A 57,671-nucleotide genomic window follows, 5' to 3' on the forward strand; every position below is an offset into this window, starting at 1 on the left:
TTCCGCACATCGGTGCTGGCTGTCAGGGTTTTGCCAATTTCCGTGGGGATCCCGGTTAAAACCTGCATCACACCCGCAGGAATACCGGCCTGCTCTGCCAGCACCATTAAAGCCAGCGCACACAGCGGTGTCAGTTCAGAGGGTTTAACAATTACCGGGCAACCTGCGGCCAGTGCTGGCGCAACTTTGCGGGTAATCATGGCAATGGGGAAGTTCCACGGGGTGATAGCGGCAGCCACCCCAACAGGTTGTTTCAGAACCAGAATTCGGCGGTCTGCGCTGGGGGCAGGAATGGTTTCGCCGCCAATACGGCGCGCTTCTTCAGCAAACCATTTCACGAAACTGGCACCGTATGCCACTTCCCCTTTGGCTTCCGCCAGGGGTTTGCCCTGCTCGGCAGTCATTATCTGCGCCAGATCATCGGCATTCGCCATGATCAACTGGTGCCATTTTTCCAGTAAAGCCGCACGGGTAGCGTTAGGGGTTTTCGCCCATTCATGGCGCGACTGTTCAGCACAGGCAATTGCCCGGCTCGTTTCCGCCGCTTCCAGAGCCGGAATAGTTGCCAGGCGCTCACCGGTCGCCGGGTTAATCACATCAAGGGTTTGCTGCGTATCGGCATCACGCCAGGCGCCGGCAAAAAATGCCTGCTGACGGACCAGCGTGGGTTGTTGTAATTTATCGAACCACATAAAGCCTCCTGGTGTTGGTCTTTCCACTCTACGGGAGAGCAGAAAGCGCATGCTGCTTTATGTGCCAGGCAGATAACATCTCTTGCGCTATTTACCCGTGAAACAAAATTTTCTGCTGCCGCTCGTTGCCGCCGGGCGGCAGGTAAAACAGATGCGCTTAGCCGAGAACCCGACGCACGCAGGCCTTGAATACATCCACGCCAATATCCAGCGCACTGCGGTCAAAGTGCATATCCGGGTGATGCAAGCCCGGTTTCAGGTTGGCACCCAATCCCCAGAAACCGCCTTTTATAGCCGGGCGCTGAACCAGGTAATGGAAGAAGTCTTCGCTGCCTGGTGTGGTTTTCGGCTCAGTCAGGCCTTCATCGCCCAGCACTTCACGGATGGCTTCGCTAACCAGTGCGGTGGCGTCATCGTCGATAACCGCAGCAGGCATCTCTTTGAGAATAGTGGTTGCCACGGTTGCGCCAAAGGCCTGCGCACTGTGAGCAATAGCCCGTTCCACCTGAGCTTTCAGCTCGGTCATGCCTTCGTTATCTGCCGAACGCAGGTCCCAGCAGACCCGGGCCTCAGCAGGAATCGAGTTGGTTACACCGGCATCACTGAGAAAACGTGTGGCTTTCACACTGAAAGTCAGTGAAGGCGATAAATGAATACCATTAACTGCCTGCACAGCATTAGCCGCAGCATCCAGCGCGTTAACCCCTAAGTGCGGGCGTGCAGCATGAGCGGCTTTACCGGTAAATACGGCTTCAATAGTAGAAGACGCAGAGTAGTACATCGCCGGAACAGCTTTGCCCATGGGGCATTCTTCAATTGGCCGCAAGTGGAAGCCCAGCAGCATATCCACGTCATCCAGCACGCCCGCATCAACCAGCGCCAGCGCCCCGGTTCCCAGCTCTTCCGCAGGCTGAAACAAAAATTTTAACCGGCCTTTTTTTACCAGCCCTTGCTGAATCACTTCCTGCGCGGTAGTCAGTACCACTGATGAGTGGCCATCATGCCCACAGGTGTGGCGAGCAACATGCTGGCCATTAATAATATGGCCCAGTGCGTCCATATCTGCGCGTAATGCCAGAACCGGGCCTGGTTCACCACTGTCCAGTTCGGCGACAATCCCCGTGGTGCCATTCACATGGCGTGTAACCTGGTAGCCAGCCGCTTCCAGTTTTTCCGCGATGTATGCGGAAGTTTGGTGTTCTTCAAAACCCAGTTCAGGAATTTCATGCAATACCCTGAAATGCTCAATTGTACGGGACACGTCTTACTCCTTTTGATTATTGCAGGTGCGGGCTGCGGCTTTTCCTGGCAGCCCTTAACAACACAAACTCAGGAAAATGCGCGCATAAACAGCATGGCTATCAATGCGTTGGCAATACTTACCACCATCAATAACGGCCAGTATTTTTTCGGCACGTCCGCAACACCCAGTAGGCGCCCCATATACTGAAGCTGGGAACCCATCAGGAAGATAGCCGGTGCCAGAATGGTGATTTGCCCGGCATCCAGCGTGCCTTTACTTAACAGGCTGACCGCCACACCCGTTCCGGCAGAGGAAGACAACCAGGCCGTTAACAGAACGGTAATCGCCTCGCCTGGTAACCCAAACAACCCCATCAGTGGCGCACACACATGGCCTATCATCTGCATCACACCCAGTAAGTTGAGCATTTCGGCAATGACATAGGCCATCAGCACATTTGGCATCAGGTTATTAATGGCAATATTGAAACCTTTACGTGCGCCAATAACGAAAATATCAAACGGGTTACTGGGTGCTTTTACTGAGTTACTCATTGGCGAAGTCCTTCTTATAAACGGTATTCAAAGCCAGACGCACTACCGCCGCGCCAACAAATTTCATCACAAACATTAATACCAGCGGAATAATTATGGGTGTAGTTAATGAGGCAAACATGGCTGAACCAATAGAAAAATAGTTATTAATCAGGCCAGCACCGGAATATTGCCATGCACCCATAATCACCACATCTTTACGGGTAATTCTTTCGCTGTCATAAAGCTCTTTACTTAATGCCGCACCCGCATCGGTACTTTGTAAATCCGTGATTAATGCCAGCCCCGTATAACCGGGTAACCCCAACAAAGGTTTCAGTAAAGGGGTAAGTAGTTTATGCGCAGCGCGAATGGCGCCATAGTGAGTGAAAATCTCCAGCAACCCCAGCGCCAGCATAACTGTCGGCACCAGTGACAGCGCAAACAGGAAGCCCGCCTTGGCACTTATGCCACCGCTACCAAGAAAGGTATTCGCTTCCGACTTCATGGTGCCAAACTTACCGCCCAGCGTGGTAAAATCAAAGGCGCCCAACCAGTTCATCCCGTCCACTTTATAAAAAAAGCCGGAGAAAACCAGCAATACAATAATCAGCGACAGCCAGGCTCCAGGGCCAACTTTCCATTCGCTGTGTGCCTCTCCTGATGGATTTTCCAGGGTTTTATTTTCGCTCATATTAATTTCTCTTCTCAAAGCTCCGGAACGTATTGGATGTTATGTCAGTTGTGTTTGCAGGCTTTTTTATTTTAACACTACCCCGATATAAGCAGGATGTGTGCCTGTTTGGTGTTTTTTAACTATTGTTTTTATTTTTTATACGGAAACCCCATGCCAATGTGTTTATTTAGCATGCAAGCTCCCCACTCTTTATTTTATAAAGAGTTCCCTGGTGTTGTAGCGAGTAAAACTTATTATTTCCCGGCAAGTGCCGCTGAACAGAATAACCGAATCCGGATAAACGCCCTGGTTTGGTGCAATTCTGTTTTACTGTTTCATGGCATCCACCGTTTGAACAAAAAAACATCACAAGACCATAAATTCGATTATTACGAAGCCAGACAGGAATATGAATGCCAGTTAATGGATGATATTGTTGCTCTGTAAGCAACAGTCAATCATGAAAGGCCCGGATATGTTCCATGAAAAGCAGGTAAGTTATCTGTATGAAGTTGGTATTCAGGGTGGAATCCGCCGCGCTGCAGATATTCTTGGCGTGAATCCTTCTGTTATCAGCCGGCAAATTAGTCAGCTCGAACGCCGCCTGCAACTCCCGCTTCTGGAACGTCGCGGCCGTACAGTTATTCTCACTGAAGCCGGGAAACTGCTTGCAGAAGACTATTTTGAAAGCCGCCAGCGCCGGGAAAAGCTGGAAAACCACTTACGGGATTTGCGCCATATGCGCGGTGGGTCTGTTTCTGTGCGGATTGGTGGCGGGCTGATTAATGTGTTTATTCATGAGGTGATGACCCAGTTTGCCGAGTCCTGGCCACAGGTGTTTGTGGAAATCAGTGTCGCCAGTATGCAGGAAATGCTGAACGATATTGTCCAGGGTGAAGCGGATATGGCTGTCGCCTTTGGGCCCATTGGCAGCCCGGAGCTGAAGCGCCACAGTTTCCGTTGGGGGCCAATCTGCGCAGTAATGGCACCGGGCCATGAGCTGGCCTGCCTTGAGCGGGTCACCATTGAACAACTGGCAGAGCAGCGGTTAATTGCACTGACGGAAAGCTTTGGCCTGCAGCGCCATATGAATGCCATGTTCCAGAGCAAAGGGCTGACCTTTTCCCCGGCATACCGTTGTAACCTGTTCTCTACCGCCAAAGGGATGAGCCAGGCAGGTTTAGGGATTTCATTTATGAGCCGCTTTGCCGCCAGTTCACTGATTGAGCAAGGGAAACTGGTTGCCATCCCGGTGGACCACCCCATCGCCAGTAGCGCCCAGTGCCATTTGCTGCGCAACTCCGACCGCCGCTTTACCCCGGCCGCGCACCATATGTGGCGTTTATTACTCAATGCATTTAACGATGCGGAAAGCACACTTCCGGCCTGACTCACAACAATTGTTATTTTTTTGCACCACAACAAAGCAAAACGAGACATGCCTGTCTTAACAAAAATCAATACCCAGGAGAAGATGCCGCCAATAAAAATATAATAATCAATAAGATAAATACTATGGCACGGTTTGTGCGTAATCACTCTCAGTTATTCCTGATTACGTAATAACTGGAGCGTGTAATGATAAAAATAACCGTACCGGATGGCGTGTATTACGATGAAATGTTGACGGCAGAAGGAAAGCAACGCCAACACTATGACGGCTGGTGGCAATGGTTTCAGAATACCGACCAAACTGCCATTCGCCAGAAAAAAGAGCAGGCAGAACTGCTGTTTCACCGCATCGGCATTACCTTTAATGTCTATGGTGAAGATGAAGGAACGGAACGGTTAATCCCTTTTGACAGCGTACCGCGCATTATTCCCGCCGATGAATGGAAAAAACTCGACCAGGGCATTCGCCAGCGCGTCAAAGCGCTCAATGCTTTTCTCCATGATATCTACCACGACCAAACCATTCTTAAAGCCGGGCTAATCCCCGCTGAGCAAGTGCTGGCCAATGAACAGCTCCAGCCCTGCATGATTGGTATTGACCTGCATAACCATATTTACGCCCACATTACCGGCGTTGATATGGTACGCAACAGCGACGGTAACTATTACGTACTGGAAGACAACCTGCGCACACCTTCTGGTGTGTCTTACATGCTGGAAAACCGCAAAATGATGATGCGGTTATACCCGGAGATGTTTGCCAACCAGCATATTGCCCCGGTGGAGCGTTACCCCGGCTATCTGTTACAAACGCTGCGCGAAAGCTCCCCGGTGGATGACCCTTGTGTGGTGGTTATGACACCAGGGCGGTTTAACAGCGCCTACTTTGAACACAGTTTTCTGGCCCAGCAAATGGGGGTGGAGCTGGTGGAAAGCGCCGACCTGTTTATTAAAGCTGGCGCAGTGTATATGCGCACCACAGAAGGGCCGCGCCGGGTGGATGTGATTTACCGCCGTATTGATGATGCCTGGCTTGACCCCCTCGCCTTCCGCACCGATTCCATGCTCGGAGTACCCGGCCTGCTTTCTGTTTACCGGGCTGGTGGCGTGGTGCTGGCCAATGCCATTGGCACTGGTGTGGCAGATGATAAATCCATCTACCCTTATGTGCCGGAAATGATCCGTTTTTACCTCGGTGAGCAACCGATTCTCAACAACATTCCCACCTGGCAATGCCGCAAACCCGAAGACCTGAAATTCGTGCTCAACAACCTCGACCAGATGGTGGTGAAAGAAGTTCATGGTGCTGGCGGTTACGGCATGTTAGTTGGCCCCAGGGCAACACGCAGTGAAGTGGAGGCTTTCCGTGAACGCCTGCTGGCAAACCCGGCGAATTATATCGGCCAGGAAACCCTTGCGCTGTCCACCTGCCCCACCTTTGTGGACGACGGCCTGGCACCACGCCATATCGATTTACGCCCCTTTGTGTTGTCCGGGCAGGAAACCCGCCTGGTGCCTGGTGGGTTAACCCGCGTCGCGCTAACGGAAGGTTCACTGGTGGTGAACTCGTCTCAGGGCGGGGGAACCAAAGACACCTGGGTAATGGAGGACGATGAATAATGCTAAGCCGCACAGCCAGTGAACTGTTCTGGATGGCCCGTTACCTGGAGCGGGCAGAAAGTTTCGCCCGGGTTCTGGACGTTACTTACAAACTCTCCATGATGCCGCGCCACAGCCAGCAACAGCGGGATTTGGCGTTATCCCTGAACCTGTCGTGGACCCACGACCTGTTTCAGGCACGTTACGCCCGTTTTTCTATGGATAACCTGTTGAATTTCTTTGCTATGGATAGCAACAACCCCAGCAGTATTTGCAGTTGTGTTGAACTGGCATGGAACAATGCTCACGCAGTAAGAGGCAGCCTGTCGGCAGAAGTGTGGGAATGTATTAACACCACTCGTATCCAGTTGAAAAAACTGCGTAAGCAGGGTGTGGAAAGCATTGGTGCCGATGCCTTTTTTGACTGGGTAAAAGACCGCGCTCACCTGTTTCGTGGCGCGATTTTTGGCACGTTGCTGCGTAACGATGCTTTGTGCTTTATTCGCATTGGCACCCTTATCGAACGTGCTCTGGCAACCACACAGCTCCTGTTAGTGAAAGACCAGCAAATCAGTAACGACCCGGATTCCGTTCGCGAATATTACCGGCTCGATACCCTGTTACGCGCCGTGAGCGCCCGGGAAGCCTATAACAGCTTGTATCGCCAGCCAGTCACCCGCGAAACCGTGGCGGAATTACTGATTTTGCGCAACGACGTACCGCGTTCACTGCGGGCCTGTATCGAAGATATTGTCGGCCAGCTTGAACTGGTGGCGAACCAGCACTCGCAACAACCCCTGCGCATAGCACACCAGTTAAATGTCGATTTACGGTTCAGCACGCTGGAGGATTTAGTCAAAGCAGATATGCAAAGTTACCTGACCGGCCTGTTAACCCGGATCAACGCCCTTGCCGACAGCATTCACAAAACTTATCTGGAGACGGTATGAAGCTCACCATTAATCACCTGACCCGTTACAGCTACGATGAAGAAGTGAAATTCAGTACCCAGTATTTGCGTCTGACACCGCAAGACTCCGGCCACCAGCATATTCGCGCCTGGACGCTCACCTTTCCGGAGTGCGCCAGCGTGGCCACTACCGATACCTGGGGCAATGTGCTGCATGTACTCACTTTGGATAATCCCCACAAAGAGATAGTGATTCATGCTCAGGGGATAGTCGATATTGCCGATAACGAAGAGAGCAATGAAACCGATGACGAACCCGCGCAGGTTTCCCCACTGGTTTTCCTGCGCAGTACGCCACTGACTCAGGCGAATGATGCTATTCGCGCCTTTGCCAGCCACTATTTTCAGCCCGAAGCGCCAGTGGAGAGTTTGACCACGCTGATGGCGGCGCTGCGGGAGAGAATGCCCTATTCACCAGGAGCGACCCAGGTGCAGGACAGTGCGGCAGAAGCCTTCGACAGAGGGATGGGTGTGTGTCAGGATCACAGCCATGTGTTTCTTGCCTGTTGCCGTAGCCTGCAAATCCCGGCACGCTATGTCAGCGGTTATGTGTACAGTAAGGATACCCACCACGTGGCGATGCATGCCTGGGTGGAAGTGTGGCTGGATGACCGATGGTTGGCCTTTGATATCACCAATAATACCCGCAGCCTGGCGCAACACCTGAAGCTGGCTGTCGGTCTGGACTACCTGGATGCCTGCCCGGTGCGCGGCAGCCGTCTGGGCGGTGGCGCAGAGGTTATGTTTTCTGAGGCTGAAGTGCGCCAGTTTTCCCAGCAGGCGCAACAACAGCAATAAATAGTACGAGAGTGTTCCATGACCTACTGTGTGGCCATGTGCCTGTCTGACGGGCTGGTATTCGCTTCTGACTCCCGCACCAATGCGGGAGTAGACCATATTGCAACGTTTAAAAAATTACATGTGTTCAGCCGGAATGCTGACCGGGTGCTGGTGTTGCAGTCTGCCGGTAACCTGGCAACCACACAGAGCGTTATCAGCCTGTTGTCTGCGCGGATTCAGGCAGAGCAGGAGCCCAACCTGATGCAGGCGCATTCCATGTATGATGCCGCAACATTAGTTGGGCAAACATTGCAGGAAGTGGTCCAGCGCGACAGCCGTGCACAGCAAAGTGGCAGCACAGTTAATTTTGGTTGTAACCTGTTGTTAGGCGGGCAGATCCATGGCGAACCCCACCGCCTGTTTCATATCTACCCGGAAGGCAATTTCATAGAAGCGACCCAGGACACGCCTTATTTCCAGATAGGCGAAAGCAAGTACGGTAAACCGATTATTGACCGGGTACTGCGCCAGGATACACCGCTGGAGCAGGCAATGTGCTGTGCGCTGGTGTCGATAGATTCTACGTTGCGCAGTAACCTTTCGGTGGGCATGCCGCTGGATGTCATGCTTTACCGTGCCAATAGTTTTGATGCCAGTGGGCAACGGCGTATTACCGAGGATGACCCCTGGTTTTCCACTATACGCAAAGCCTGGTCGGAAGGATTGCAAAACACCTTCCGCCAGTTACCTCCATTTGCACTTTAAGTAAGCCGCACCTTCAAAGGCGCGCGAGGCTGATGACAAACCTCATGCCTGCACAGTGCCAGAGGATGTGACCCAATAAAAAACCAGGAAAATCAATTCATTGATTTTCGCCCGCTAACTAAAAAGAAGGAAAAAACACGCTTTTTCCTTCTTTTTCATCAATCTGCTGCTCTGAAGCTCAACCTTTACGGTGTGAGAGCAAATACACCGCCGGGATCACCAGCATCGACAATAACGGTGCGGTGATCATGCCGCCAATCATAGGCGCGGCAATGCGCTGCATCACTTCAGAACCCGTACCGCCACCCCACATAATGGGCAGTAAACCTGCCATGATCGTGGCGACGGTCATCACTTTGGGCCGGACACGTAATACTGCCCCTTCGTGGATCCCCGCCAGTAACTGGTGGCGCGTTAGCGGCCCTTCTTTGCGCTGGTGCTGTATGGCATGGTTCAGGTAGAGCACCATAATCACCCCGAACTCTGCCGCCACCCCGGCCAGCGCAATAAAGCCCACCGCCGTAGCTACCGACAAGTTGTACCCCAGTAAATACAGCAGCCACACCCCGCCAATCAGGGAAAATGGCAGTGTGCCCATAATTAACAGCGCATCTTTAACTTGCTGGAATGTCAGGTACAGCAGGACGAAAATAATCACCAGTGTCACCGGCAATACCACTTTCAGTTTCTCCGCCGCACGGGACATATACTCAAACTGCCCGGACCAGGTTAACGACACACCTTGCGGCAACTGAACTTGCTGGTTAACCGCCTGCTGCATCGCCAGTACAGCTGAGCGCAAATCCCGGCCGCGAATATCCACATACACCCAGTCAGATAAACGGGCATTTTCACTTTTCAGCATGGCCGGGCCTTCACTGACTGAAACCGAGGCCAGTTGAGACAACGCAACTTGTGCGCCTGATGCAGTGACCACCGGCAAATCACGTATTTTCTGTACCGAATCACGCATCTCCCGCGGGTAGCGAATGCTGATGGGGTAACGCTCACGCCCTTCGAGAGTTTCCCCAATATTTTCCCCGCCCACCAGGCTCGATACCACCGACTGTAACTCCCGCACTGAAACGCCATAGCGGGCAGCGGCGGCACGGTCGATATCAATATTGATATAACGCCCGCCATCCAGGCGTTCTGCCAGTGCCGATGTCACGCCGGGTACTGTTTTCACCACACGTTCAATCTGTTCAGCAACCTGTTCCAGTTGCGCCAGGTTATCGCCATTCACCTTGATGCCGACCGGGCTTTTGATCCCGGTAGAGAGCATATCCAGCCGGTTACGAATTGGCGGAACCCACACGTTCGCGATACCCGGTACCTGCACCGTTTTATCCAGCTCATTAATCAGCTTTTTCATGGTCATGCCCGGGCGCCACTGATCTTTGGGCTTAAAGTGAATGGTGGTTTCCAGCATGGTTAACGGTGCCGGGTCGGTTGCAGTATCTGCCCGCCCCACTTTGCCGAATACCGTCTCCACTTCAGGCACGGTTTTAATCATCCGGTCCGTCAGTTGCAGCAGGCGCCCGGCTTCCTGAGCCGAAATCCCCGGCAGAGTTGAAGGCATATACAGCAAGTCGCCTTCGTCCAGCGCAGGCATAAATTCACTGCCCAGGCGAGATAGCGGCCACAGTGTCGCCACCAACAATACCCCCGCCAGTGCCAGTGTGGTTTTTGGCCGCGCCAGCACCCAGGCCAGCAGTGGCTCATAACCCCGAATCAGCATACGGTTAACCGGGTTGGCCTGCTCATCGGGAATTTTCCCGCGAATAAAATAGCCCATCAGCACCGGAACCAGGGTGATCCCCAACCCGGCAGCCACCGCCATAGACCAGGTTTTGGTGAAGGCCAGCGGCGAGAACATTTTCCCTTCCTGGGCTTCCAGCGTGAACACCGGAATAAAAGACAAGGTAATAATCAGCAGGCTGCAAAACAGCGCCGGGCCCACTTCTGCCGCACTCTGCCCGGCAACATGCCAGTAGTCATTACCTTGGGGTGTTTGCCCGGGGTGTTCATGGCGCCATCGTTCCAGCCCTTTGTGCATGTTCTCTATCATGACGATGGCCGCATCCACCATGGCACCAATGGCAATGGCTATCCCGCCCAGCGACATAATATTGGCGCTGACACCCTGGTAATGCATGACGATAAACGCCCCCAGGATACCCAGTGGCAAACTAATCATTGCCACCAGCGCCGAACGGAAATGAAACAGGAACAGCGCGCAGACCAGCGCCACCACAATAAACTCTTCAATCAGTTTGTGGGTCAGAGTTTCAACGGAGTGCTTAATCAGTAACGAACGGTCATAAACCGGGACGATTTCAACACCTGCAGGCAAACTGCGTTTGACTTCGGCAAGCCGGGTTTTCACGGCATCGATGGTGGCAAGAGCGTTTTTACCCGAGCGCATAATGATAATGCCGCCGGTTACCTCGCCTTCGCCATTAAGCTCTGCCACACTGCGCCGCAATTCCGGGCCGCGTCGAATCGTTGCCACATCAGACAGCATGACCGGCACACCGTTACGGCTGGTAATTACGATATTCGCAAAGTCTTGCAGGTTTTTCAGGTAGCCGGAGGTGCGCACCATATATTCGGCCTCACCCATTTCTACCACTGCGCCACTCCCTTCCTGGTTGGCACTTTTCACCGCGTCCGCTACTTGCTGGTGGGTAACATTCAGTGCCCGCATGCGGTCCGGGTTCAGCACAATCTGGTACTGCTTCACCATACCGCCCACACTGGCAACTTCCGAAACATTAGGGACTGTTTTCAGTTCATATTTCAGGATCCAGTCCTGAATGGCGCGTAAATCCCCCAGGCTGTGTTTGCCGGTTTTGTCGGCCAGTACATATTCATACACCCAACCCACACCAGTGGCGTCCGGCCCCAACGAGGCACGGGCTTCCGGCGGCAGGCTCGACTGCACCTGGCTTAAATACTCCAGCACACGGGAGCGCGCCCAGTACGGGTCTGTGCCATCATCAAACAGGATATACACATAGGCATCGCCAAACATGGAATACCCACGCACGGTTTTGGCCCCGGGCACAGATAGCATGGTAGTGGTCAGTGGGTAAGTAACCTGGTCTTCAACAATTTGTGGCGCTTTGCCGGGGTAACTGACCCGCACAATGACCTGGGTGTCTGACAAATCTGGCAGCGCATCGAGCGGCGCATTTTTTACCGCCCAGACGCCCCAGGCTGCCATCATTACCGCCGCCAGCACAACCAACAGGCGGTTACGCAAAGACCAGCGAATTATTGCTGCAATCATCGTTGAGCCTTATGCCCGTCGGCGGGCATGTTCATGATGGATTCAAGGCGAGCGCCATCTTCAGTCATGGTGAATGAGAACATCACATGGTCGCCAATTTTCAGCCCCTGCTGTTGTTGGGGCGTTGCTGAAAAATCCATGGTCATAGGTGGCCATTTCAGGGCAGGAATCGCTTCGTGAGAAATCGTGATTGCGCCATCGGCCAGCGCCACCACTTCGCCATTCGCAGAAATAGCGGCTGGCGCACTGGATTTATCCGTTGCCGCTGCTTGTGTGGCTGTGGCTGCAGTGCCGGGGTTGTTGTCTGCCATTTGCGGTAACGCGCTACGCAGGCTGGCTTCTGAATCAATCAGGAATTGCCCGGAGACCACAATACGCTGGCCTTCCTTAAGCCCTGATTTCACTTCAACAAAGCCCTGAGCATGCTCACCGAGCGTGACAGCCTGCGGTGAGAAATAGCCGTCTTTTTCAGCCAGCAAGACCCGGTTTTGGTTGCCAGTGGTGATCAGCGCTTCTTCCGGTATCGCCAGCACAGGAGCCTGTTGTGTAGCTGGGGTTAACGCCATATGCAGGTACATACCGGGGCGCAGTTGCTGGTCGGGGTTATCAAGTGTGACGCGCGCTTTCAGGGTGCGGGTGTCGGCATCCAGGTTTGGTAGCACCTCGGTGACCTTGCCCTGGAATACTTTGCCCGGCCAGGCCTGTGTGGTGGCGGTTACTTCACTACCGGTATGAACCTGTGCGGCCTGGTTTTGCGGGTAATCCAGCACAGCCCAGACGGAGTTCAGCGCCGCGACATCAAACAATGCCTGAGTGGCGGAGACTTGCGCGCCTTCACGCACATCTAACTGGTTGATATAACCCGCCTGGGAAGCGCGCACCGTTACCCGGGTTTGTGGCTTACCAGTACGTTCCACCTGGCGGATTATCTCTTCTGGCATAAATAACAGCGCAAGGCGTTCGCGCGCCGCGTGGTTTAATGCCGCGTCGCCCAGTGCTCTGACAGCCAGGTACTCCTGCTGCGCCGCTGCCCATTGCGGGATCCACAACTGTGCCAGGGCTTCGCCCTTATGCACAAATTGCTGCGGTGCATTCACATACAATTTTTCCACCAGGCCACTGGCGAGGGCGGGCACCGTTACCCGGGAGCGTTCGTTCACGGCGACAGTGCCATACCCGTCGAGGCGGGCTTCCATAACCCGTTTGGTGACGTCGGCAGTACGTACACCGAGGTTCTGTTGCTGCCGGGCGCTGACCTGCACGCCGTCTGGTTGCCCTTCTTCATCGGCATAGCGTGGTACCAGGTCCATATCCATAAACGGCGATTTACCGGGTTTATCAAACCGGGTGCCCGGCGTCATTGGGTCATACCAGTACAACACTTTGCGCTCACCGGGGGCTGCGGGTTGATTGGTTGTGTTAGCAGTGTCCCCACTACTGTGTTTACCGGCAAACCAGCCGGCCGTGGCAAAAATAACGGCACAAAGCGCCATCAGGCTAATAAGACGTAGTTGCGGTTTCATTGTGGTGAGTCCTGCACGGTGAGGTAGCGGATAGCGGCCCAGGCTGTTGCCATGGCTTGCTGGTTATTACTGAGGGCGACGTTGCCGTTAAGTTGTGCGCGCCTTGCGGCCAGCAATGCGGTCAGTGTGCTGTTTCCGGCACGGTACTGTGCTTCTGTCAGCCGGTATTTGGCCTGCAATAATGGTAATACCGTGTCGCGCTGGCGCTGGTAAATCGCCTGTGCAGACTGGTACTGCGCAATCAGCGCATTGAGCTGCGCCTTGTGTTCACGCACCAGTAACGTCAACTGGTCTTTTGCCTCCATGGCACGGGAGAGATCCGCTGAATAGTCTTTATCCTGCCGCTTGCCCTGAAACAGCGGCAAATCCACCGACAATTGAACACCTGCCAGGTCATCCATACCGTCGCCACGGTGGCCGTAATAGACTTGCACACCGACATCCGGTTGCCCGGCCACTGCAGATTGCTGTGAACGCGCTTTTGCGACATCGGCCGCCCGGGCCGCCTGGATGATTTCCGGGTGCTGTTGCACACCTTCCAGCAATACTGCGGCCGAAGCAGGCAAACGCTCAATGCGCGGGAAAGGGCCACTGGTTTGCGTTATCTCTTCACCGGTCAGTTGCATCAGGCGCGCCTGTGCAACCTGAATATCCCGGCGGGCATTGTCCTGCAAATTCAGCATCTCATTCACCGCCAGGCTGATATCCACGGTACTGTCGGGTTGTGCGCTGCCACTGGCAACTGAGGCTTTTTGTACTGCCACCTGGCGTTGGGTTTCCGCCAACTGTTCATCAATGGCCGCCAGCGTTTTCCGGGCAATCGCCAGTGTGAGCCAGGCCTGGGCGGTATCGCGTTGTAGCTGTGCGAGTATCACCCCTTTGCCTGATTCAACTTCACGCGCCTGCGCCTGCAGAGTGTCTACTTTGCGCTGGCGTTTAGTGCCGCTTACCCAGGTTTGGCTGATGCCAATTTTCTCCATCGTCATGCCTTCACGGGTAAGACGGTGGCTGTTATTGCCCTGCACCGGCACGTTATCAATCCCTACCAGTAGTTTTGGGTCGGGCAACTGGCCTGCCGAAACAGCCATATTTTCCAGCGCATTTACCTGGTGCGCATTGGCCGACAGGCCAGCCGACCAGGCCTGAGCCGCCTGCAACGATGCTTCCAGAGTGGTTGCCTGCGCGGCAGACAGCCACAGCAGGACAGGCAGCCCGCAGGCCGCCATTTTCCATGGTCTTTTCATTGTGACTCCGGTGTTAGTTCGTGCTGGCGGAAACCAGTTGATAACCCGTTGTCACCTGTTTAAACGCAAAGGTGATGTGCTGGCCGGGGGCAAAAGCCTGCCCCTGGTAACCCTGCAAGGAAAACTGCATGGTCATAGGGGGCCAGTTAAGTTGTGGAATAGCCTGGTGAGCAATCGAGACTTTTTCCGCTCCCCAGTTCTTCACGACACCGGTGGCAGTAATGACATCTGCAGGTTGTGCAGCAGGCGTGTTCATGCCTGGCATATCCTGCATGCCTTGCATATCGTGCATGGATTCTGCCAGTGCGGCAGTGGGGGCGGTAAGCAACAGTGTTGCAGCAGATAAAGCAGTAACTAACAGGGTGCCGCGCAGCGCAGCAAAACGGACAAATAACAGTTTCATTAGAGAAGTCTCCCAAATTTTCACAAACGGCCAAAAGGCCACCAGAAAGGTGAAAAACGGGTAGATCTATTCTCTGAAACGGCAAAAACGGATTTCAGCAGGTGGGCCAGTGCTGGGGGGAACATGCCAGGACACAGGTTGAACGCAATCACGCTCCCAGCGTTCTACCAGCAACAGCCCGGATTCCATGGCAACAGGTTCAGGTTGCAGTTTGTGGTGCTGCAGCTTGCCATAATCCGGGTGGCAATCTTTCTCACACAGAATGCGGTCTACCGAAGTACGCATCGCCATGGTGTGCAGCATGGCCATATTGTGGCTGTCATGGCTGTAATGCGTGGTAACGGGTGCAGAAAGATGTGTGCCGGGGGAGGATTCGCTCGCCTGAGCCAACGGTGCATTGCCCACCAGCCAGCAGGCAGCCAGAAACAGCACCGGGGTGATAAACCCGTGTTTCAGGTAGCGCGCCAGAGAGAGGAACAAACGTTGGGGCATGAGCAATTCCTTTAGTGAGTGGGTTATTCTACACACACTTTTTTCATGGCTCAAAGCGCAATTTGTGCACAACTTGTTGATTTAACGAAAAGCAAACAAAACTAACACAGTACCAACAACCGGGTTCCGTTCTTGTGCCTGCACCGGGACAGCGGCACAGGCACTGAATGCGTTGCGGTAAAAATTGCCAGTTTTAAAGAATTACAGAGCGTTAAACCCATTACCGGGCTTCAAACAGGGGCACTGTTTTACCGGTGATATAGCGCTGGCGTAACCAGGTCGATGCCACATCCATTGCCATTACCACTGCAACCAGAATCAGGGTGATAAACATCACCACATCCCAGTTCCACAGGCGCATGTTTTCGGCGTACACCAGCCCCACCCCACCGGCACCCACAAAACCCAGAACCGCGGCTGAACGCGTATTGGATTCTATCTGGTACAGGCTCAACGCCAAAAACGCCGGGAAAGACTGCGTGAAAATACCGAAGCGGTGCTTTTGCACATTCCCGGCACCGACAGCACTCAGCCCGCGCCCGGGCGAACGTTCCACCGCCTCATGGCCTTCTGCATATAAGCGCCCCAGCAGCCCCGTGTCCTGCATCACAATTGCCAGTACACCAGCCAGCGGCCCAAGCCCCACGGCACGCACGAAAATCAGCCCCCAAATCGCCATGTCCACACCACGCAGCACATCGAACAGGCGGCGCATCAGCAGAGCAACAACGCCATTGACCCGGCCCTGCATCACGTTACGGGCAGCAAGGAAAGACAGAGGCAATGCAATGAACGTTGCCGTCAGAGTACCGGCAAACACAATCGCCAGCGTGATGCCAATTTGCCCCAGATAATACCCAAAGGGCCAGGAGGCAAAATCATGCCAGACAAACATGCGTGCGAAGTAACGCCCCAGTTGCCCCATACCCCGGGTGAACTGTTCCGCAGTAATGCCAAACTGCAGGAAAAACCAGACGTAATAGGCCACAACCGCCAGCGCAAGAATAGCAACACCGCGCAAATAGCGCCGTTGTGCCCGAAATAATTCAGGGTGAGAACTCCGGCACTGAGCGATATTCGGTTCCGTTTGCCACACACTCATGCTTTCCCCTCCAGCACCCAGCGACGCAACCGGCCTGAGCACAAATCCAGTAATGACACCACCAGGATAATCAACAGCAGCGTAATGCTCACCTGGTCATAACGGTCGAGCTTGATGTTGGTCATCAGCTCCTGGCCGATACCGCCCGCGCCAACCAACCCCAGAATGGTGGAAGAGCGGAAATTAATTTCCATGCGCATAAAGCTGTAAGATAAAAACAGCGGTTTCACCTGCGGCCACAGTGCGAAGCGCATGCGTTGCAGGCGGCTGGCACCACAGGCAGCAAGGCCGCGCACCGGGCGCGATGAACTGTTTTCAATAGCTTCATAGAACAGTTTGGTCAGGCTGCCCACGGTATGCAGCGCCAGCGCGAGAAAGCCGGGAATCGCCCCAATACCGAACGCCATCACAAACATCACCGCCCAGGCCAGTTCTGGCATAGTGCGCAAAAATGCCACCAGCGACCGCACGCCATAACGCAATGCCGGGTGTGTCCAGGTATTGCCTGCCGCCATAAAAGCCAGTACCACAGCCAGTGCAACGGCCACCAGGGTTGATGCCAGCGCCAGTTGCAGCGTTTCCCAAATCAGTGGTAACTGAATATGCAACCGGTAGCCCCAGTACAATAACGAGCCCTTAGTGTGCCCGTCGGCAAACAACTGGTTCCAGTGCAGTATTGGCAGGGTTTCAAACAGGTAATCAAAGAAGTGTGGCAGTGCCTGCCAGAGCGTAGTGAGGCTGAATTCCGCCACATTGCCTGCCGCCAGGTAAAGCCCCAATAAAACCAGAGACCAAAGCAAGGTATCGCGCTTTTGCTGGCGTTTAACTTGCTGGTAATACTGCTCAAATTCGGTGTTCGACGTCATGTGCGCTACCTGCGGTAAAACAACGCCCGGTGAGATAACCGGGCGCCAGTACCAAATAACTTAACGGGCTGTGACCAGCTCACGTTTCATATCAATGATTTGCTGGTAATCGGCAACAGTTGCCGGACCAACATGCTGTTCACCACCCACTGCTTTAGCGAAGCAGGCATGGTCTTCTTTATCCAGTTTCTTAATAGTTTCAACTACTTTGGCTTTGAAATCGGCTGGCAGGCTGTTGCTTACCAGGATCGGGCCATTGGGGATCAACGGCGATTTCCAGATGATGCGGATCTGTTTCATCAGATCAGGGTGATCCATACGAATCAGACGACCAAAGGCACCAGAGGTATAACCGGTGTTATAGTCGCCCACCAGTGAGGTCCAGGTGACGGCACCAGCGAACTGGCCGTTCAGTACACCCAGGATGTCCTGTTCATGGCCACCAGAGAAGGTCACACTGGAGAAGAAGTTGTTGTATTTGTTATCGGTGTTGCCGCCAAACTGCTGTTTGAAGGCATGGTTCGGGATCAGGTAGCCCGAGGTGGAATCCGGATCGGCAAAACCGAACGCTTTCCCTTTCAGATCTTCCAGTTTTTTATACGGGCTGTCGGCTTTAACGATCACGACAGAGTGGTAACCCCGTGACTGATCTTTGTCATCCACCAGAATACCCACAACATCCACAGCTTTCGGGTTGTTGATATACACCGATGCGTAAGACGAGGGTGACATACTCAGCACCATATCTACTTTGCCGCCCAGTAACCCCTGAATAACACCAGAGTAGTCAGACGAATTACGCAGTTTGGTATCTACATGCAGTTCTTTATCAAAGAACGTTTTCACACACTGGTTATCGCCAATTTGCTGTGTGGCATTTTGCCCACCCAAAATACCCAGATTCAGTTCTTTTGGCGCATCCGCCGCCATCGCGTTACCGGCCATGAATACGCCTGCCATCAGTGCCAGTGAACGAAAGGAGTGTTTCATAAGGTTTTTCTGCCTTTTCATTATCATTTGCCTGTGAGTCTTGTTGGTAAGGGTGCGTTAGTGAAGTTGGCTGATTTCATCGCCATAGAGTTGTTGCAGGGTGTCTTCTGTTAAACTTGCCGGGTGCCCGTCATACACCACGCGCCCGCTGGCAATGCCAATCACGCGCGAGCAATAGCTTTGCACCAGTTCTACTGAATGCAGGTTGACCATCACACTGATCCCACGCTGGCTGACCTGTTTCAGGGCATCCATAATGCGCTGGGTATTTTTCGGGTCGAGAGAGGCAACAGGTTCATCTGCCAGCAAAATACGCGGGTTCTGCATTAAGGCGCGGCAGATTGCCACGCGCTGCATCTGGCCGCCGGACAGGTTTTCTGCGCGCTGCAGAGCATGGGGCAGCAGGCCCATCCACTCCAGTAATTCAATAGCCCGTGCACGGTCGCTGTCCGGGAAAATTTTAAACAGGGATTTCAGTGTGCTGGTCTGGCTCAGGCGGCCCAACAACACGTTGGTTAACACATCCAGGCGCGGAACCAGGCAAAAGTCCTGGAAGATCATGCCGCATTCACTGCGCCACTGGCGTAACGCCCGGCCATGCAGTTCAGTAATATCCCGCTCGTCATCGTCGTCTTCCTGGCTCAGGATATGCCCGGATGTGGCGGTATGAGTGCCATTGAGCACATGTAACAGTGTGGATTTCCCTGCCCCCGAGCGGCCAATCACGCCCACCAGCTCACCGGCATGGAGATCAAAACTGATGCCATCCAGAACATTGTGCTGACCATTCCAGGATTTGCACAAATCCTGCACACTCAGCACTGTCTGTTGTGCAACCGGCTGAAGTTGCGGCTCCGGGGCTGCTAAGGTGGATTTTAAAAGTGCCTGCGCCATGTTCATTGTCATTGCCATCTGTCGGTTAAGGTGCCCCTATTAAGGCGAGCGCAGATGAATGTTTAATGACAATAAAATGATTAAACGGTGAACAACCCGCAGTTAGCGGTTACAGGGCCAGGGTCATGCCATCCCATGCGGGGGAAACAGATTCTGGCAGGCGGTTTTCCTGCAACCAGTTATCCAGCCCGTGGCTGATATGGGTAAGCCAGGTATGCTGCGGTTGTAGCGCATGGTGAATCGCCAGCGCCTGGGTGATGTCGTTATGGTTGCGCGGAGGAGTGCCGCCTGGCGGGTGGCTGCAATCCAGCACCAGGTTACCCAGTGGTACGCTTTGCAAAAATGCCAGCGTTTCAGGTGGTAGCCCGCAGGTGTCGCACAGCCAGGCCAGAGTATTACTGGATGTGCCGTGTTTCCTGAAAACATAGCCAAAGGTGATTTTTGAATGCTGCAAGGGTACTGGGGTGACGGTCATGCCTGGCCAGTGAACGGGTTCAAAAGGCGTGAAAGGAACCTGAAAATCCAGGATGCCGGGGTGTTTAAATAAATCGTCACAACCTTGTGAGTCCGGCGGGCCAAACACCGGGATCGGCTCACCCATGCCCCAGCGCAGCGGGAATAACCCCTGGACGTGGTCCATATGGTAGTGGGTGAGCACTATCCGGCTCAGTTCTCCTGGCGTAAAGCGCTGTTCAAGGTGGCACTGCCCGGCATCAATCAGTATGGTTTCATCACCGGACTGGAGCAGCGCGCTGCAAGGGCCGCGGGCATAGCGGTTATCCTGACGGGCACGCTGGCAGGCCAGGCAGCTACAACCAAAGACCGGCACTTGTTGCGCACCACCGGTGCCTAAAAAGGTGAGTTGCATAATGCATGGTTCTCCAGCAACTGGTTAAACGCCGCCAGGGTGTCTGCCAGCGCACCATCGTTATTCAGGCAAACAGCATTGGGTTCAGGAACGCAAACACTGCGTTGCAGGCGAAGGGCTATGGCCGCTTCGTCTTCTCGCCCCCGCAGGCGCAGGCGCCGGGCCAGCACATCTGAGGAAACCTGCAACACCACTGGGAACAGGCTATCGCCATAGCGCTCCCGGGCGGCGGGGAAATGCTGGCGGGAGCCATTTACCAGCACATTTAGCCCGCGCTGCAACCACAAATCAATTTCTATGCCCAGCCCATACTCACAGCCATGGGCCTGCCAGTGCAGTGCAAACAACCCGGCCTGCAGGCGGCGACGGAATTCGGTGGTGGTCAGCGCCACATGGTTTTCCCCGCCCGCAGAAGCCGGGCGGGTAATGTAGCGGTGGGCAATCACCAGCCCGGCAGGCGGCTGCGCCCGCAAGGCATCCAACAGGCTGTCTTTCCCTGAACCAGAAGGCCCCGTCAGCCAGATTAACCGCGCCATCAGTAAACCTGCCGCCCTTGTGACCAGACATGGCGCACCTGTGCATGCCCGTGGTGGGTATGTGCCAGGACCAGGTCTGCCCGCAACCCTTCAGCAATACGCCCGCGGTCAGCAAGGCCTATCGCCCGCGCCGGGTTTGCCGTCACCATTGCAATGGTCGCCGGGAGCTTCAGTGAATTACGCTCGTCTTTTGCCAGGCGAAACGCGGCATCCAGCAGGCTTGCCGGGTAGTAATCCGATGACAGAATATCCAGTAAACCACTGGTTGCCAGGCAGTGTGCCGCCACATTTCCTGAGTGCGAACCACCACGCACAATATTCGGTGCGCCCATTAAAATATTCAGGCCTTTATCCCGGGAATGCTGCGCGGCCTCATACGTGGTGGGGAACTCCGCTATTACGCTGCCTATCTCACAGGATTCATCCACATGCGCCGCCGTGGCGTCATCGTGGCTGGCCAGTGCCAGGCCGCGCTCACGGCATAATGCGGCGATCGCTTCACGGTTGGGGCGCGACCAGCGGGCCGCCAGAGCAACCTGTTCGCTTTCATACGCCGCCATTTCGCTGTCCGTCAGTTGGTATTTTCCCTGGTAATATTCACGGAATTTCTCCAGCGAAGCATACTGGCGCTGGCCTGGTGAATGGTCCATCAGTGACACAACTCGCAAAATATCAGTGTTCATCAGTTGTTCAAACAGCGGCAGCGTGGCGTGGTAAGGCAGCTCGCAGCGCAAATGCAGCAGGTGATCAGCCCGGTTGGCATTCCGGCCGCGGCTTTCCTGAATGGCGCCAATCATTTTTTCCAGGTTATCCATGCGGTGGCCGCCATCACGTACATCACCCACACCAATGGCATCCAGAACGGTGGTAATGCCGCTGGCAACCATCAACGCATCGTGGCTGCTCATGGCGGAGTGGGCAGGCCAGTCCACTCCCGGGCGCGGCGTGAAAAATTTATCCAGGTTGTCGGTATGCAGTTCAACCAGCCCCGGCAGTAACCAGTCCTGCTCGCCATCCAGCGCCTGTGGTAACTGACTGGTTGTTTCGCTGTAACTGCTAATCACCCCATCACGCACTTCCAATGAACCGGAAACCACTTCCTGCTCCAGTACCATACGTACATTGTTGATAATCATGCTTCTGTCTCCGCCACCATGGGGTTCATAATATGCAGGCGGTTTGCCACCCGTTCTCTGACTTCACGGTCATGAAAAATGCCGACAATCGCCGCACCACGGCTGCGGGCTTCTTCAATCAGCGCCACAACCGCCGCACAGTTTTTGTTATCCAGCGATGCGGTGGGTTCATCCAGCAGTAATACTGGCGACCGGGCAATAAACCCACGGGCGATATTCACACGTTGCTGCTCGCCGCCGGAAAACGTGGCAGGCGCCAGTGACCATAAACGTTGTGGTACGTTGAGGCGGGCGAGTAATTCACGGGCTTTGTCTTCGCACACATCGCGCGCTTCGCCCCGCTCCAGCAAAGGCTGCATCACCACTTCCAGCGCACTGATGCGCGGGATCACGCGCAGAAACTGGCTCACCCAGCCCAGCGTATCGCGCCGTAACGCCAAAATTTGCCGGGCGCTGGCAGTCACCAAATCAACCTGTTCGCCATGGTGATGTACGTTGATGCTGCCCGAATCGGGTAAATAGTTGCCGTAAAGCGTGCGCAGTAGTGTGGATTTACCGCTGCCTGAATGGCCGTGTAAGACCACACACTCCCCGGCGTTCACCTGCAGTGAAACCTGGTTAAGGACCGGCAACCGCGCCCCTTGCTGGTTGTGCAGCACAAAGGTTTTGCACAGCCCTTCTACATTTAGCATTGTCATGTTGAGTTACCCGAGAATGGAGGAAACCAGCAGTTGGGTATACGGGTGATGGGGGTCGTCCAGTACCCGGTCGGTCAGGCCGCTTTCCACCACCTGGCCTTGCTTCATCACTAACAGCCGGTGGGCCAGCAAACGCGCCACACCCAAATCATGGGTGACAATCACCACCGCCAGGTTGAGGTCCCGCACCAGGTTACGCAGCAGATCCAGCAACCGGGCCTGTACCGAAACATCCAGCCCGCCAGTTGGCTCATCCATAAATACCAGGGCCGGGCGGGTGACCAGGTTGCAGGCAATTTGCAGGCGTTGCTGCATGCCGCCGGAGAACGTTACGGGCAGGTCATCGAGCCGGGACGGGTCAATTTCTACATCCTGCAACCAGTGGCTGGCTTCTGCGCGAATATCACCATAATGGCGCGCACCGGCGGCCATCAGGCGTTCGCCAATATTGCCGCCTGCGGAAATGCGTGGGCGCAGCCCGTCAAGCGGGTGCTGGTGCACAACGCCCCACTCGGTGCGTAATAAGCGCCGGCGCGCGGCTTCGCTGAGTTGATACAGATTCTGCTCGCGGTAATGAATTGCGCCCTGTTGCGGCACCAGGCGGGCCGAGAGCGATTTCAGTAAGGTGGTTTTACCGGAGCCGGATTCCCCCACAATCCCCAGCACTTCGCCTGGAAAGAGGTCGAACGAGACATTTTCAAACCCTTTTCCGGGGGCATACAGGTGGGTCAGATTGCTGACACTAAGCAGTGGCTGTTCTTCAGGCATCATGTTGTTTTTCCTGCTGCTGGCGGCAATAGTCGGTATCGGAGCAAACAAATAAACGGGTGCCGCTGTCGTCCATCACCACTTCATCAAGGTAACTGTCACGCGAACCACACAGCGCACAGGGTTGGTCCCAGTGCTGGACATCAAAGGGGTGGTCGTCAAAATCAAGGCTTTCCACCTGGCAATAAGGCGGCAGTGCGTAAATGCGCTTTTCCCGGCCTGCGCCAAACAGTTGCAAAGCGGGCATCATGTGCATTTTGGGGTTATCAAATTTGGGAATGGGCGACGGGTCCATCAGGTAGCGCTGGTTAACCTTTACTGGGTAGGCATAGGCGGTAGCGATATGGCCATAACGGGCAATGTCTTCGTACAGTTTTACCTGCATCACTCCGTATTCTTCCAGCGCATGCATCTGCCGGGTTTCCGTTTCCCTGGGTTCAATAAAACGCAGGGGTTCCGGTACCGGCACCTGGTAGACCAGGATCTGGTCTTCGCGCAGTGGGGTTTCCGGAATACGGTGACGTGTCTGAATCAGGCTGGCGTCAGTAGTCCGTTCAGTAGCAGCCGCGCCACTTACCTTCTGGAAAAAGTGCCGGATGGACACCGCATTGGTGGTGTCATCGGCCCCCTGGTCAATCACCTTCAGGGTGTCGTCATCACCAATAATACTGGCGGTTATCTGGATACCGCCGGTTCCCCAGCCATAGGGCATTGGCATTTCCCGCCCGGCAAAAGGCACCTGGTAGCCAGGGATAGCGACCGCTTTGAGGATGGCGCGGCGAATGGTGCGCTTGGTTTGTTCGTCCAGGTAGCCAGGGTTATAGCCGGTTAAATCATGCATTTTTCTTTGCCTCCCGGGTGGCGCGAACCTGGTGTAACAGGGCAAGCTCTGCCTGGAAATCAACGTAATGGGGTAATTTCAGGTGCGAGACAAAACCGGCGGCTTCTACGTTATCTGCATGGGCCAGCACAAACTCTTCGTCCTGTGCCGGGCCATCAATGGTTTCCTGCCATTCGGGAGCCTGTAGCGCACGGTCCATCAGTGCCATCGCCATGGCTTTGCGTTCACCCCGGCCGAAAACCAGGCCAAAACCCCGGGTAAACGCAGGAGGGTCCACCTGGTCGGTAAAGCCATTCACCATTTCGCAGGCTGTCAGCACCATTTCGCCGATACTGACAGCAAAACCCAGTTCTTCCGGCACAATTTCCACATCCACATAACCACTGCGGATCTCACCAACAAAGGGATGGTTGCGCCCGTAACCGCGCTGAGTGGAATAACCGAGAGCCAGCAAAAAACCTTCATCGCCACGCGCCAGCTGTTGTAACCGCGCACTTCGGGAGGCCGGGTATTCCGGTGGTTCACGGGTAATATCCTGCGCGGGTGTCTCGTTTTCCGGCTCAGGTACTGCGAGCTGCTCCTGTTCAAGCAGGCTGAACACCGTAGGGACAGCTTCCGGCAAAGGCTGGTCGCCGGGAGGCACATCCGGTACTTGCCCATCGGCCAGTAACATAAAATCGAGCAGGCGATGGGTGTAGTCATAGGTTGGCCCCAGCACCTGGCCCCCCGGAATGTCTTTGTAAATAGCGGAAATGCGCCGTTCACAGCGCATAGACTGCATGCTGAGCGGCTGGCTGTCGGCCAGGCGAGGCAACGTGGTGCGGTAAGCACGCAGCAAGAAAATGGCTTCGACCAGGTCGCCACTGGCCTGTTTGATTGCCAGTGCCGCCAGTTCCGGGTCGTACAACCCGCCTTCTGTCATCACCCGGTCTACCGCCAGGCCCAGTTGTTGGTTGATTTGCTCACAGTGCAGTTCTGCCACTTCAGGCTTACCACGCCGTAATGCCGCCTGCAGGCGGTGTGCGTGCTCAATGGCCTTTTCGCCACCTTTCACGGCCACATACATCAGCACACCTCCACATGGGTGGTGCGCGGCAGAGCCAGCAGTTGGTTGCCGCAAGTGAGGATCAGGTCGCAGCCTTCCGGGAAGGTATCCGCGTGGTGGCGCAGGAAATCTGTTGCCGCCCGGGGAAGTTGCGGTGCAATGGCGCGCATTTCGCTGATACCTGGCCCCCACAGGCGCATATTCAGGCCCCCATTTAAGCCCGGCACTTCCAGAATCACCGTAGTGCTGGTTTCGGGGGCATCTGCCTGGCCGGGTGAAAAGCGGTGCAAAGCCGGGTCCTGCCGGGCGTCCACCAGGGCAAATAAGGCACTGGCCGGGTCTGCTGTTTGCGGTGCTCCGGTATGAAAGCGCAGGTTTTCTGCCACGGTGTCGTTGTGTAAGGCCGGGTCAATCCAGACCGGCGTATCGCCGTCAACCAGCGTTAACAGCACGGCTGTTGCGGCCGGGGAAAGGCCACTCCATCCCTGTTCCAGCGGCAGGGTGACAATCACGCCCGGCTCACTCATCGCTTTCAGTAAACGGCGAAATGCATATTGCGCATCGGCCACAGGCCGGTTGAAACTTGCCATTAATGTCATGGGTTCTCTCCGCGAACCAGGGTGAAAAAGTCAACTTTGCTGCCTGCGATTTCCCGGGCGCGCTGTTGCTGGCGCTCTGCCCGGTTCGCGGCCAGCGGGGTGATGACCTGTTCCAGAATCAGTTTGTAAAATGCCGGGTGTTGCAGTAATGCATCCAGTACCGCGCAGCGTTCCGCATGGGCTTTACGGCGGCCCATGACATAGCTGAACCCGCACAGGCCTTCGGCAAGGCGTATGGCGGCGCGGGTGATAGTGACATCGCCCACCACAAAACGCTGTCCGGTGTCACCCGCACGAGCCTGGACACGGGCCATGCCGCATTCAGGTTCCCGCAGCGCAGTCCATTCAGGGGATAAATTCAGGGGTTTCCAGTAGCGCGCCAGTTCATCGTCCTGGCTGTGCGCCAGCACCGACATCCAGTGCTGGCGTTCGGTTTGCTTCTCCATTAGTGCTCCAGAGTCAGTTCAATCATGTCGCCACGGGTCAGGCTGATGGAGTACTCCACGTTGTCGCCCGCCGTGTTTTTGTTCAGGGTGCGTACATAAAGCAGCGGCGCCTGTAGCGGGAGTTGCAGGAGTTTGCACTCTTTGGCCTGAGCACGGCGGGTTCCTATACGGGTTTGGTGGCGCACCAGCGACTGCCCCAGGCGCTCATGCAAAAAGCGGTGTAAAGAGCCCTGAGTAAATTGCTGCAGTACCGGCCACCAGCTCAGGTCGCGCAGGTAATGGTTAATCACACATAACGGGACATCGTTCACACGCCGCAAGGTGCGCAGGTGCACCACCTGAACGCCTTCTTCAATACCCAGCGCAGCCGCCACATCAGGGCTTGCCGTGCGCAATACTGCCAGTAAGCGTTCACTGGTGGGGTCACTGCCCTGTTCAAGTAAGTTCTGGGTAAAGCGAGACTGAGCATGAAGGGGGTAATCGTAAGGGCGTTTCAGTACCAGAATGCCCACGCCCTGGCGGCGCTGAACCAGCCCTTTATTGACCAGTTCATCTACAGCCCGGCGCAGGGTATGGCGGTGTACCGAAAAGCGTGCCGCCAGTTGCTGCTCAGAAGGCAGGTAATCACCAGTACGGTACTGGTGGTTAAGTTCCTGTTCCAGTTGTGACGCTATGGCCTGGTAGACCGTGGTCGGATGTCTGGATAACTCCAGCATAAGCAACACCTCATTGGGTATGAGTAATTCCGCAGGTGAAATAATCTGCCCACCTGGTTCTGACGACAGGAATACCCTGAGGCCTGAAGATGACAGCGGTGTGAACAATTCGTGGCGGGCGGGTGAATTTGGTACGGGCCGGGGGATGAGTTACGCCTGGAGATGTAGCTTGTTACTGCGGTTCTGTACCACAAATATATAGTTCATATTTTTTGAAAGAGATCCGCAAATTGTTTTGATTTTAATCACTGAATGGCAGGCCTATCATTGTTCACATCAGGGCAATACAGCCCATACGAACAAAACCATTTAAGGAATACGACCATGAAATCCATCAAAACTTTCGTTGCAGTTGCCGCTCTTTCTGTTATGTCTTTCGGTGCTTTCGCTCAGAGCGTTACTGCTACAGCCTCTACTCTGGATGGCGCTGAAGCACAAATCGCAGCGCAGGCAAAACAGGCTGGCGCGTCTTACCACATTACAGAAGCCAATGTGCATAACGGCGTGCATATGACCGCTGAACTGACCAAATAAGTGGCTTGCAGTAGTGCGACCCTCTGAAGGGTTAGCTGCACCATGAGCAGTTTCGCAGAATAAGTTTTCCCCTGCCGGTGGCCGATATGCCACCGGTCAGATTGATGAAAAAGAAGGAAAAAGCGTGGTTTTTCCTTCTTTTTAGTTAGCAGAAGAAAATCAATGAATTGATTTTCCTGGTTTTTTATTGGATGGCACTCTCTTGTTCTGTGCGGACATGAGGTTTGTCATCAGGCTCACCGGTGGCTGAAATGCCACCGGTTTTTATTTACCTGCAAAATCAGTAACCAGTGATTGAACCGCGAGCAATTCGAGGACACTGCGCACTCCCCCACCTCACTTCTTACCCGCAATAGCCTGCAATTGTTGTTTGAGCCAGTGCGTTACACCACGCTGGCCACTGCGCTTATGCGAATAAATCTTCACGTCAAAAGGCGGGGCATCAAAAGGCAGAGGGAAAATTTTCAGGTGGGCAGAGCGGGCCAGGCGTTCTGCAGCACTGCGGGGAATGGCCATCAGCATATCAGTGCTTTCAATAATAAAAGGGGCACTTAGCATAGACGGTGTTTTAATCGCCACCTGCCGTGTGTGGCCCATTCGCTCCAGCTCAATATCCAGCACGCCTTGTGTTTCATTCCAGGGCGTTACCACGACATGGCTGGCAGCCAGGTAATCTTCCAGAGTTAACCGCGCTCTGTTTACATTGCTGATCACCACATATTCATCCCTTTGCCAGGTTATCTCGTCCAGATCCGGGTGTTCAGTTTCATTCAGCGCATTAAACCCCAGAGCCAAATCCACCTCGCCTGCCAGCAGTTCCGTTAATGCCGGGCTGTGGGGCAAATAGCGCAGTTCGAAACGGATCCCTGGCGCAAGGGGCTGCACTTTATGCATCAGAGCGGGAAATACACAAAAGGCCGTGAAGTCTGTAATGGCAATTTGCAGGCAGTCTGTTGCAACTGCCGGGGAAAAATCAGGCTGTGGGATAAGCTGCTGGTTTAAAAAGGTTAAGGCAGAAGCAATTGCGGGAGCGAGCTGGGTTGCGTACACACTCGGGCACATGCGGTGGCCCTCGCGGAAAAAGAGCGGGTCATTTAACGCAGTACGCAAACGCGATAACGCATGGCTCAGAGCAGAAGTGCTCATGATCAACTCTTCTGCAGCCATACGCACAGAGCGATGGCGGTACACAGCATCGAATACAGGTAACAGGTTCAGGTCAATACGTCTTAAAGCCGGATGCATAATATTCAACAACAGGTGATTTCATTGCACTTAATTCTTCCAACAATACTGATTATGCTTGCAGCCAGCAATCTCAATGACGACATGATGCCAACAAAACAGGAAAACCAATGAGCATAACGATTCGCCAGGCAACCCCGGAAGACGCAAACGCTATTTACGACATGATTTATGAACTGGCGGTATACGAAAAAGCCCCTGAAGAAGTGGTGACAACCCCTGAAGAAATCAGCGCATCACTGTTTGGCCCGGGCAGTAAAATCGAAGCGTTAATCTGCGAAGTTTCTGGGAAAATAGCGGGTTATGCGGTGTTTTTTACCAGTTATTCCACCTGGCTTGGCCGTAATGGTATCTATATGGAAGACCTGTATGTCTCACCTGATTTTCGTGGCATGGGTGCCGGAAAAGCATTGCTGAAAACCATCGCGCAATATGCAGTTACCCGGCAATGCGGACGCCTTGAGTGGAGCGTACTGGACTGGAACCAGCCTGCCATCGATTTCTACCTGAGTATTGGTGCACAGCCACAAGATGAATGGGTTCGCTACCGCCTGTCAGGTGATGCGCTCGCCAGGTTTGCCGAATAACACTGCTCATAAGCCCCCTTTAACAGTACCTGAGCAGGTTAACACCAGTGTCTGTTAAAGGGTTACCACCACGGCAGTTAAGTTCACCGCTTCTGAGCCAGCCATACAGTATGGCCGGTGCAGTCAGGGTCTTCCATCACTACGTCAAGAACATCAAAACCGTTGCTATGAAGCAATGCGCGGTATTCATCGGGGGCAAGGCTTGCATGATACAAAGGCTCCCCCTCAAATTGCCCCATAGCAATGCCGTTTGCCGGGCCACTGGTGAACAGTAACGCACTGCCTGAATGGCTGTGTTGGGCAAAAACTGGAAACATTTTGCGCTGGTCTTGCGCTGTTAAATGGAAAAAGCTGTCCCAGGCCACCAGGCCAGAAAAAGTGTGCCCCAACGCTAAACTGCGCATGTCCTGTTCCAGCCAGCGTTGCGCCGGGAAACGGCTACGTGCCCTCGCAAGCATAGCTGGCGCGCCATCAATACCGGTGACCTGGAAGCCCTGGGCAATAAACCAGGCGGCAATCGGCACACCATTACCGCAGCCGATATCCAGAATATGCTTTTCACCGCAATTTGCGTGCAGAAACTTTTCCAGCCAGCTTTTTTCAAACAGCGTTTGCGAGCGCAGGCGGGCAAACGCACTGGCATGGCGCTGGTAAAGAGAAAGAATATTTCTGGCGGCTTGTTCGCTCATTATTTCCCCAACTGTTCTGGTTACCGGGAAACGGTTACCGAGCTTACCAGCGTATTACGCCCAGCTCGCTTCGCCTGGTAGAGCGCATCATCAGCACATTTGAATGCCTGCGCAACCGGTGTGCCAGGCAATACCAGGCACAGGCCGATACTGGTTGTGACCGCCACACTGCCGCGCGGTGTTTCAACGGCAAGATCGCTCACTTTTTGGCGAATGAGCTCAAGAAAATGGCGTGCCAGAGGCTCATCGCTTTCGGGCAGGAAGCAGACAAATTCCTCCCCACCATAACGGGCCACCAGGGCACCAGGTGGCAGAGACTCTTGTATCTCCCGGGCCACACGCTGTACTGCCAAATCTCCGGCGTCATGCCCGAATGTATCATTCACTTTCTTAAAGTGGTCGATATCAAACAATGCCAGACAACCTGTGCCACTTCCCCGCACCAGCAGTCTGTCCAGTTGCTCATTGAAATAACGGCGGTTGTACAAACCGGTTAACTCATCACGAACAGAACGCCGATAGTGCCAGTCAATCTGGTCAAATAGAAACAGTGACAACAGCGCACCCAGCACAAAATAGCACCCCAAATTTTGGGTGATGGTCATGGATACCTGAAATAAGGCAGGTTCAGGGCGCACAGACATCAGTGAGGATGGAATTAAAGACGCCAGCACACACACCAGCGCTCCTGCACCAGCCAGTTTCTCCCCCTTGCCACACTGGGACCGATGACGCCAGCACACCGCAAAGCACAGGAAAAACAAAGTGGCATTATTTATTCCACCTATATAAACACGAGTAATGAAAGAGCGATAATGCAGATAAAAAAACAACATTGCAGTGATTATGACAGTTATATTAATCATCATAATCAGAATATGTATTCCTCTTACAGGAATACGAAACCAGCTTAAGAACCCAAACAACATCATATAAGCTGTTGTAACGTAAAGCCCGTTAGCCATAATAATTGAGAAAACTATGGGTAACCAGACGCGGATCATCATCAGCGTAAATGCACTACCCAGAAAAAAGAAGCACAGGAAAAAATAGGTCGCGGCCTTTTTTTTATGGCCAGACTGGTTTCGGCTTACCTGGAAAAGAAAGAAGCAACCAATCAGGCTGCATATAATATTGTTAAAAATACTGGCTAAAGTTACCGCATCGAAAGCAGTCACATGAAGATCCTGGCGTTAAACATTCAGATTCAAGGGCCGGCCCGGCAGGCATAAAGGTTAAGCCTGTTTCACACGAGTAATCCTCAAAGCAAGTGTATAGCTGAAAGTAAATGGCAAACTTTGCCCGGGGCCAGGCAACAAATAAAAGCGTTGTAGAGCAGATGTATGCTGTTTGTTTGGCATAAGATTAGCACTGCCGCTCAACAGACGCTACCGCTGAACAGCGCGAAAAACCGGCCGCTTCTTTTCATGGATTAACTGGCCCGTTCACTCCGCTGTATGGTTCTCATCCGCCGAACTAAACCTTTTGTGTGATCATACTAATTATGGTGGTTGACAAGTGCTGCTTTTTGCGCCCTGTAAGGTTTATCTTAAAAAGACCTTAACAATATGAAAAACTTTAATTTATTTTCAAGAGGATAAGGTGGCTTTACCCGTAACAAGTCACGTTTACCACTGACACAAAAAAACCAGAAGTAACTAATTTATATAATATTTTTCAGTTAGTTATCAAGATAAGCAATTGATTTTAGCGATCGTTACAAAACTTACAATAGTTGTTAACTATCAAATAATAATGAATGATCGGTTTAAACGATTTTAAAATAAGAATATGACATTTATAATCCCTTAACAATCCATTAAGTCGTACTAATGGCAAACAAAGACACAAACAGGTGACTATTCCGTCCTGAGTAGCATCTGCATGTTGGCGCTATGACATGGTCATTTTTCGTTTCGATGTCTGTGGTACCCAGCCAACTCCGCTATAAATAGTGCCAGCACCAGCATACTTTCTCGACCTCCGGGATAGCCCAAACAGAGGGCTGAAGACAAAATGTGTAGATGTCGTTTAGCCTGAAACCAAAATTAGTATTGTTTTTGGTGGCTTACATTTGTTTTTGTTGCCAGGTTCACGGGTATACATCCTGCGAACAACGGGGCACTTAATGCTGCATTGATAACAATGGGAAGGTATGGACATAACGAACGAGTTAAAAATTGCGTTGGCAAAGCAGGAGCATTTATCTGTACATTACCAACCGATTTACTGTGTGAAAAACAGTGAGATTCACTCGCTGGAATCACTGGTACGCTGGAATCACCAGACGCATGGTTATATCTCGCCGGACTTGTTTATTCCTCAGTCAGAAAAAGATGGTTCTATTTATGAACTCTCTCTTTTTGTGCTGCACGAAACCTGTGAAATGCTTAAGCAGCACCCCGATATAAAAGCATCCATCAATATTTCACCATCATTATTTAAAACTGATGGCTTTTTTAATGATTTTATTAACACATTAAAATCGTATACTATTCCAACAGCCAGGATTGAAGTGGAGATCACTGAAAATCTGACTATTGAGCATTTAAAATATGGTAAGCATCATCTCGACCATTTTAAAAATATTGGTATCACCGTCAGTATGGACGATTTTGGTGATGGCCTTGCCAACTTTGTACAGTTACTGAATTACCCCTTCGATAAAATCAAAGTGGACAAACAGTTAGTACAGAATGTTTCCCGTAATAGTTGTAAATACAGCATTCTGAAACACCTGATAAAACTAAGCCACGATATGGGCATGCAAGTTACTGCCGAAGGGGTTGAAACCATTGAAGATTTTAAAACTTTGGTTGGTTTTAAATGTGACTATATTCAGGGCTTTCTTATTTCAAAAGCCTTGCCTAAAAACCAGTTTTTTGATTTTTTGACTCACTTCAGCACCAGGGAAAATTTTATTTATAACTAGTTTTATTATGTTATTCAGCCTGCCTCACCTGAACCAGGAACTGCAGGCATCGTCAGTATGTAATTTTCACGGATTACGTGGACAACGGCCAGCCAGGTCCGCCAGCCACAACAACGAAGTGGAGACGACATTCACCTCAGGATAATCCTTGTTATCCTTCTGTTTTATCCCGTTACCTGTTGAGCAGGTAGCGGGATTTCTTTTCTCTGGCTTACCTCTCATAGTGAATGATTTCACGCCTGATAGTGTTAAACCGGAAAAAACAGACCTGCTACACTCCCTGTAGATTTTCATTCAACAATGGGATATCACCTATGACAGCGAATACATGGCAACCGCCAAAAGTCTGGACCCCACCGGCTAAAGACAGCAGCACATGGTCCGCCATTAACCGGCCGGTATCTGGTGCCACCCACGAAGCAACACTACCTTGTGGGAAGCACCCTATTCAGCTTTATTCTCTGGGTACGCCGAATGGGCAGAAAGTGACCATTATGTTGGAAGAGTTGCTGGCTGCTGGTGTAGCTGATGCAGAATATGATGCGCATTTAATTCGTATTGGCGAAGGTGACCAGTTTTCCAGTGGCTTTGTCGCCCTGAACCCAAACTCCAAAATTCCTGCATTACTGGACCGCAGTGAAGACCCTTCAGTGCGCGTGTTCGAATCAGGGGCTATTTTGCTCTATCTTGCGGAGAAATTTGGCCACTTTCTGGCGAAAGACCTGGCAACCCGGACGGAAACACTGAACTGGCTGTTCTGGCTGCAGGGGTCTGCGCCCTTTGCCGGAGGCGGGTTTGGCCATTTCTATGCGTATGCACCTGTCAAACTCGAATATGCAGTGAACCGCTATGCCATGGAAACCAAGCGGCAACTGGATGTACTGGATAAATTGCTGGCGACACGTGAGTTTATCGCGGGAGCAGACTACTCTATTGCCGATATGGCTATTTGGCCCTGGTATGGTGGTCTGGTATTAGGGCGCCTGTATGACGCTGCTACGTTCCTGGATGTTGCCAGTTATACACATGTAGTTCGCTGGGCAACAGCCATCGATGCGCGCCCTGCTGTAAAACGCGGCCGTATTGTGAATAAAGCCAGTGGTGAACCGGGTACGTTCTTGCCTGAACGCCATAGCTCAGCGGATTTTGATGGGCTGACGTTGTAATTAAAATAATATCAGGCGCGATATTGAAAAATATTTCGCCTGAATTTTTGAATTATTTTAGATAACAGCCATATTTACTATTCCACTCAGCTACATGGCAGTGTCTAAATCAGCTTTATGCCCGATTATTAACAACTAATACAACCCAGCGACATAAGAATTAACAGGCTCAGCAAGTAAATCCTGAGGATGATCGCCACCAAATGTAGCCCATTTGCTTTTACCACTAATCATTGCTGCGGCAACACGTCTATTTGACTCAGCGGAATAAATTACTATTTTTATTGTTATCCGGTCAGGTAAACCAGACCATTCTGTAGCCCTGTCTTCCCAATGCAATATTTGCGGAACAACATAATAACCACGGTCAATCTTATGATTTGCATTAAGGCAAGACAAATCACCGCAATCATAAAAAACATTAACATTATCAGTGTAGTGCGAGAAAGCCTCTCGAATCGCCATTACAGTAGCTTTACCTGAACCGGTATATGTTTGATTACCATACATCCCGTTAGCAGGAACAGAAATACTAACTGGCGTATCTTTCATCAAAAGCTCAGTTTTCTCCTCAATATTGTTCACATTATATTTTGCAGAACATCCCACAACAGACAGGGCCACAATGGCCAAAATAGAATTTTTCACTTTTATTACCCCGTATAATGATATTTTATTTATGCAGTCATATATTATTAATATAATGCTACCAACATCACATTATCATCAACTTTACATTGAATAATTCTCACCCGCACATACCATCATGACAGCTTATTTTTGTACGAAGGGAATAGTGAATAATTACTTATTTTTCCATAGGGCACAAGGAATGTTTTGGTAATCTCAGTGCTTACCATTGCCTGATTGAGTTAGCATGAGTAAGACGCAAATAATTGCAGCTTCTCGCAATGAAATATACCTCCAACGTTAAATGAATACCTATACCTCCGGCAAGCCAGCCAGCACCATTGCCACAGAAAGCAAATCGGCGCTGCCTCCCGGGCTAAGGTGGCGGGCAATTAACGCCTGATCCATTTGGTGTAACTGCTCCCGGGTCCACCTTACAGCCAGAACCTGCCGGGCAGAACGCTGAACATAACGTAGCCCTGAAAGCCCCCCGCGGGATACCAGGTTGGTATCCGGGTTGACCGCCATCAGGCGCAACAGAGCCAGGTGCAGGCGGCGTTCTTCGCAGGCTTCGTCCTGCCAGCCCGGTAAAACATAGCGAGTGACCGTTTGAAAACCAGACTCAGCCTCTCCCCGCGCGCCTGCCAGGCCAAACTGTTGAAACAACCGCTCGCCCGTGGATGCCTGGCGGTTGCGTTGCACCAGCTCACGCGCCACCAGCCCGTGGCAAAACAGGCTGACCTGTTGGCACACCGCCTGGCGCGAAAGCTTGCGCCCCTGAGCTTCCAGCCGCCCGGCGGCACAACACAATAACCCCAGTGCAAAAATACCGCCTTTATGGGTATTCACCCCGTCGGTTGCCTGAAACATGGCCTGTTCACAGGCAATACCTGCCGGGCGTAATAAGCGCAATTGCACCGCTTCCGGCAGGAAGGCATGTGTTTTCCCCAACTCATGGAAAACTGCAAACCAGGGAGCAATTGCCGCAATGCTGCGCATGAACAGTTCATGGTCCATGTCGTGATGTGAACCACTGTTCGCCCGGTCAACCAGGCCTGGTTTCGGTGTCAGGTGAATTTCATCGTACAGCGCCCGTACCACGCGTTGCGCCATGGTTGTTGACTCAACGCGTGCGGGAACGGCGTTAATCACGGGTAAACCAGTCATCGATGCGTTTCTCCACTTCAGCAACCACCTGCTCAACCGGGTGGCGGCGTGAGCGCGCGCAGGCATGAGCCGGTTCGCCACAAATCAGGCAACGGCGGCCAGCACGGTCCAGGGAATGGCGGCCAATTTGCCCGATGTCCGGGTCAAACACATCAAAATCCCACAGCCTGCCTAATGGGTGCTCCTGTTCCAGCGCCACACAACTGGCTTTCAATTCTGCTGCATTGTGGTCCACACTCCACAAGGCTTCTGCACCGGTATCCAGCCAGTTAACTTCCCGGGCTAACACCGGCCAGCGGTGTTGCCAGAGCAACTGGTCACACGCAACCAGCGCAACGCCCATCAGGTTACGGTATTGAATACTGTCTTTAACACTGCCCGGGGTAACCAGTGTCAGCGAAATCAGGGGGGCGTGATGACGAGCCAGCCATGACTGCTGGCGGTGAGCACGTTGCTCTTTTGCCGCCAGCAGTGCTGAAAGGCTGACCCCTGGTTGTTGAGGGGCCAGCATGATCATTCCTGTTCCTCCTGCACCTGGCGTACTACGTCAATGACGGAGCCATCGCGGTAGCGAATAATGCCGACAATGCGGTCAGTAAACGCAACCGGCCGGGGTTCACCGGTTAATGCCACCGCACGCTGGTAGAGCGTTTCTATATCAACAACTTTCAACCCGGCAGCCAGCAGGCGCTCGCGTACTTCCGGGCGTGCAGGATTTACCGCAATGCCATGGTCGGTGACCAGGACGTCAATACTTTCACCCGGGGTGACACAGGTGGTAACACGCCTGACCACAGTAGGGATACGGGTACGTAACAGCGGAGCGACAACAATCGTCAGGTTGGCAGCACTCGCCACATCGCAGTGACCGCCAGAGGCACCGCGCATAACGCCGTCAGAGCCGGTTATCACGTTAACGTTGAAATCGAGATCTATCTCCAGTGCGCTGAGGATAACCACATCCAGTTGATCACAACTGGCTGCCCGGCTGTCCGGGCTGGCATACACTTCGGTAGAGATTTCAATATGATTAGGGTTGCGGGCCAGAGATGCCGCAGCCTGGCTGTCAAAGCACTGCGTATCCAGCAGCTTTTCGATTAAGCCTTTTTCATGCAAATCCACCAGGCTGCCGGTTATTCCTCCTAAAGCAAAGCGTGCCACCACACCATGGCGCGTCATTTTTTCTTCCATAAAGCGGGTACAGGCCGTTGCCGCAGCACCGGAGCCAGTTTGCATGGAGAACCCATTTTTAAAATACCCGGAGTGTTCGATAACGTCGGCGGCATTGCGGGCAATCATTAATTCACGCGGGTTGCTGGTTACGCGTGCGGCCCCAACGCTTATTTTGCCAGGATCACCTACCCGCTCTACCGGCACAACAAGATCGACCTGATCCTGGCGCAGACTGGCTGGCATATTCGGAAACGGTACCAGGCTTTCAGCCAGCAGGACCACTTTATCTGCATAATGCGCATCTACCATGGCGTAGCCCAGTGAGCCGCAAGCAGACTGCCCTTGTGTGCCATTGGCATTCCCGAACGTATCGCTACTGGGAACACCCAGAAAAGCCACATCAATGTGCAATTCACCACTTTCCAGCAAGTGTACTCGCCCGCCATGGGAGTGAATCTGTACTGGCTCTGCCATCAGCCCGTGTGATATTGCGTCTGCCAGTTTGCCGCGCATACCCGAGGTATAGATGCGGGTAATTACGCCCTGGCGAATAAAATCCACCAGCGCGTCATTGCAGGTCATCAGGGAACTGGATGCCAGCGTCAGGTTTTTAAACCCCATGCCCGCCAGTGTAGCTACCACGGTGTTAATCACCCGGTCGCCTTCGCGAAAAGCGTGGTGGAAAGAAATTGTCATGCCATCCTGCAGGCCCGCGCGCTTAACGGCTTCTTCCAGTGTCTGGCACAGCTTGCGGTTTAATTTTGCTTCGGCATCGTCAAGCCACGGTGTGGCAGCATGTTCCCCATCAAAACTGGTCAGGTGGCGCAGGTGAGGAAACGCGCCGTGTAGTGCTTCTGTCTGGTTATTCATTTTGTTGTCCTGATTGGGGAAATTTACTGGCGCACACCGGAAGCGGCAGCACGTTCCAGTACACGTTGCGCATGGTCGATAATCGGGGCATCCACCATCTTGCCATTAAGGGAAACCACCCCCAGGCCGTTGCGCTCACCTTCTTCGGCAGCTTCAATCACCCGTTTAGCATGGTCAACTTCCTGCTGAGTAGGTGCATAAGCGTTATGTAACAGGTCTATCTGGCGCGGGTTGACCAGCGATTTGCCGTTAAAGCCCATTTTGCGAATCAGCTCGACCTCACGCAGGAAACCGGCTTCGTCGTTTACGTCTGACCACACCACATCGAACGCGTCTATTCCTGCAGCGCGAGCAGCATGGAGCACGGCACAGCGGGCATAGAACAGCTCGGTGCCATCGCCACGCTCAGTTTGCATATCCATCACATAGTCGAATGCCGCCAAAGCAATGCCAATCAGCCGTGGGGAGCTGCGGGCAATCGCCACTGCATTGATGACGCCAATGGCAGATTCAATCGCCGCCATAATGCGGGTTGACCCGGGCTCCCGCCCGCAGGCTTTTTCAATGCGTTCCAGGTGCGTTTCCAGCTCGGCAATGTCTTCCGGTGAGTCTGTTTTTGGCAGGCGGATAACATCCACGCCCGCGCGAACAACCGCTTCCAGGTCTGGCAGGCCAAACGGCGTGTTCAGTGGGTTAATGCGCACCACTTTCTCGATATCCCGGTACATTGGGTGCTGCAGGGCATGAAAGACCAGCAGGCGGGCACTGTCTTTTTCGCGCAGTGCTACAGCGTCTTCAAGGTCGAACATGATGGAGTCAGGTTTATAGATAAATGCAGTGGACAACATGGCCGCACTGGCTCCCGGGAGGAACAACATGCTCCGGCGAAGTGTTTTCATGCCAGTGCCTCCCAGTCAACATGCTGCGCACCGGCTGCACGTAGCAATGCGCTCTGTACCCGGGCGCGAATCACGCAATCCAGCGCGCCTTTATCTTCAATAATGACAATGCCTTCATGAACAGCCATCTGTTCGAGGGTTTGTGCTACTACAGAGCGGATTTGTTCGCCAAATTGTTTGTACACTTCGCTATGAATCACAATTTCCAGTTCGCCGCTTGCGGGCGCGATTTTCACCATCAGGTCGCTGGATTCGACCGTACCGGCGATGGCTTCTTTGATTATCTGCATGACAGTTTTCCTGGTCAGTCCTGAATTAAGCTACTGCTGCACGGTATTGCTGCAACAGCAGGGAGTAAGTGGTATGCGGCACGATGTCGCGAATGCGGGCAAAGTGCTGGTTTTTCAGTAAGCGCCGCACTTCAGAGGCGGAAATAGCGTCCCCGGTTGCTTTGCGGCACATGCGCGGGATCTCCACCACGGTGATATTGGGTGTCTGGTCGGTATCCGTAGCTTCCAGCCAGCTGTGCATCGACTGGTTGTATTGCCTGGTGACCGGGCAGTAAGGTTCTGATCCCACAAAGCGGTGGGTGATCCCCAGTGCCGGGGCGATATAGTGGCGAAAAATAAGCAGATCCATTCCCCCCCAGGCTTGCTCAATTGCGCTTTTATCTTTGAGAAAGTAGCCGGGGAAAGTGGCGCGGGAGATCAGGTAATGGGAGCCTTCATGTACCGTCAGGTTGGGGATATCGGCCACACCAGAACGCACCATGGCCAAGCGTTCGTTGAACGGGAAAAACGAAGCGTCTTCACGTACCACGAACAGGTGCAGCCAGTCGCATGCCCGGGCGGCCTGCTCGGCCAAATAACGGTGGCCAAGGGTGAATGGGTTGGCATTCATCACAATGGCACCAATACGTGCGCCGCTTTTCCGTAAGGTGCGTAATTGTTTGCAATAACGCTGAATGCCAATCGGGGTATTTTCCATCAGCACCGCGCTGTCATCGCACTGAACAATGGGCCAAAAACCGCTTTGGGCAAATTTGTCGATGTTGTAAGGGCGCGTATAGAGAAACAGGTGGAAATGCCCCTGTGCCAGCGCGTAACGCTCCACTTCCTGTAATAACCTGGCGCTGAGGTTTTGGCCGCGCCACTCTGGCGCGACCGCAACACATTTAATGATGTTTTTCGCAAGGCCGGCACATCCCACCAGACGCTGGTTATCCAAAGCCAGCATGAAATAGCGAACATCACTATCCATCCCAAGGCGGTTGGCCGCTAACAGCGCGCGAATGGCTTCGGCGCGCTGAGCATTGCGACTGATATCGATGACATGAAAATCGACAGGGACGTCGTCCATTTTTATCACCAGCCAGGTCAGTGAGACACTGCGGCCAGAGGCCGCTCCGAAAGCACTGCAGGTGCAGGGGCTTCAACAATGACATTGCTCAAATGACCGATGCCTTCTACTTCCACTTCAATGCGGTCGCCTTCATGCATAAACAGTGGCGGATTACGCTTTTTACCTACGCCCCCGGGTGACCCGGTAATAATGACGTCTCCCGGGTTCAGGCGGGTGAATGTGCTGATGTATTCAATCAATTCCGCCACGCTGTGGATCATGCTGGCGGTATTGTCTTCCTGCACCATGCGGCCATTCAGCCAGGTGCGAATCGCCAGTTTGTGGGGGTCGGGAATGGCATCTGCCGTGGTCATCCAGGGCCCAAATGCACCGGTCTGCGGCCAGTTTTTACCGGCAGTAAACCAGGTGTGCTGCCAGTCTCTGGCAGAGCCGTCCATGTAGCAGCTATACCCGGCGACATGTTTCAGCGCCTGGTCTCGTGTGATTTGCTCACCCCCCAGGCCAATGATCACCGCCAGTTCGCCTTCGTAATCAAACTCGCTGGAGTAGTGTGGTTTCATCACCGGCTGGTTGTGCCCGGTTTGTGAATCCGGGAAGCGGACAAACAAAGTTGGTGCAGGATCGTGCTGATCAAACTCCCGGCGTTTTTCCGCATAATTCATGCCGACGCACAGGATCTTTTCTGGCTGGCTGATTACGGGCAGAAACACGACATCATCAAAACTTACGTCTGCACTTAACTGCGCCAGTGCCTGAGCATGAGGCAGGGCATTCCCTGCCAGCAGTGCTTTAAGGCTCGGCCAGCGGTCGCCAAGGCGCATGCCCAGGTCAATAAAGCCATCCGGTGTGACGATGCCATAACTGTGGCGGCCAAGATGTTGGTAACTTGCAATTTTCATAGCGGTAAAACCTGTCAGTCAGACTAAAAAGTTGCCGAGGAACAGCAGTGCCAGGGAGACATTTATAGCGCCACCAATACGCGTGGCTATTTGTGCAAAAGGCATTAAGGACATACGGTTACCCGCAGTAAGAATGGCGACATCACCCGTACCGCCCTGGCCACTCTGGCAGCAGGAAACAATGGCCACATCAATGGGATGCATGCCTATCTTCTTGCCAACAAAGAACCCGGTGGCAACCAGAGCACTGACAGTGCTGACAATCACTAACAGGTTGGTGAACGTGAATGCGTGAACCAGTTCTTCCCATGGGGTAATGGCAACGCCTACGGCAAAAAGGATTGGGTAAGTCACGGAAGTCTGGAAGAATTTATAGACCACCTGTGAGCCTTCCAGCAGGCGGGGAGAAACACCGTGAACCAGTTTGATGAAGACCGCGATAAACAGCATGCCAACAGGTGCTGGCAGGCCAATCAGTTTGTGGATGAGCATCCCTATCATGTACAGCAGTACGGCCAGTAAAGCACCGGAAGCGATAGTGGTGACGTCAGTTTTACCGCTAAATGCCGCGGTCAGAGGACCTGCCGCCTGGGTCGTTTTCCCTGGCATCAATTCGCCTTCCCCGGTTAAATGCGGGTAGCGTTTACCCAGTTGGTTCAGGCTGCCGGAAATAATAATAGCGGTCAGGCCACCGAGCATCACTATCGGCAGAATACGCCCCAGCGCCACACCCTGGTCCATATGCAATAAAGTGGCATAGCCAATGGAAAGCGGTATTGCACCCTCACCCACTCCGCCAGCCATAATGGGCAGAATAAGAAAGAAGAACACCTGGAACGGTTCCATGCCCAGCGCCAGGCCAACACCCATCCCAACAACCATTCCCACCACTTCACCACACAGCATCGGGAAGAAAATACGCAGGAATCCCTGAATCAGCGCGGTACGGTTCATGCTCATAATGCTGCCCACGATAATGCAGCAAATATAGAGATAGAGAATGTTGGTGGATTTGTAGAATTTGGTGGTGGATTCCACAACGACATCCGGCAGCAACCCGTAATGCACCAGTGCAGAAGGAATGAATGTGGCGCAAATCGCCGCAGCACCCATTTTGCCAATGAAAGGCAGGCGTTTGCCAAACTCGCCACACGCGAAGCCAAAAAAAGCCAGTGTCGCAACCATAACGACGATATCACTGGGTAATTTTCCCCCCAGGCAATCAACCGCAATCAGCAACCCGGCCAGCACAAACAGCGGTAGCGGGATAATGCCAATTTTCCAGGTATCGAGGATATGCCACCATTTTTCTTTCAGCGAAACCTGGGCAAGGTCATCCGGGTTCTGGGGTACAGAGTAAGAATCATCAGTCGTGCTCATTATTAAGCCCCTTGGTTATTGTTCCGGGTCAGATTAAAAGAGCAAGCACCTATATAATGTGAGGAAATACATATTAAGCAGGAAGTTTTAATGGATTGTATGGTGTTTATGGAGTTTATTATAATGTGTGATGCAGTGCAGATTTAATTGCGTGGTGTTTATGGAGTTTATTATTTTCAGTAACAAAATTTCAAACTTCGCATATTAAATTAATTCTCTGCCAATTCAGGCTGTGTAGAGGATCACAAGTTTTTTATAGCGACAGCGACGGGCATATGAAAAATGGTAAAGTTGATCTTTTAATAAGTGCGTTATAGCAAATAATGAAACTCTCATTCCAGGTAAAACTGTTTGTCTCCCTTGCGGTGTTTTTCATGGGGCTGTTTGTGCTGCTTGGGGTCTATTACTATGTTGATATGAGCCGCCAGTTGTACCAGGAAATGAGCGTACGAGCCCGCATTCAGGCTCAGGAGATAGCACTTATCCCGTCACTAAAGACAGCCGTCGCACACCATGACATAACACAAATTAACCAGTTTATGACTCAGGTAGCGAAGCGCAGCGATGCCAGTTTTATTGTTATTGGTGATGAACATGCCCTGCATCTTTTTCACTCAGTATTTAATGACCGGGTTGGTAAAAAATTAGTGGGCGGTGACAATCAGTCTGTTCTGAAAGGTAAAACAATTACTACTATTCGCAAGGGTGGTTTAGGTATTTCATTGCGCAGCAAATCACCTATTTTTGATAATCAGGGTAAGGTTATTGGTATTGTTTCTGTTGGGTATTTGAAAAGCTACCTCGACAACATTACTTCGCGTAAAGTGGTTAATATTGCGTTATCTGCCGCTTTTATCCTGATGTCATTATTTGTTTTTTCGTGGTTTTTTACCCGCAGTATCAAAAAGCAAATTTTCTCACTGGAGCCACGGGAAATTGGTTTATTAGTTCGCCAGCAAAAAGCGCTGATGGAGTCTATCTATGAAGGGGTGATTGCCATTGATGCTCAATCGCGGGTTGCTGTTATCAACCAGGCGGCCAAACATTTGCTTGGGCTGAATCAATCCTCACGCGAAGTGCGTGGCAAACCGTTATCAGAATTGATTGAGCCGGTGCACTTTTTCCGCCCTGACATCATGTTGCAGCAGGATACCCACGATGAGATTTGCTGTTTTAACCACCTGACGGTTATTGCCAGCCGGGTGCGTATTATGCTGGAAGGGAAGTTACAGGGCTGGGTAATTACTTTCCGGGACCGTAACGATATCGATGCCATGGCCGCACAACTCAGCCAGGTTAAACGGTACCTGGATAACCTGCGCATCATGCGGCACGAACAGCTAAACCATATGGCGACACTGGCGGGTTTACTGCATATGGGGCGCTATCAGGAAGCAACAGCATATATTCAAAGCCAGTCAGAGCATGACCAGGAGTGCCTGGATTTTATTTCTGACCGGTTTCAGTCGCCCACGCTGTGCGGGTTGCTATTAGGCAAAACAGCACGCGCACGGGAGAAAGGTGTTTCGTTACGGTTCGACCCGGCGTGTGAAATGCGTGAACCTTTCCACGGGCTTACTGAATCCGGGCTTTTGTCCGTAATTGGTAACCTGCTGGATAACGCAATTGAAGCCACCCAGCGTGCCAGCGGCGCACATCTTCCTGTCGAAGTACTGATTCGTTTGTCCAGCCGGGAACTGATTATTGAAGTTGCAGACCACGGTGTAGGTCTGGATCCGGCAATCCGTGAGCATATTTTTGAACGCGGTGTCACCACCAAACAACATGGCGACCACGGTCTTGGGCTTTATCTTATCGCCAGCTATATCACCCAGGCTGGCGGCAGCATCGAAGTCGCCGATAATATTCCTTCTGGCACGGTTTTTTCGCTGTTTATACCCTGCGTGCCAGCCCTTGCTCCAACAGAAGAGGAAACTGTGTATGCAACTGGAACCCATTGATGTGTTGATTGTGGAAGATGAAGCACCACTGGCGGAGCTGCATGCAGAATTACTCCGCAACCACCCACAACTGCGCTACGCAGGTACTGCACCTTCCCTTGCGGATGCCCGCCAGTTATTGCAGCACCTGCGCCCGGGCCTGGTATTGCTGGATAACTACCTGCCAGATGGCAAGGGGATCAGTTTGATGAACAGTCCGTGGATTGCTGAGCACAAATGCTCGGTGATTTTTATTACTGCCGCCAGCGATATGGATACCTGCAGCCAGGCGATTCGCAATGGAGCCTTCGACTACATCCTTAAACCTGTCTCGTGGAAAAGGCTGGACCAGTCTCTGGCGCGCTTCGTGCAATTTAATGAGCAGCAGCGTACCTGGAAAATTGTCGATCAACGCAATGTGGATTCGCTCTACGAGTTGCAAGGTAAAAATTACCGTACAGAAAACGGTAATAAAGGGATTGAAGAACAAACCTTAAGCCGGGTGCAAAGCTTATTTGCCAGCCACCATGACACAGTGTTATCTGTCGATGATGTGGTGAGCCAGACCGGGTTGAGTAAAACCACCACCCGGCGTTACCTGGAGCACTGTGTGGACAACGGGTTTCTGGATGTGGAAATGCGTTATGGCAAACCCGGCCACCCACGGCGCATGTATCACCGTAAACCGGAGTTGGGTAGCTAACCACTGCGCCATCCCTGGTGCGGTGGTTACGACACTTTTGTGCAACGCCGTATGTTTTTCTGTATCAGTTCAGTTTTGCTTTCGAGAAATCACTTCCCATCAGGCTGACACTGTACCCGGTTACATTGCTGCGGGTGGCATAGAACGTTTTCCCATTTGCTAACGTCAGCCAGGGAGCCTGCTGGTAAAAAATAGTTTGTGCCTGCTGGTATAGTTTCGCTCGCGCTGCCGGGTCACTGGTTTCTTTCGCTTTGGTTACCAGAGCATCGTAGTCTTTGTTACACCAGTGAGCCGCGTTGGAACCACTTTTAATACTGCCACAGCTGAGCAGTGTGTCGGCAAAGTTATCCGGGTCGCCATTATCTGACATCCACCCGTACAGTGCCGTTGCATGCTCACCTTTACGCAGTCCGGACAGGTATTCACCCCACTCCCAGGTAACAATTTTGGCTTTCACGCCCACTTTCGCCCAGTCGCTCTGGATCATTTCAGCAATACGCCGCGAGTTGGGGTTATAAGGGCGCTGAACCGGCATGGACCACAAGTTGGTTTCAAAGCCATTCGCAAATCCCGCCTGTTTCAACAGAGCCCTGGCCTTTTCCGGGTTGTAATCATAATCTGGCAAATCTTTTTTGTAGCCCATCATCGTTGGGGGAATCGGTGATTTTGCCACCGTTCCTGACCCCATAAATACGGCGTCAACAATCGCTTTTTTATCCACTGCGTAATTCAGCGCCTGGCGCACCAGCACATTGTCGAAAGGTTTTTTCTCGGTATTAAACGCCAGGTAGCCAACGCTCAGCCCGTCAATCGAATGCAGGGTCAGGTCTTTGTCTTTTTTGATAGCGTCAAACTGTACCGGGCTGGGTGCCGGGATAATCTGGCACTCGTTTTTCTCCAGTTTTGCCAGGCGGGTTTGTACGTCAGGAGTAATGGAGAAAATCAGGTGTTTGGTCGGCACTGCGCCATCCCAGTAATTCGGATTGGCAATGTAACGAATCAGGGAGTCGACCTTGTATTGCTGTAACGCATAAGGCCCGGTGCCAATCGGCCAGGTATCTACATACTCTGGAGTACCTTTTTTCAGCATGGCATCAGCATATTGCGCAGATAAAATCGACGCGAAATCCATACCCCAGTCGGCCAGGAATGCGGCATCAGGTTTAGTCAGCACAAACTGGACATGGTAATCATCCAGTTTGTTAACTTCTTTGATAAGCGATGACAGCTCCAGGTCATTGAAGTACTCGTAGCTGCCATGCGACACATTATGGTAAGGGTTATTTGCGTCTTTCTGGCGCATTACCGAGAAAATGACATCATCGGCGTTAAAATCCCGCGTGGGTGTAAAATATTTATTGCTGTTGAATTTAACGCCTTTGCGCAGAGTGAAAGTATAGGTTTTGCCATCGGGGCTGATGGTCCAGGAGGTTGCCAGTGAAGGAACTGGCGAGTTATCTTTCGGGTCGAATGTCACCAGGCGGTTATACAGTGTTTGTGAGCTGGCAACAAAGGTTGGGCCGGAACTGGCTAATTGCGGGTTAAAAGATTCAGGGGAAGCAACAGAGCAATAAACCAGCGTGCTTTCCGCTGCCAGTGCAGCACTGGCGGGAAACAGGGTAGAAAATAACAACCCGGTAAGAAATTTCCTTGTCAACATATCGTGTAGCCTGCCATTTTTTTAAAACATAATGACAGCACAGGCCAACTGATTTCGCAAATAACGAAAAGCACTCAGGTTATGACTTTTTCCTGGTTTACTGAGTAAATTTTCTCCACATCTTGCATCACTGGGGCGTAAAAGCTCACACCAGTTTCAACTCAGGAAATAAATTTAACCTGATTACGCCCCTGCAACCCAAGAAATACAGACTCAGCCAGAAAGACATTTCCTGGATTTACTTTATCTATCCCTAATTGTTTCAGGATGGTTTTTTTCATATAAAAAATATGCTTATAGGTGATTTCATTTTTCTCTATCAAATAACTGTAGTTATCACCTTCCATAATAGACTGATAAATATCAAAGTAGGATGCTTTAAGTGCCACTTTATCTGCCCCCTGCCTGCACAGCGGTTCACACATCAACAGCCCACGTAATTCAGCAGGGGTTATCTTTAACGGTGTAAATAACCGGCGAAAGTTACGCGCAAGCCGATGCCAGTTAGGCAATAATATTATTTTGTCTGCCTTACAGCGCATTAACCTTAAGCTTACTTTTCTGTACAACATACGGTTGCGAATATTAAGAACAATATAAAAATATTGCTCAAGCTCACTGACTGGTATTGTTAATGCTTTTCCAGGGCTGTAATGCTGTACTGGACAGAATTTATCCATAGCTGCAGCAACGCCAACAGAAAAATAGCTGTCATCGGAAATGACACAAATTTTCATTCTGGTGAAATCCTTTAGGTCACCGGCAGGCTGGGAATGCGGGTATTACAGTAGCAATACCCGTAAGAGAATTAATGACTGGTGGCTGGTGTGTTATGTTCTTCTGATTTAATAGCCACTTCTGGCAGTGAATTAAACTTGACCGTATAGTTTTTCAGTTTTGCCAGAATATCGTCTGTGATATCCGCATCTTTAGCCACGGCAAGAGCTGCCTGACGGGGCAGAATTGCCACTGCGCCATGTTCATCCTGCCAGGCCATTGCCGCTTCCGTAACGGCAGCCAGCACAGTTTTACGTGCATTTTGTTGCTCTGCCTGCCACTGGAGTTGCAAAATCTGCCCATCAGCCTGGCGGGCTAAGCCCACTTTCTCTTCATCCATAGTGCTGTACTGTTTACCGGCTAATTCAGCACCCTGCTTCAGGCGTTCGTTCACCAGGCGCAAATGTGCAGCTTCCTGTTCAGCCAGCCCCGAATCCACTAACAACTTTTCCATATCGACAAATTTCACGGGATCAACTCCTGTTGTTTTCTCATTACAGCCTGCGACAATTCCCGCCGCCAGTACGAATGCAATCGCTTTTTTTGTTAACTGGAAAAAACGACCTGTATTCATTACATACTCCTTTATGTTGCATTTACCAAACCCACGGCACAACTCAGGCCTGGTATGGATAATCAAGCCAGGAAGTTCTCTGCGCGTTCCTGGATACTGAATAAAAACGACCGGTAATGCCGGATTCTGAAACTCTTGGGTAAAATTTTCGTAGCGGCATGCTACCTGAGCGAAACGGCGGCAGGAATTTATATCAATAAAAAATGTATTTATAAGTCACAAATACAATGATTAAACAATATAAAGGATATTATTCTGAATGATATTGAGTGTGGCCCGAGAAATTAGAGCAAAAAGCAGGCACAAGTCCCGTCCTGACTGCCATATCCCTTTACAGCACATGGCAAAACTGGCTCCACCGCCAGCTTGAAGACGGGAACCAGTGTGTTAACGCGTCAGAACCCAGCCCCGGGCCTGCCACAATGCGGGCAACTGCGCTAAATCATGAAAAACGGTGACGCGTGGGTGGTGAATCGGCTGGTTATGTTCGTCAGCACAGAGATAAAATACATGCATACCTGCTGCCACTCCCGCCTGAGCACCTGCCATAGAGTCGTCAACTAAGATGCAATTTTCTGGGCTCACTTGCATGGCTTCGGCTGCATGGAACATCAAAGCCGGGTCTGGCTTCCAGCTGTGAATATCGTAGCCGCTGAACAGGCGCCCGGGGAAAAAGTGAAGCATGCCCGTTTTACCCAGTGACTGCTGCATTTTTGACACCGGCCCATTGGAGACAATGCACATAGGAACCGTCACAGATTCAACCAGCGCGCGAGCCCCAGGGATCTCTGCCAGTTCACTTTCAAACAAGCGCGCCACTTCAGCGCGGTATACGGGCTCCAGTTCCGCTTTGTCCAGTTGAACACCGTGCTCATGATTGATTGTATCGATGATTTCGTAGAGTTTGATGCCTTTAAAGCGCTGATACATGGTCTCCAGACTCAGGGTAATACCAAATTCGTGGAACATATGCACATACGCTTTGGAACAAATCACCTCGCTATCGACCAGCGTCCCGTCGCAGTCGAAAAAGATAGCTTCAATGGCTGACATGGGTTTTCCTGAATTTATAAGTTGAACGTTTACTCTACGTTGTTTGCGCAATGCAATCGATCCCGTATGCGCTAATCAGTGAAAAAAATCCGGCTATTGCCTCTACATTTAGCCATTTTGGTATAGGATAGCGACGTTTTTTTCTTCCTTTACCGGAAATTGATAATGAATCAACTACACACCACCCCGGCAGAGCGCCAGGGATTGCTGGAACGCGTCTTCAAATTACGCGCTCACGGGACAAGCGTACGCACGGAAGTGATAGCCGGTTTCACCACCTTCTTGACCATGGTGTACATCGTTTTTGTTAACCCACAAATTCTCGGCGTGGCGGGGATGGATACCAGCGCGGTATTTGTCACTACCTGCCTGATTGCTGCATTTGGCAGCATACTGATGGGGATTTTTGCTAACTTGCCAGTTGCGCTGGCTCCCGCTATGGGGCTGAACGCCTTCTTTGCCTTTGTAGTGGTCGGTGCAATGGGCCTGCCCTGGCAGGTTGGGATGGGCGCCATTTTCTGGGGTGCCATTGGCCTGTTATTACTGACGATTTTCCGAATTCGCTATTGGATGATATCTAATATCCCGGTCAGCCTGCGCGTCGGTATCACCAGTGGTATTGGCCTGTTCATTGCCATGATGGGGCTGAAAAACGCCGGTGTGATTGTCGCCAATAAAGATACGCTGGTCGCTATTGGTAACCTTACCTCGCACTCGGTGCTGTTTGGTATCATTGGGTTCTTTATTATTGCCATTCTCGCGTCGCGTAATATTCACGCCGCCGTGCTGATTTCCATTATTGTCACATCCCTGTTGGGCTGGATGATGGGCGATGTCCACTACACCGGTATCGTCTCTGCTCCACCAGATGTGCATACTGTTTTCGGCCATGTTGATCTGGCTGGTTCATTCAATATCGGCCTGGCCGGGGTTATTTTTTCTTTCATGCTGGTGAACTTGTTTGACTCCTCTGGCACGCTGATTGGCGTTACCGATAAAGCAGGCCTGGCCGACAAGAAAGGCAAGTTTCCGCGCATGAAACAGGCGCTGTTTGTTGACAGTATTTCCTCTGTAACAGGTGCGTTTATTGGTACTTCGTCAGTTACAGCCTATATTGAATCCTCTTCCGGGGTTTCTGTTGGTGGGCGTACCGGGCTGACGGCGGTGGTAGTTGGCTTACTGTTTTTGCTGGTGATTTTCCTGTCGCCACTGGCGGGTATGGTGCCTGACTATGCGGCAGCTGGTGCACTGATTTATGTGGGTGTGCTGATGACTTCCAGCCTGACGCGTGTTGACTGGAACGACCTGACTGAAGCCGTACCCGCATTTATCACCGCAGTAATGATGCCGTTCAGTTTCTCAATTACTGAAGGTATTGCGCTGGGCTTTATTTCATATTGCGTGATGAAAATCGGCACCGGCCGCCTGCGTGACCTCAGCCCTTGTGTGGTGGTGGTTGCGCTGTTGTTTGTGTTGAAGATAGTGTTTATTGACGCACACTGATACCAGCTCTGTTTACGATAAAAAATGGCTGCCAGCGGGGTTAACCCGGGCAGCCATTTTTGATTTATACGATGCTTTTTATTTATACAACATATTTATTGTCTGGCTTCTGGCTGATGGCCTGCTGAAGCACACCGGCAAACAACTGTTTTCTTATTTAATAATTAATGCTTTATCTGCAGGCATACTGGTAAAGCGCATTAAGCGAGTATCCGGGTCGTGCGCCCTTTCCTGCAAGTCTTTTAACACCCGCCAGCCAGAAGCCGTATCAAACTCCCACAACTTCAGGCGTTCTGCTGCCGGAGCGCCTGCCACAGACCACACCAGCAGATCTTCAGCATCACAAATCGTTTCAACCAGCGCCATAGGTGCAAAACGTAACCGCCCAACCCCCGGCAATAATTGCAGCTCATGGGTAATATTATTAGGCTGACCAACCAGTTTTCCCAGACTTTGGCGAACCGCCAGAATCTGGACCCAGGCTTCTTTCGGATCGGTCTGGTTATTAATCCAGATAATTTCATTGCTACTCAGGCCTTCCCGCTCCGCAGGAGTGTTAATTATGGTCCGTTGAAGCTCCATATCCAGACCACATTTGCCTTCTGTTGCCACCACCACACCGGCCCAGTTTCCTGCATAAGCCACAGAGAAATCGGGTAATTCTTCACTGGCAAAACATGGGCGCCCCTGCTCACAAGTAATTTCTGGCAACACAGCAATGCCATACAGCATAAACATCAGTTCAGCCAGCAAACTACGTGAGGCCAAAAAACGGTTACGTTTATGGGATGGAAGTTGCTGCGAGTATTTCAGAGCCTGGGCTGAAAGGCGTGGTGACAAATTATTTGGGTAAGAGAGTATCCCCCGTGCAAAGTGCGTAGCCATCGTTCACTCCTTGATTAATGGGCAATTAAAAGGTGTATGCACAACCGCCCCCCAGAATAAGGGCCTGGCGTTGCTATGCAATACATTGAAAACTGAATTTTACGCATTTGAGAAGAAAAAAGCTCAATACAACACAACAATCACTGAACTTTACACTGTACAGATAAATCCAGTAGAAAATGCTTAAACACTGCCAGACTCAGAAGGCGGCGTGCGCGGTAAATCGCTATGACCAAGGCTGCGCTCAGGGAAGCAAATATCCCGCACCCGCTGCTTGAGAGTGGGCGCATCAGGAAAACCGCCGTCACGTTTGCGCTCCCAAATAACGTGCTCATTCACCCGAATAATAAAGGTTCCGCCCGTTGCAGGCTTGAGTGTCACACTCGCCAAATCCTCTGCGAAGGTAAAGAGCAACTCCTGCGCCATCCATGAGGAACGGAGCAGCCAGTTACACTGAGTACAGTACTCAATAATAACCTGCGGTTTTGGTTCCATAATCATTTCCCTTCATTTTTCCTGCGGTGGATGCGTACTGAGTGAATACGCCAAACATAGAACAATTCTCATTATCAGAGAATGCATTGCTTACACTGCGTGTTTATATTAGCTTTATTTCATATTGCTAACACTATTGTAACCTTAACACAGTGTCTGGCCTCCTGTGCTGTCCCCCTGCCCGTTGTCATCTCTTTTCCTGCTTCGGGGTTATTAAGGAGAATGAATTTATGAATGGTCGCTACCAACATTATTTGTCACTCAAAGCCACACATCCGCACAAACATGCCTGCGAGCTCGCGGCACAAATGGCTATCAGTGAAGCAGAATTGCTCTTTTGCCGGCTTGGGCAGGATACAGTCCAGTTACGCCCTGATTTCACTGCTTTGTTACACGGGCTGTCCCGGGTTGGCGAAATAAAAAATATTACCCGAAACCCTTACGCTATTCATAAGCAAATTGGGGGTTATGACAACCTGCGCCTGGGGCAACACGGTATTGTGCTGAACCCACGAGCACTGGATCTCCGCTTGTTTCCTGCTCAGTGGCATTGCGCCTTTGCCGTAGCGGAACAAACCTCGCTGGGGTTACGCCAGAGTATTCAGATTTTTGATAACCAGGGCGATGCCGTACTCAGTGCCTTCACGACCGAGAACACCAACCTTACCGCCTGGAATGAACTGATTAACGAGTGTAGTTTACGCAAACACCGGGAGCTGGATCTGCGCGCTTACCCGGTACCGTTACACACTGATGCTGTTGATGGGCAGGCGCTTGAGCGTGAATGGCGTGCAATGACCGATGTTCACCAATTCTTTGGGCTGCTGAAAAATCATGAAGTTTCACGCCTGCAGGCGTTTCGTGCTGTGGGTTCTGATCTTGCCTGCCAGGTCGACAATGATGCTGTGCAGCATATTCTGGCTCAGGCGGAAAAAGCGCAAAATGAACTAATGATCTTTGTCGCCAACAGGGGTTGTGTGCAAATTTTCACAGGGCCTATTGATAAGGTGGCGGTAGTAAACCAGCAACTGTGTGTGGAAAACCCGGCATTTTCGTTGCAATTAGCTATGGATAACATTGCGGAAACCTGGGTCACACGCAAACCCACGCGGGACGGATTTGTTACCAGCCTGGAGCTGTTTGCTGCAGATGGTTCTCAGATAGCACAGCTCTATGGCCAGCGCAGTGAAGGGGCGCCAGAACAACTTACCTGGCGAGAACAAATCGATGCTGTGATGAACACAGGTGTGGCTGCGTAAGTGGAAAAGGCCAGGCCGGATGGTATCCGGCACTGAGGGAAGCATTGCATTGCAGTGCAACGCACTTTACCCGCCTGGCGCAAAACAGTGAAATACATGGCTCAATAAACGCCGTCAGCACCGCCTGTTAGTGATAACAAGTGATACTCCTGGCGGCAAACACGGCATTGCCGCGGCTATAAACTCTGCCATTGTGTGCTCAGTGCCTGGACATGCATTTGTTCTTCATATTCCAGCGCACCCTTGCCATTTATGGCCGCACTAAACGTGCTGAACCAGTCGTCACTGTTTGACGTATCGCGTGTCAGTTCAAGAAAAGCTGTACGCAATTGTTGGTGCTGGCTGTTACCTGCCTGTAATACCGCCAGGTCTGATTCAGCCTGGGACTGATTCGCATCATCCCCACGTGCTGCGGCCAGTGCAATATCTTCTTCCGCCAGCGCCTGCCACTCACTGTCCTGAGCTGTTACCTTTGCCTGAATAAACTGCTCCACGGTCTGCCGTGCATGCGGTTGCCAGTCTGCGGCGATATTATCATCCACCAGCTTATTCAGCCTGGCCTGCGTCATTGCCAGGTCCATCGCGTCGGTCAGTTGCGTTCCGCTACCAGGTACGCCACTCAGTGCAGTATGTAGTTTTTCAGCCAGTTGATCAGCCGTTACACCTTCTGCCGCCGCGTGGTAAAAGCCTGTAAAGCTCACCGCATCCATTGCCGTAGCCGGATCAGTAAACAACGAGTTATTCAGGCTGGGGCTTTTCGCCAGGCGTTGAGACAAAGAAGCCAGACCATCCAGTTGTTCAGGTGAGATAATTTCACCGGATTCAACAGAATAGTTCAATGAGACGGTCACGCCGCCATCTTGTTGCAGTGCTGTATCAACACCAGTACTTCCATCTTGTGTGTGCTCAGCATCTTTCGTTTTTACAGAATGCCCGGAAGTGGCATGGCTGGAATTGTCAGACAACGACGTCCCCGTTATCACGCTCCCGGACAGTGACTTTGCGAAAAGAGTGTTCATCCTTTTTCCCTGAGAATAGACATATACTCGTCTGTTATCGGCACAAAAGCGCAGAGGTTTACACGATATTCAAGCGATACTAAAAAGCCTGTTTAGCAGTAAGCGGGATTTATTCGATTCAGCACAAGGCTCAAGTAAAAAATGGTTTACCTTAAAAAATGCTTTAATTTCATAATGATGAAATCAGGTGTTGATACTCTCCCCCTCGTTTTATTTGCAGTTCCGGCCAGGAAAAGCATTTTAAACCGGTATCAAGACTGAAATACGCAGGGGAAAACTACCAAATATAGTAGGTCTTAATGGCTAATATTGTAGTAACAGAAAAGCAAAATGAATAATAATGGTTATTATTTGCAGTTATTTTAAAATAACCTCATCGATAGAATTAAAGCCACATCCAGAATTGATGTTTTTATTTAAAAATAAGCACAGCATGCATTGATATTAAAATAATATTACTAATAAATAACAAAATTACAGTTTTATCCCCTGTTCCGTTTATCCTGGCTTATCCGGAAAGGTAAAAAAACCGGCCACCTTTTCAGGTAACCGGTTTATTAAAAGCTATTCAGTGAATCTTAGAAATCGTAGGTCATTGACACTTTCAGAGTGCGCGGGTCGCCCTGGAAAATATAAGAGCCGTAGCTTTCTACAGAAGCCCAGTATTTTTCATTGGTGACGTTTTCCACACCAACACGCCAGACCATTTCATTCTTGTCTGCGTTAAGCTGCATCCGGTAGCGCACACCTAAATCCAGCGTGGTGTAGCTGTCCAGCTTTTTGGTGTTTGCCGCATCGGTATACTGAGAGCCAGTATGATTGACACGCGCGGTTGCAGTCAGGCCTTCCACATGGGGGATGTCATATTCTGCGCCCAGTACCCCCACAAAACGTGGCACACCAATGGCATCGTTGCCATCGTTGGTGCCATTTTCAGTTTTAGACAGTTCCGGGTCTATCCAGGTGGTGCTGGCATTCAAACGCAGGCCCAACATGGGCTCGCCAAACACATTCAGTTCAATACCGCGGTTACGCTGCTCACCATCCAGACGAGTGTAGTAATTTGAGCCGACATAGTCGTTAATCGCTGAAGGTTTTTTGATTTCAAATAATGCCAGGGAGCCGCCAATGCGGCCAAAATCCATTTTGACACCCACTTCATTTTGTTTGGAGTGCATGATACCCAGGCTTTGGCCGTAGTTCAGTGCACCCACACCAATGGAATCACCTGGTTGCAGTGCTTCGGTATGGTTGGCATAGAAAGAAACCGGCTTCCATGGCTTATAAACAACACCATAAGTCGGCATCCAGCGGTTGTCTTCGAAGTGTGAGGTTTCCGCCCCGGAGTTATAGTCATAGTTGACCAACACCACTTTTTGGTAGCGGGCACCCAGAGTAAACAGTAACTTATCGTCCAGCACGCCCAATGTATCACTTAACAACCAGCCCTGAGTGCGGCTACGAATCGTGGTGGATGGATCGGAGTATTTACCACCAACATAATCAGCTTCAGGTTTTGCAACATCCTGCGGGGAATAGATGTTGATTGTTGATGTCGGTGCAAAGAAATTCATTGCATAGGCAGACTTGGTCTGGCTGGTAAATGCGGAATAGCCCACATTGACATTGTGCGACACAAACCCAGTATCAAACTTACTGCGTAACCCCGCCATACCACTAAGCGTATCAATAATGGTATCTGACTTCATGCGTGAAACAGTTGCGTCACCACTGGTATCTGTCAATGCCGGTGTGGTTGATTCCCCGGTTTCCCGTGCATGCTGGCCGCCCAGTGCGGCATACGCAGTCAGGCGCCCGTCATCGAGTAAGTCGTATTCTGATTTCGCCATACCGAATTCATTTTCGATATCGCTGTAACTCCATTTCTGGGTGTAGTTGGTAGAGTTACCGGGCACCGCTGGAATAAAATCGACACCACTGATATTTACACCACCACGGCTGCCATGGAAGGTTTTCTTCTGGTAGCCAAAATCCAGTGAAGAACGCAGGCGGTCGCCCCGATAATCCAGCCCCAGTGAAGCCAGAGTAGTACGGCGTTTATCGTTATCTACCGCGCCCTCGCCTTCACGGTGCAACAAGTTTACCCTTGCGCCAAACTGGTTGTTATCACCAAACCGGCGGCCCACATCCAGGCTTCCACCTAACCGGGAATCTGAGGTGTAATCCACACCGACACGGGTAATCGGCGTATCTTCCGCGCGTTTAGGTTCCAGGTTGATCATACCGCCGACACCAGTACCAGCCGCACCATTCAGAAGTGCATTCGCACCTTTGAAAATTTCAATACGCTCCAGCATTTGGGTATCAACCACCTGGCGAGGAACCACCCCAGGCAGCCCACCCATAGTCATATCATCGCCGTTCAAAGTAAAACCGCGAATACGGTATGTTTCAGCGTATGTGCCATAACCTTTGGTCGACTGCACACCCGCATCGTTAGCCACCACCTCAGCAATTGTATGTGCCTGCTGATCCTGGACTAATTTAGAGGTGTACCCCACCACATTGAAAGGCACATCCATGGCGCTTTGCTCACCTAACATTCCCAGACGGCCGCCATTGGCAACCTGCCCGTCCAGATAAGCAGGCACCAGCTCATCGCCACCAGGCTGGAAGGTATTGTCAGGAGAAGCAGTCACCGTAATGGTATCTACTTTCTGAGAATGAGTGGCCTCTTGCTTTGAGGTGTTTGTTGACTGGCTGTCCGTTGCTGTGTCCACGGCAAGTGCCGGGAAAATAGCGCTACTGATTAGCAACGCCAATATGCGGGGCCCCTTGCCCACACAAGTTGACTGGCGGTTTGACACGGCTTTTCTCTCTGTTCTTAAATGATAAGATTTATAATTTTGAGACCGATTATCATTTTTGAATTACTAAAATCAAGTCATTCTTTTCTTGCTAATTATTCAATATTTCATATAAATGAACAGAATCAGTGTGTTAGTGGTTACTACGCGTGAAAGAAATCTGTTTTTCCAGAAAAAGCAGCCGCATGGCATGACGTATCCGTCGCCTTCAACGGATAGTTCGCCATGATAAAAAGCGAGAAGAGCCGCAATGTAGCGTTAAACCCCGGGTAAAACGAAGAAACACCGTTAATGCCGCAGGTTAACTCTGGTTGGGAAGATAGAAATCAT

At 51.8% G+C, this 57,671-nt stretch carries 57 protein-coding genes (1 of these 57 only partly in view); 14 read left to right on the plus strand and 43 right to left on the minus strand.

The features are described 5' to 3' along the window. The 4 genes from DT73_RS02365 to DT73_RS02380 form a co-directional block, all read right to left on the minus strand. A protein-coding gene (locus tag DT73_RS02365; RefSeq protein WP_036103301.1) for an NAD-dependent succinate-semialdehyde dehydrogenase crosses the window boundary here: on the minus strand, positions 1 to 692 show its start. It extends 766 nt beyond the left edge of the window; 692 of the gene's 1,458 nt are visible here — the first part of the coding sequence; it begins with the start codon at positions 690 to 692; the stop codon falls past the left edge of the window. A gap of 157 nt (positions 693 to 849) precedes the next feature. Further along, positions 850 to 1,953 (minus strand): amidohydrolase, encoded by a 1,104-nt coding sequence (locus DT73_RS02370; protein WP_036103303.1) that lies wholly within the window; start codon positions 1,951 to 1,953, stop codon positions 850 to 852. A gap of 68 nt (positions 1,954 to 2,021) precedes the next feature. Continuing rightward, entirely contained in the window at positions 2,022 to 2,489 is a 468-nt protein-coding gene (locus DT73_RS02375; protein WP_036103306.1) for a YjiG family protein, read from the minus strand. Beyond that, positions 2,482 to 3,162: a nucleoside recognition domain-containing protein gene (locus tag DT73_RS02380; protein ID WP_036103308.1), complete on the minus strand. Its 681-nt coding sequence runs from the start codon at positions 3,160 to 3,162 to the stop codon at positions 2,482 to 2,484. The genes DT73_RS02375 and DT73_RS02380 overlap by 8 nt, the downstream gene beginning before the upstream one ends. A gap of 153 nt (positions 3,163 to 3,315) precedes the next feature. Between DT73_RS02380 and DT73_RS02385 the strand changes: the two genes are divergently transcribed. The 6 genes from DT73_RS02385 to DT73_RS02410 all read left to right on the plus strand — a co-directional run bounded on the left by DT73_RS02385 (position 3,316) and on the right by DT73_RS02410 (position 8,650). Further along, complete coding sequence (locus DT73_RS02385; RefSeq protein ID WP_036103312.1) at positions 3,316 to 3,591, plus strand: hypothetical protein; 276 nt, start codon at positions 3,316 to 3,318, stop codon at positions 3,589 to 3,591. A gap of 28 nt (positions 3,592 to 3,619) precedes the next feature. Beyond that, positions 3,620 to 4,534: a LysR family transcriptional regulator gene (locus DT73_RS02390; RefSeq protein WP_036103535.1), complete on the plus strand. Its 915-nt coding sequence runs from the start codon at positions 3,620 to 3,622 to the stop codon at positions 4,532 to 4,534. Between the two features lie 188 nt (positions 4,535 to 4,722). Then, positions 4,723 to 6,156 carry a circularly permuted type 2 ATP-grasp protein gene (locus DT73_RS02395; protein ID WP_036103315.1) on the plus strand — a complete coding sequence of 478 codons (1,434 nt, stop codon included), beginning with the start codon at positions 4,723 to 4,725 and terminating at the stop codon, positions 6,154 to 6,156. Further along, the gene (locus tag DT73_RS02400; protein WP_036103318.1) at positions 6,156 to 7,085 is read left to right on the plus strand and encodes an alpha-E domain-containing protein; all 930 of its coding nucleotides are present in this window, start codon (positions 6,156 to 6,158) and stop codon (positions 7,083 to 7,085) included. The genes DT73_RS02395 and DT73_RS02400 overlap by 1 nt, the downstream gene beginning before the upstream one ends. Then, positions 7,082 to 7,903 carry a transglutaminase family protein gene (locus tag DT73_RS02405; RefSeq protein WP_036103321.1) on the plus strand — a complete coding sequence of 274 codons (822 nt, stop codon included), beginning with the start codon at positions 7,082 to 7,084 and terminating at the stop codon, positions 7,901 to 7,903. Before DT73_RS02400 ends, DT73_RS02405 begins: the two co-directional genes overlap by 4 nt. Positions 7,904 to 7,921: 18 nt before the next feature. Continuing rightward, positions 7,922 to 8,650, plus strand: coding sequence for a proteasome-type protease (locus DT73_RS02410; protein WP_036103324.1), 729 nt, complete (start codon positions 7,922 to 7,924; stop codon positions 8,648 to 8,650). A gap of 178 nt (positions 8,651 to 8,828) precedes the next feature. Here the strand turns inward: DT73_RS02410 and DT73_RS02415 are convergent, their stop codons facing one another. The 19 genes from DT73_RS02415 to phnF all read right to left on the minus strand — a co-directional run bounded on the left by DT73_RS02415 (position 8,829) and on the right by phnF (position 27,112). Next, a complete protein-coding gene (locus DT73_RS02415; RefSeq protein WP_036103328.1) occupies positions 8,829 to 11,945 on the minus strand; it encodes an efflux RND transporter permease subunit in 3,117 nt (1,038 codons plus the stop codon). Beyond that, on the minus strand, positions 11,942 to 13,468 hold the full coding sequence (locus tag DT73_RS02420) for an efflux RND transporter periplasmic adaptor subunit (protein WP_036103331.1): 1,527 nt from the start codon (positions 13,466 to 13,468) through the stop codon (positions 11,942 to 11,944). Before DT73_RS02420 ends, DT73_RS02415 begins: the two co-directional genes overlap by 4 nt. Next, a complete protein-coding gene (locus DT73_RS02425; protein WP_051691241.1) occupies positions 13,465 to 14,712 on the minus strand; it encodes a TolC family protein in 1,248 nt (415 codons plus the stop codon). Before DT73_RS02425 ends, DT73_RS02420 begins: the two co-directional genes overlap by 4 nt. Before the next feature lie 13 nt (positions 14,713 to 14,725). Then, positions 14,726 to 15,115, minus strand: coding sequence for a copper-binding protein (locus tag DT73_RS02430; protein ID WP_036103333.1), 390 nt, complete (start codon positions 15,113 to 15,115; stop codon positions 14,726 to 14,728). Positions 15,116 to 15,181: 66 nt separating this feature from the next. After that, positions 15,182 to 15,607 (minus strand): hypothetical protein, encoded by a 426-nt coding sequence (locus DT73_RS25050; RefSeq protein WP_051691242.1) that lies wholly within the window; start codon positions 15,605 to 15,607, stop codon positions 15,182 to 15,184. Between the two features lie 220 nt (positions 15,608 to 15,827). Then, positions 15,828 to 16,709 (minus strand): phosphonate ABC transporter, permease protein PhnE, encoded by an 882-nt coding sequence (gene phnE, locus DT73_RS02440; RefSeq protein WP_036103337.1) that lies wholly within the window; start codon positions 16,707 to 16,709, stop codon positions 15,828 to 15,830. Next, positions 16,706 to 17,575, minus strand: coding sequence for a phosphonate ABC transporter, permease protein PhnE (phnE, locus tag DT73_RS02445; RefSeq protein ID WP_036103340.1), 870 nt, complete (start codon positions 17,573 to 17,575; stop codon positions 16,706 to 16,708). Before phnE (DT73_RS02445) ends, phnE (DT73_RS02440) begins: the two co-directional genes overlap by 4 nt. A 60-nt stretch (positions 17,576 to 17,635) precedes the next feature. Beyond that, positions 17,636 to 18,565: a phosphonate ABC transporter substrate-binding protein gene (gene phnD / locus DT73_RS02450; protein ID WP_036103558.1), complete on the minus strand. Its 930-nt coding sequence runs from the start codon at positions 18,563 to 18,565 to the stop codon at positions 17,636 to 17,638. Positions 18,566 to 18,622: 57 nt separating this feature from the next. Further along, positions 18,623 to 19,459 carry a phosphonate ABC transporter ATP-binding protein gene (gene phnC / locus DT73_RS02455; RefSeq protein ID WP_152552470.1) on the minus strand — a complete coding sequence of 279 codons (837 nt, stop codon included), beginning with the start codon at positions 19,457 to 19,459 and terminating at the stop codon, positions 18,623 to 18,625. A gap of 109 nt (positions 19,460 to 19,568) precedes the next feature. Further along, positions 19,569 to 20,327 carry a phosphonate metabolism protein PhnP gene (phnP, locus tag DT73_RS02460; protein WP_036103346.1) on the minus strand — a complete coding sequence of 253 codons (759 nt, stop codon included), beginning with the start codon at positions 20,325 to 20,327 and terminating at the stop codon, positions 19,569 to 19,571. Then, entirely contained in the window at positions 20,309 to 20,863 is a 555-nt protein-coding gene (gene phnN / locus DT73_RS02465) for a ribose 1,5-bisphosphokinase (protein ID WP_036103349.1), read from the minus strand. Before phnN ends, phnP begins: the two co-directional genes overlap by 19 nt. Further along, complete coding sequence (phnM, locus tag DT73_RS02470; protein WP_036103351.1) at positions 20,863 to 21,999, minus strand: alpha-D-ribose 1-methylphosphonate 5-triphosphate diphosphatase; 1,137 nt, start codon at positions 21,997 to 21,999, stop codon at positions 20,863 to 20,865. Before phnM ends, phnN begins: the two co-directional genes overlap by 1 nt. Then, positions 21,996 to 22,697, minus strand: a complete 702-nt coding sequence (gene phnL / locus DT73_RS02475) for a phosphonate C-P lyase system protein PhnL (RefSeq protein ID WP_036103355.1) — start codon at positions 22,695 to 22,697, stop codon at positions 21,996 to 21,998. The genes phnM and phnL overlap by 4 nt, the downstream gene beginning before the upstream one ends. Before the next feature lie 6 nt (positions 22,698 to 22,703). Next, positions 22,704 to 23,465 carry a phosphonate C-P lyase system protein PhnK gene (gene phnK / locus DT73_RS02480; protein ID WP_036103559.1) on the minus strand — a complete coding sequence of 254 codons (762 nt, stop codon included), beginning with the start codon at positions 23,463 to 23,465 and terminating at the stop codon, positions 22,704 to 22,706. After that, positions 23,458 to 24,306, minus strand: coding sequence for an alpha-D-ribose 1-methylphosphonate 5-phosphate C-P-lyase PhnJ (locus DT73_RS02485; RefSeq protein ID WP_036103357.1), 849 nt, complete (start codon positions 24,304 to 24,306; stop codon positions 23,458 to 23,460). Before DT73_RS02485 ends, phnK begins: the two co-directional genes overlap by 8 nt. Beyond that, on the minus strand, positions 24,299 to 25,372 hold the full coding sequence (locus DT73_RS02490) for a carbon-phosphorus lyase complex subunit PhnI (RefSeq protein WP_036103360.1): 1,074 nt from the start codon (positions 25,370 to 25,372) through the stop codon (positions 24,299 to 24,301). Before DT73_RS02490 ends, DT73_RS02485 begins: the two co-directional genes overlap by 8 nt. Further along, positions 25,372 to 25,950, minus strand: coding sequence for a phosphonate C-P lyase system protein PhnH (gene phnH, locus DT73_RS02495; RefSeq protein WP_036103364.1), 579 nt, complete (start codon positions 25,948 to 25,950; stop codon positions 25,372 to 25,374). Before phnH ends, DT73_RS02490 begins: the two co-directional genes overlap by 1 nt. Then, the gene (phnG, locus tag DT73_RS02500) at positions 25,947 to 26,396 is read right to left on the minus strand and encodes a phosphonate C-P lyase system protein PhnG (RefSeq protein WP_036103369.1); all 450 of its coding nucleotides are present in this window, start codon (positions 26,394 to 26,396) and stop codon (positions 25,947 to 25,949) included. The genes phnH and phnG overlap by 4 nt, the downstream gene beginning before the upstream one ends. Next, a complete protein-coding gene (phnF, locus tag DT73_RS02505; RefSeq protein WP_036103372.1) occupies positions 26,396 to 27,112 on the minus strand; it encodes a phosphonate metabolism transcriptional regulator PhnF in 717 nt (238 codons plus the stop codon). The genes phnG and phnF overlap by 1 nt, the downstream gene beginning before the upstream one ends. 324 nt (positions 27,113 to 27,436) lie before the next feature. On the opposite strand from phnF, the gene DT73_RS02510 reads away from it, so the two are divergent. Further along, the gene (locus DT73_RS02510) at positions 27,437 to 27,646 is read left to right on the plus strand and encodes a YdgH/BhsA/McbA-like domain containing protein (RefSeq protein ID WP_036103375.1); all 210 of its coding nucleotides are present in this window, start codon (positions 27,437 to 27,439) and stop codon (positions 27,644 to 27,646) included. A gap of 336 nt (positions 27,647 to 27,982) precedes the next feature. On the opposite strand, the gene DT73_RS02515 is transcribed toward DT73_RS02510, so the two are convergent. After that, positions 27,983 to 28,900 carry a LysR family transcriptional regulator gene (locus DT73_RS02515; protein ID WP_036103562.1) on the minus strand — a complete coding sequence of 306 codons (918 nt, stop codon included), beginning with the start codon at positions 28,898 to 28,900 and terminating at the stop codon, positions 27,983 to 27,985. A gap of 101 nt (positions 28,901 to 29,001) precedes the next feature. Between DT73_RS02515 and DT73_RS02520 the strand changes: the two genes are divergently transcribed. Then, on the plus strand, positions 29,002 to 29,478 hold the full coding sequence (locus DT73_RS02520) for a GNAT family N-acetyltransferase (RefSeq protein ID WP_036103378.1): 477 nt from the start codon (positions 29,002 to 29,004) through the stop codon (positions 29,476 to 29,478). 83 nt (positions 29,479 to 29,561) lie between these two features. On the opposite strand, the gene DT73_RS02525 is transcribed toward DT73_RS02520, so the two are convergent. After that, complete coding sequence (locus DT73_RS02525; protein ID WP_036103381.1) at positions 29,562 to 30,167, minus strand: class I SAM-dependent methyltransferase; 606 nt, start codon at positions 30,165 to 30,167, stop codon at positions 29,562 to 29,564. Positions 30,168 to 30,187: 20 nt separating this feature from the next. After that, a complete protein-coding gene (locus DT73_RS02530) occupies positions 30,188 to 31,345 on the minus strand; it encodes a GGDEF domain-containing protein (RefSeq protein WP_036103385.1) in 1,158 nt (385 codons plus the stop codon). Positions 31,346 to 32,322: 977 nt separating this feature from the next. Here DT73_RS02530 and DT73_RS02535 point away from each other — a divergent pair. Together DT73_RS02535 and yghU are read left to right on the plus strand one after the other, a co-directional pair. Continuing rightward, on the plus strand, positions 32,323 to 33,099 hold the full coding sequence (locus DT73_RS02535; protein ID WP_036103388.1) for an EAL domain-containing protein: 777 nt from the start codon (positions 32,323 to 32,325) through the stop codon (positions 33,097 to 33,099). Positions 33,100 to 33,413: 314 nt separating this feature from the next. Beyond that, positions 33,414 to 34,265, plus strand: a complete 852-nt coding sequence (yghU, locus tag DT73_RS02540) for a glutathione-dependent disulfide-bond oxidoreductase (protein ID WP_036103391.1) — start codon at positions 33,414 to 33,416, stop codon at positions 34,263 to 34,265. Between the two features lie 135 nt (positions 34,266 to 34,400). On the opposite strand, the gene DT73_RS02545 is transcribed toward yghU, so the two are convergent. From DT73_RS02545 to DT73_RS02585, 9 genes are all read right to left on the minus strand, one after another. Next, on the minus strand, positions 34,401 to 34,913 hold the full coding sequence (locus DT73_RS02545; protein ID WP_036103394.1) for a DUF4823 domain-containing protein: 513 nt from the start codon (positions 34,911 to 34,913) through the stop codon (positions 34,401 to 34,403). A gap of 294 nt (positions 34,914 to 35,207) precedes the next feature. Continuing rightward, complete coding sequence (gene citG, locus DT73_RS02550; RefSeq protein WP_036103397.1) at positions 35,208 to 36,062, minus strand: triphosphoribosyl-dephospho-CoA synthase CitG; 855 nt, start codon at positions 36,060 to 36,062, stop codon at positions 35,208 to 35,210. Further along, positions 36,040 to 36,573 carry a citrate lyase holo-[acyl-carrier protein] synthase gene (gene citX / locus DT73_RS02555; protein ID WP_369792546.1) on the minus strand — a complete coding sequence of 178 codons (534 nt, stop codon included), beginning with the start codon at positions 36,571 to 36,573 and terminating at the stop codon, positions 36,040 to 36,042. Before citX ends, citG begins: the two co-directional genes overlap by 23 nt. 2 nt (positions 36,574 to 36,575) lie before the next feature. After that, the gene (citF, locus tag DT73_RS02560; RefSeq protein ID WP_036103401.1) at positions 36,576 to 38,105 is read right to left on the minus strand and encodes a citrate lyase subunit alpha; all 1,530 of its coding nucleotides are present in this window, start codon (positions 38,103 to 38,105) and stop codon (positions 36,576 to 36,578) included. A gap of 23 nt (positions 38,106 to 38,128) precedes the next feature. After that, positions 38,129 to 39,004 (minus strand): citrate (pro-3S)-lyase subunit beta, encoded by an 876-nt coding sequence (gene citE, locus DT73_RS02565; protein ID WP_036103403.1) that lies wholly within the window; start codon positions 39,002 to 39,004, stop codon positions 38,129 to 38,131. Then, entirely contained in the window at positions 39,001 to 39,294 is a 294-nt protein-coding gene (citD, locus tag DT73_RS02570) for a citrate lyase acyl carrier protein (protein ID WP_036103405.1), read from the minus strand. The genes citE and citD overlap by 4 nt, the downstream gene beginning before the upstream one ends. Before the next feature lie 25 nt (positions 39,295 to 39,319). After that, positions 39,320 to 40,363, minus strand: coding sequence for a [citrate (pro-3S)-lyase] ligase (gene citC, locus DT73_RS02575; RefSeq protein ID WP_036103408.1), 1,044 nt, complete (start codon positions 40,361 to 40,363; stop codon positions 39,320 to 39,322). Between the two features lie 17 nt (positions 40,364 to 40,380). After that, a complete protein-coding gene (locus DT73_RS02580; RefSeq protein WP_036103410.1) occupies positions 40,381 to 41,265 on the minus strand; it encodes a fumarylacetoacetate hydrolase family protein in 885 nt (294 codons plus the stop codon). A gap of 18 nt (positions 41,266 to 41,283) precedes the next feature. Beyond that, the gene (locus DT73_RS02585; protein WP_036103414.1) at positions 41,284 to 42,645 is read right to left on the minus strand and encodes a 2-hydroxycarboxylate transporter family protein; all 1,362 of its coding nucleotides are present in this window, start codon (positions 42,643 to 42,645) and stop codon (positions 41,284 to 41,286) included. Positions 42,646 to 42,968: 323 nt separating this feature from the next. Here DT73_RS02585 and DT73_RS02590 point away from each other — a divergent pair, with 323 nt between their 5' ends. Together DT73_RS02590 and DT73_RS02595 are read left to right on the plus strand one after the other, a co-directional pair. After that, positions 42,969 to 44,606: a sensor histidine kinase gene (locus DT73_RS02590; protein ID WP_036103417.1), complete on the plus strand. Its 1,638-nt coding sequence runs from the start codon at positions 42,969 to 42,971 to the stop codon at positions 44,604 to 44,606. After that, positions 44,587 to 45,288: a response regulator gene (locus tag DT73_RS02595; RefSeq protein WP_036103420.1), complete on the plus strand. Its 702-nt coding sequence runs from the start codon at positions 44,587 to 44,589 to the stop codon at positions 45,286 to 45,288. The genes DT73_RS02590 and DT73_RS02595 overlap by 20 nt, the downstream gene beginning before the upstream one ends. Before the next feature lie 64 nt (positions 45,289 to 45,352). Here the strand turns inward: DT73_RS02595 and DT73_RS02600 are convergent, their stop codons facing one another. The 4 genes from DT73_RS02600 to yieH form a co-directional block, all read right to left on the minus strand. Next, the gene (locus DT73_RS02600; RefSeq protein ID WP_036103423.1) at positions 45,353 to 46,948 is read right to left on the minus strand and encodes an ABC transporter substrate-binding protein; all 1,596 of its coding nucleotides are present in this window, start codon (positions 46,946 to 46,948) and stop codon (positions 45,353 to 45,355) included. Positions 46,949 to 47,109: 161 nt separating this feature from the next. Then, entirely contained in the window at positions 47,110 to 47,685 is a 576-nt protein-coding gene (locus tag DT73_RS02605; RefSeq protein WP_036103425.1) for a hypothetical protein, read from the minus strand. A 71-nt stretch (positions 47,686 to 47,756) separates the two neighbouring features. After that, positions 47,757 to 48,299, minus strand: coding sequence for a hypothetical protein (locus tag DT73_RS02610; protein ID WP_036103428.1), 543 nt, complete (start codon positions 48,297 to 48,299; stop codon positions 47,757 to 47,759). A 387-nt stretch (positions 48,300 to 48,686) separates the two neighbouring features. Then, positions 48,687 to 49,352 carry a 6-phosphogluconate phosphatase gene (gene yieH / locus DT73_RS02615; RefSeq protein ID WP_036103431.1) on the minus strand — a complete coding sequence of 222 codons (666 nt, stop codon included), beginning with the start codon at positions 49,350 to 49,352 and terminating at the stop codon, positions 48,687 to 48,689. A gap of 165 nt (positions 49,353 to 49,517) precedes the next feature. On the opposite strand from yieH, the gene DT73_RS02620 reads away from it, so the two are divergent. Then, entirely contained in the window at positions 49,518 to 50,855 is a 1,338-nt protein-coding gene (locus tag DT73_RS02620) for an NCS2 family permease (protein WP_036103433.1), read from the plus strand. 153 nt (positions 50,856 to 51,008) lie between these two features. Here the strand turns inward: DT73_RS02620 and DT73_RS02625 are convergent, their stop codons facing one another. After that, positions 51,009 to 51,740 (minus strand): 4'-phosphopantetheinyl transferase superfamily protein, encoded by a 732-nt coding sequence (locus DT73_RS02625; RefSeq protein WP_036103437.1) that lies wholly within the window; start codon positions 51,738 to 51,740, stop codon positions 51,009 to 51,011. Between the two features lie 183 nt (positions 51,741 to 51,923). Next, positions 51,924 to 52,235, minus strand: coding sequence for a SelT/SelW/SelH family protein (locus DT73_RS02630; RefSeq protein WP_036103565.1), 312 nt, complete (start codon positions 52,233 to 52,235; stop codon positions 51,924 to 51,926). Positions 52,236 to 52,465: 230 nt separating this feature from the next. On the opposite strand from DT73_RS02630, the gene DT73_RS02635 reads away from it, so the two are divergent. Next, positions 52,466 to 53,494, plus strand: a complete 1,029-nt coding sequence (locus tag DT73_RS02635; RefSeq protein WP_036103440.1) for a hemin-degrading factor — start codon at positions 52,466 to 52,468, stop codon at positions 53,492 to 53,494. Between the two features lie 176 nt (positions 53,495 to 53,670). On the opposite strand, the gene DT73_RS02640 is transcribed toward DT73_RS02635, so the two are convergent. Beyond that, entirely contained in the window at positions 53,671 to 54,513 is an 843-nt protein-coding gene (locus DT73_RS02640) for a hypothetical protein (RefSeq protein ID WP_036103442.1), read from the minus strand. Positions 54,514 to 55,091: 578 nt separating this feature from the next. Then, entirely contained in the window at positions 55,092 to 57,299 is a 2,208-nt protein-coding gene (locus DT73_RS02645; RefSeq protein ID WP_051691245.1) for a TonB-dependent siderophore receptor, read from the minus strand. Positions 57,300 to 57,671 lie beyond the last annotated feature (372 nt).

The organism is Mangrovibacter sp. MFB070 (assembly GCF_000705335.1).
GTDB classification, from domain to species: Bacteria; Pseudomonadota; Gammaproteobacteria; order Enterobacterales; family Enterobacteriaceae; genus Mangrovibacter; species Mangrovibacter plantisponsor.

Coding starts and splice junctions, on each gene's coding strand:
- DT73_RS02375 (WP_036103306.1), bottom strand. CDS start 2,489: ATGAGTAACTCAGTAAAAGCACCCAGTAACCCGTTTGATATTTTCGTT.
- DT73_RS02380 (WP_036103308.1), bottom strand. CDS start 3,162: ATGAGCGAAAATAAAACCCTGGAAAATCCATCAGGAGAGGCACACAGC.
- DT73_RS02385 (WP_036103312.1), top strand. CDS start 3,316: ATGCCAATGTGTTTATTTAGCATGCAAGCTCCCCACTCTTTATTTTAT.
- DT73_RS02390 (WP_036103535.1), top strand. CDS start 3,620: ATGTTCCATGAAAAGCAGGTAAGTTATCTGTATGAAGTTGGTATTCAG.
- DT73_RS02395 (WP_036103315.1), top strand. CDS start 4,723: ATGATAAAAATAACCGTACCGGATGGCGTGTATTACGATGAAATGTTG.
- DT73_RS02400 (WP_036103318.1), top strand. CDS start 6,156: ATGCTAAGCCGCACAGCCAGTGAACTGTTCTGGATGGCCCGTTACCTG.
- DT73_RS02405 (WP_036103321.1), top strand. CDS start 7,082: ATGAAGCTCACCATTAATCACCTGACCCGTTACAGCTACGATGAAGAA.
- DT73_RS02410 (WP_036103324.1), top strand. CDS start 7,922: ATGACCTACTGTGTGGCCATGTGCCTGTCTGACGGGCTGGTATTCGCT.
- DT73_RS02415 (WP_036103328.1), bottom strand. CDS start 11,945: ATGATTGCAGCAATAATTCGCTGGTCTTTGCGTAACCGCCTGTTGGTT.
- DT73_RS02420 (WP_036103331.1), bottom strand. CDS start 13,468: ATGAAACCGCAACTACGTCTTATTAGCCTGATGGCGCTTTGTGCCGTT.
- DT73_RS02425 (WP_051691241.1), bottom strand. CDS start 14,712: ATGAAAAGACCATGGAAAATGGCGGCCTGCGGGCTGCCTGTCCTGCTG.
- DT73_RS02430 (WP_036103333.1), bottom strand. CDS start 15,115: ATGAAACTGTTATTTGTCCGTTTTGCTGCGCTGCGCGGCACCCTGTTA.
- DT73_RS25050 (WP_051691242.1), bottom strand. CDS start 15,607: ATGCCCCAACGTTTGTTCCTCTCTCTGGCGCGCTACCTGAAACACGGG.
- phnE (WP_036103337.1), bottom strand. CDS start 16,709: ATGAGTGTGTGGCAAACGGAACCGAATATCGCTCAGTGCCGGAGTTCT.
- phnE (WP_036103340.1), bottom strand. CDS start 17,575: ATGACGTCGAACACCGAATTTGAGCAGTATTACCAGCAAGTTAAACGC.
- phnD (WP_036103558.1), bottom strand. CDS start 18,565: ATGAAACACTCCTTTCGTTCACTGGCACTGATGGCAGGCGTATTCATG.
- phnC (WP_152552470.1), bottom strand. CDS start 19,459: ATGGCGCAGGCACTTTTAAAATCCACCTTAGCAGCCCCGGAGCCGCAA.
- phnP (WP_036103346.1), bottom strand. CDS start 20,327: ATGCAACTCACCTTTTTAGGCACCGGTGGTGCGCAACAAGTGCCGGTC.
- phnN (WP_036103349.1), bottom strand. CDS start 20,863: ATGGCGCGGTTAATCTGGCTGACGGGGCCTTCTGGTTCAGGGAAAGAC.
- phnM (WP_036103351.1), bottom strand. CDS start 21,999: ATGATTATCAACAATGTACGTATGGTACTGGAGCAGGAAGTGGTTTCC.
- phnL (WP_036103355.1), bottom strand. CDS start 22,697: ATGACAATGCTAAATGTAGAAGGGCTGTGCAAAACCTTTGTGCTGCAC.
- phnK (WP_036103559.1), bottom strand. CDS start 23,465: ATGCCTGAAGAACAGCCACTGCTTAGTGTCAGCAATCTGACCCACCTG.
- DT73_RS02485 (WP_036103357.1), bottom strand. CDS start 24,306: ATGCATGATTTAACCGGCTATAACCCTGGCTACCTGGACGAACAAACC.
- DT73_RS02490 (WP_036103360.1), bottom strand. CDS start 25,372: ATGTATGTGGCCGTGAAAGGTGGCGAAAAGGCCATTGAGCACGCACAC.
- phnH (WP_036103364.1), bottom strand. CDS start 25,950: ATGACATTAATGGCAAGTTTCAACCGGCCTGTGGCCGATGCGCAATAT.
- phnG (WP_036103369.1), bottom strand. CDS start 26,396: ATGGAGAAGCAAACCGAACGCCAGCACTGGATGTCGGTGCTGGCGCAC.
- phnF (WP_036103372.1), bottom strand. CDS start 27,112: ATGCTGGAGTTATCCAGACATCCGACCACGGTCTACCAGGCCATAGCG.
- DT73_RS02510 (WP_036103375.1), top strand. CDS start 27,437: ATGAAATCCATCAAAACTTTCGTTGCAGTTGCCGCTCTTTCTGTTATG.
- DT73_RS02520 (WP_036103378.1), top strand. CDS start 29,002: ATGAGCATAACGATTCGCCAGGCAACCCCGGAAGACGCAAACGCTATT.
- DT73_RS02525 (WP_036103381.1), bottom strand. CDS start 30,167: ATGAGCGAACAAGCCGCCAGAAATATTCTTTCTCTTTACCAGCGCCAT.
- DT73_RS02535 (WP_036103388.1), top strand. CDS start 32,323: ATGGACATAACGAACGAGTTAAAAATTGCGTTGGCAAAGCAGGAGCAT.
- yghU (WP_036103391.1), top strand. CDS start 33,414: ATGACAGCGAATACATGGCAACCGCCAAAAGTCTGGACCCCACCGGCT.
- citG (WP_036103397.1), bottom strand. CDS start 36,062: ATGACTGGTTTACCCGTGATTAACGCCGTTCCCGCACGCGTTGAGTCA.
- citX (WP_369792546.1), bottom strand. CDS start 36,573: ATGCTGGCCCCTCAACAACCAGGGGTCAGCCTTTCAGCACTGCTGGCG.
- citF (WP_036103401.1), bottom strand. CDS start 38,105: ATGAATAACCAGACAGAAGCACTACACGGCGCGTTTCCTCACCTGCGC.
- citE (WP_036103403.1), bottom strand. CDS start 39,004: ATGAAAACACTTCGCCGGAGCATGTTGTTCCTCCCGGGAGCCAGTGCG.
- citD (WP_036103405.1), bottom strand. CDS start 39,294: ATGCAGATAATCAAAGAAGCCATCGCCGGTACGGTCGAATCCAGCGAC.
- citC (WP_036103408.1), bottom strand. CDS start 40,363: ATGGACGACGTCCCTGTCGATTTTCATGTCATCGATATCAGTCGCAAT.
- DT73_RS02580 (WP_036103410.1), bottom strand. CDS start 41,265: ATGAAAATTGCAAGTTACCAACATCTTGGCCGCCACAGTTATGGCATC.
- DT73_RS02585 (WP_036103414.1), bottom strand. CDS start 42,645: ATGAGCACGACTGATGATTCTTACTCTGTACCCCAGAACCCGGATGAC.
- DT73_RS02590 (WP_036103417.1), top strand. CDS start 42,969: ATGAAACTCTCATTCCAGGTAAAACTGTTTGTCTCCCTTGCGGTGTTT.
- DT73_RS02595 (WP_036103420.1), top strand. CDS start 44,587: ATGCAACTGGAACCCATTGATGTGTTGATTGTGGAAGATGAAGCACCA.
- DT73_RS02600 (WP_036103423.1), bottom strand. CDS start 46,948: ATGTTGACAAGGAAATTTCTTACCGGGTTGTTATTTTCTACCCTGTTT.
- DT73_RS02605 (WP_036103425.1), bottom strand. CDS start 47,685: ATGAAAATTTGTGTCATTTCCGATGACAGCTATTTTTCTGTTGGCGTT.
- DT73_RS02610 (WP_036103428.1), bottom strand. CDS start 48,299: ATGAATACAGGTCGTTTTTTCCAGTTAACAAAAAAAGCGATTGCATTC.
- yieH (WP_036103431.1), bottom strand. CDS start 49,352: ATGTCAGCCATTGAAGCTATCTTTTTCGACTGCGACGGGACGCTGGTC.
- DT73_RS02620 (WP_036103433.1), top strand. CDS start 49,518: ATGAATCAACTACACACCACCCCGGCAGAGCGCCAGGGATTGCTGGAA.
- DT73_RS02625 (WP_036103437.1), bottom strand. CDS start 51,740: ATGGCTACGCACTTTGCACGGGGGATACTCTCTTACCCAAATAATTTG.
- DT73_RS02630 (WP_036103565.1), bottom strand. CDS start 52,235: ATGGAACCAAAACCGCAGGTTATTATTGAGTACTGTACTCAGTGTAAC.
- DT73_RS02635 (WP_036103440.1), top strand. CDS start 52,466: ATGAATGGTCGCTACCAACATTATTTGTCACTCAAAGCCACACATCCG.
- DT73_RS02640 (WP_036103442.1), bottom strand. CDS start 54,513: ATGAACACTCTTTTCGCAAAGTCACTGTCCGGGAGCGTGATAACGGGG.